This is a genomic window from Saccharopolyspora griseoalba, assembly GCF_042665275.1.
Classification (GTDB): Bacteria; Actinomycetota; Actinomycetes; order Mycobacteriales; family Pseudonocardiaceae; genus Saccharopolyspora; species Saccharopolyspora griseoalba.
This window is the reverse complement of record NZ_JBHTCJ010000001.1, coordinates 510553-566600: the sequence shown is the minus strand read 5'-3', so window position 1 is coordinate 566600 and position 56048 is coordinate 510553. Positions and strand designations below refer to the sequence as shown.

Below are 56048 nucleotides of genomic sequence, written 5' to 3'. Positions count from 1 at the left end.
TCGACGCGGTGCTGCCCACCGGCGCCGAGCTCGTCGAGCTGCCCACCCGGATGCCCGACCTGGGCGACCTGCGCGGCAGGGGGCCCGGCCCCGAGCACATCGAGCGGATGATCGAGTTCTTCGTCTCCGACGTGCGCGAGTGCCTGCCGATCCTGCTCGACCGCTTCGCCGAGAACCCGCCGGACGCGGTGTGCTTCGACGCGATGACCGCGGTCGGCCGGATGTTCGCCGACAAGCTCGGCCTGCCGGCGATCGCGCTGACCCCGAACTTCGCCTCCAACGAGGAGTTCGACCTGCGCCAGGTCCTCGCCGCCGAGCACGCCATGCCCGGCGGGCCCGCCGCCGCGGACCTCGCCGAGATCCAGGAGGCGATGAGCGAGCTCTCCGAGGAGTTCGGGGTGGCGATGCCCCCGGTGTTCGGCGGGACCCCCGCCGAGCTCAACCTGGTGTTCCTGCCCGAGGCGTTCCAGCTGCGGCACGAGACCTTCGACCAGCGGTTCCGCTTCATCGGGCCACAGCTCGGCGACCGGGAGAACGAGACCTACCAACCGGCCGACCCGCGGCGCCCGCTGCTGTTCATCTCCCTGGGCACCGCGTTCAACGAACGCCCCGATTTCTACCGGTCGTGCCTGCGGGCCTTCGGCGGAACCCAGTGGCAGGTCGCCATGTCGGTGGGAACGCGCGTCGACGTCGACGCGCTCGGTGAGATCCCGGAGAACTTCGACGTGCGCCCCTCCTTCCCGCAGCCGGCCGTGCTGCGGCACGCGAGCGCCTTCGTCTCGCACGCCGGCATGAACTCGACGATGGAATCGCTCAACTGCGCGGTCCCGCTGGTCGCCGTTCCGCAGATGCCCGAGCAGTCGGCCAACGCGGCCCGCGTCGAGGAACTCGGGCTGGGCATCGAGCTCGACCCCGAGACCGCGAGCGCGGCCGAACTGCGCGACGCGGTCGACCGGGTCGCCACCGACCAGCGCATGCGCGCCAACCTCGCGCACATGCGCGAGCTCGTCGCCGCCAGCGGCGGCGCCCCGGCAGGTGCCGACGCCTTGGAGAGCCACCTGAGCTGAGGCGGTTCCCGGCCACGGCGCCCTGGAAGCCGTCGCGGAACGCGCCCGCTGCTTCCGGTCGTGTGAGCCCGAGCTCTGCGGGCTCCCACGACGCTCCCCATTCCCGTCGCGCGGAACGCCAGGCCCCTTGTCCCCAGCGCTTCGCCACGTCCCAGCCCACCGAGCCGATCCGGCCTGTTTGGCTGCCCCGAGCCCGACAGGCCGGATCGGCTCGGTGGGCTCTTCGGCTCCGAGGCGGATTCGCCGCGCGTTCGGGAGAGTTTATTTCGCTCCACGCTGAAACCACAGATCCTGATGAACACGCGTCGCGTCGTTCACCCCGGGATGAAGCCCCTGCTGCCCGACCCCGCCCGCGGGAGCATCGGCCGCATGCGAGATTTCCGCTTCTCCTACAACATCCACGGGCTCAGCGACCTCGACTCCTTCGCCGCGACCTGCCGACGGGCCGAAGAACTCGGCTACGACGCCGTCTACGCCGCGGATCACGTCGGAATCCCCTCCCCCTTCCCCATCTTGGTGGCCGCGGCCGCGGCCACCGAACGACTGCGGGTGGGCACGCTGGTGCTCAACGCGCCGTTCTGGAGCCCCGCCCTGCTGGCCCGCGACATCGCCACCACCGACGTGCTCACCGGCGGCCGCCTCGAAATCGGCATCGGCGCCGGGCACATGAAGTGGGAGTTCGAGGAGGCCGGCATCGAGTGGCAGCCGTTCGACGCCCGCGTGCGCCGGATGCGCGAGACCATCGACGAGCTCGGCCGCCTGCCGACGGCTACTCGCAGCAGGCCGAGCTGCGCGAGACCTACGGCGTTCCGGCGCTGCGACCCGTGCAGCGCCACGGGTTCGGTCGAACCGGTCCCCCGCTCATCGTCGGCGGCACCGGCGAGCGCGTGCTGCGGCACGCCGCCGAAACCGCCGACACCATCAACGTCGCCGGCATCAAGCAGGTCGAAGGGCAGCCTCCCGGGACCTTCCAGGTCGCCTCATCGGCCGATGTGGACGAACGCGTTCGCTTCACCCGCGAGTGCGCCGGCGCGCGCGCCGCGGACATCGAGTGGGGCACGCTCCTGCAGCTGGTGATGCCCACCGAGGACCGCCGCGCCGCGGCCGATGACGTGCGCGAGCGGCTGGGCGCCGCTTCGGCCGAGGAGATCCTCGACCTCCCCTCCGTGCTGATCGGCACCCCCGAGGAGATGACCCAGCAGCTGCTGAGCCAGCGCGAGCGCTACGGGTTCACCCACTACGCCGTGCAGGGCTTCTTCCTGGAGGCCTTCGCCCCGGTGATCTCCCTGATCCGCGAGCAGCAGCGGTGATTCCGCTCCGCGCCGCGCCTCCGAGGCGCCGACGAAGATTGATTTCACTCGACACTGACACAATAGAGGCAGTCAACAGAGCGGATCGAAGATCATGATCGGCACTCAGTGCCGCTAGCTCACTCGGACAGCGACCCCAGCGCCGCGCGCAGCTGGTCGAGCACCGCCCCGCTGGGCGCGCTGGTGCGCACCGCGGCCACCACCACCGCGTCGTCGGAGCCGGCCTCCCCCGGGCTCGGCCACTGCCCGGACATCGCGCGCTCGACCTGCGCGATCGCCTCGCGCAGGTCACCGCGCGCGTCGGACGTCCCCCCGCTGCGCAGCCACTGGCGCAGCACGTGGTTGTGCGCGGCCACCACCGCCGCCGCGGCGACCGCGGCGTGCAGCTCCCCGCTGGGCTGATCGGCGAAGCGACGACGCAGGTAGCGCGCGAAGACCCGCTGGTAGCCGTCGATGCTGGCGATCTCCTTGTCCCGCAGGGCGGGCACCTGCCGGGTCAGCTCGAAGCGCTTGAGCGAGACCTCGGGCTCGTCGAGGTACATCTCCAGCACTATCCCGGCGGTCTCGCCCACCGCGCGGAGCGGCGGCGCCGCTGGATCGGCGGCCTCCAGGTGCTCGACGACCTCGGCCAGCCGCTCGTCGTGCCCGGGGAAGACCACGTCCTCCTTGGCCCGGAAGTAGCGGAAGAAGGTGCGCCTGCCCACCCCGGCGGCGTCGGCGATCTGGTCGACGGTGGTCGACTCGAACCCCTGCTCGGCGAACAGGTCCAGCGCGGCCACCGCCAGGGCGCTGCGAACCTTGCGGCGCCCGTGCGGGGTCCGGCCGGCGCGGGGCTTGGGTGCGGCGGCCGCTGCCTCGGACATGCGCGGAATATAGCACCGCAATTGCTGGTGGCACTGAGTGCCGTTACGATGTCGTCAACCGATATCCGCAGCATTCGCGGACGCATGCACGACTCCAGCGCCGAGGACGGCGCGGGACCAAGGAGGCACCCGGTGGACCCGAACTTCGGCACCTACCAGCTCGCCGAGGAGCACGAGGCGCTGCGCGAGGCGGTTCGCGCGCTGTCCGAGAAGGAGATCAAGCCCTACGCCGCCGAGGTGGACGAGCAGGAGCGCTACCCCGCCGAGGCGCTCGAAGCCCTGGTCAAGTCCGGCTTCAACGCCGTGCACGTCCCCGAGCGCTACGACGGCCAGGGCGCGGACTCGGTGGCCACCTGCATCGTCATCGAGGAGGTCGCCCGGGTGTGCGCCTCGTCCTCGCTGATCCCGGCGGTCAACAAGCTCGGCACCATGCCGATCATCCTGTCGGCGTCCGACGAGCTCAAGAAGCAGGTGCTGCCCGCGATCGCCTCCGGCGAGACCACCGCCTCCTACGCGCTCTCGGAGCGCGAGGCCGGTTCGGACGCCGCTGCGATGAAGACCCGCGCGCACCTCGACGGCGACCACTGGGTGCTCAACGGCAGCAAGTGCTGGATCACCAACGGCGGCGTGTCCAAGTGGTACACGGTCATGGCCGTGACCGACCCGGACGAGGGCGCCAACGGCATCAGCGCGTTCGCGGTGCACCACGACGACCCGGGCTTCACCGTCGGGCCGAAGGAGAAGAAGCTCGGCATCAAGGGCTCCCCCACCGTCGAGCTGTACTTCGAGAACGCCACCATCCCGGCCGATCGGATCATCGGCGAGCCGGGCACCGGCTTCAAGACCGCGCTCAAGACGCTCGACCACACGCGCCCGACCATCGGCGCGCAGGCCGTGGGCATCGCGCAGGGCGCGCTGGACGAGGCGATCGCCTACGTCAAGGAGCGCAAGCAGTTCGGCAAGGCCATCGCCGACTTCCAGGGCGTGCAGTTCATGCTCGCCGACATGGCGATGAAGATCGAGGCCGCCCGCAACATGGTCTACCTGTCGGCGGCGCGCGCCGAGCGCGGCGAAGCCGACCTCGGGTTCATCTCCGCCGCGGCCAAGTGCTTCGCCTCCGACGTGGCCATGGAGGTCACCACCGATGCGGTGCAGCTGTTCGGCGGCGCCGGCTACACCCGCGACTTCCCGGTCGAGCGCATGATGCGCGACGCCAAGATCACCCAGATCTACGAGGGCACCAACCAGGTCCAGCGCATGGTCATGGCCCGCAACCTGCTCAAGGGCTGACCCGGGTCAGCCGACGAGGGGCCCGGCGGGCTCACCACCGCCGGGCCCCTCGTCGCGCCGCGGCGAGGGGCCCGAACGGATGGGAGCGGATGCCTGCGCTCGGCAGGGCCCGCACACTGATCCCGTCCGCTGCGTGCGAGCAGAACCGGGAGGCGGTTGTGCAGGTCCTCCGCGATTTCTTCTTGATCATCGGCCGGATCGGGATCGGGGTCATCCTCATCGCGCACGGTTGGCAGAAGCTGGTCACCAACGGCGTGCCCGCGACCGCGCGGGGCTTCCGGGGCATGGGAGTGCCAGCGCCCGAGGTCGCCGCCTGGTACGCCACCGTCGTCGAGCTCGCCGGCGGCGTCCTGCTGATCCTCGGCCTGCTGATGCCGCTGGTGGGCATCGCGGTCGCCGTCGACATGGCGGGCGCGATCGTGTTCGTGCACCTCGAGCACGGGCTGTTCAGCCCGATGGGGTTCGAGCTGCCCCTGGCCATCGGGGTGGCCACCCTGGCGCTGGGCTTCAGCTCCGGACGCGCGGCGGTCGACCACGCCCTGTTCAGCAGGCTCGGGCGCCGCAAGCACGCCGAGACAGAGACGAACGTCTAGCCCCCGCGGACGATCCCGGTCCGCTGCCCGCGTCGAGGCGACGACGCTACGCCGAGCCCCGCGCGCCCGGCTCGGGCTGCTGCTCGCGCACCGCGACGTAGTTGCCGGATTCGGCGTAGAGGCTGGTCAGCAGCCAGGTACCGACGCCGATGTCGTCGCCGATGCCCAGCAGCGGCACCAGGTCCGGGATGAAGTCGATCGGCGAGACCAGGTAGACCAGCGCCGCGGCCCACAGCGCGAGCTGGTAGCGCGGCAGCGCGGGATTCCGACCGCGGGCGGTCGCTCGCAGCATCCCCGGCAGCGCGCGCAACCGGGCGACCGGGGACCGCACCGGCGAAGCCCGGTGCGCGCGCACCGCCGCCAGCAGCGGAATCCGGCGGCGGATCCGGGCCACCAGTCCGGCGACGGCCATGCCGAGCCCGGCGGTGATCATCCCCACCGGCAGCAACCATCCGCCGGCGTCGCCGCCGAACACCACGGCGACGACGATGCCGGCCAGCACCAGCAGTCCACCGAGCACGATCACCGGACGACCCCCTTCGCGGATCCTGCCGATCTAGCCTCCCACGGACCGTCGTCGAGCGGCGAGCTGCGGGGTTTCGTGGCACCTTCGGCAGGAAGCCGAAGATCCGCGAGGGGATGCACGTGGTCGAGCAGGCCGACACCGAGGTTCGACGTCCCTCGCTGGCACGCGCGAGCGCGGCGATGGCCGTGGCCACCGCCACCAGCCGGGTCAGCGGGCTGCTGGCCAAGGTGCTGCTGGTGGCCGTGCTCGGGCTCGGCGTGGTCAACGACTCCTACACCGTGGCCAACACGCTGCCCACGGTCGTCAACGAACTGCTGCTCGGCGGGGTGCTGACCAGCGTGGCGGTCCCCCTGCTGGTCAAGGCCCAGGAGCGCGGCGCGGCCGAGGGCGCGGCCTACGCGCGCTGGATGATCACCATGGGCGGGACGCTGCTGGTGGTGGCCACCGCCATCGCCGTGGCCTGCGCCGGGCTGCTCACGGCGCTCTACCTCGGTCCGGATACCCGCGCCAACGCCGAGCTGACCACGGCGCTGGCCTACCTGCTGCTTCCCGGGATCGTCTGCTACGGCATGTCGGCGCTGCTGCAGGCGATCCTCAACGTGCGCGGGGTGTTCGGCACGCCCGCGTGGGCTCCGGTGTGCAACAACCTCGTCGTGATCGGCACGGTAATGGTCTACGCGCTGGTACCGGGGCGGATCAGCATCGACCCGGTGCGGATGGGCGAGCCGAAGCTGCTGGTGCTCGGCCTGGGCACCCTGCTGGGCATCACCACGCAGATGGTGGTCATGGCGATCTCGCTGCGGCGGACCGGGTTCCGCTACGGCTGGAACTGGGGCTGGGACCGGCGGCTGTCGGAGTTCAGCGGCCTGGCCGGGTGGGTGGTGCTCTACACGCTGGTCAGCCAGCTCGGCATGATCGTGATCATCCGGGTGGCCGGGCAGGGCACGCCCGGCAGCGTCTCGACGTTCAACTACGCCTGGTTGCTCTCCCAGGTCCCCTACGGCGTGCTCGGGGTTTCGCTGCTGACCGCGCTGATGCCGCGGATCAGCCGCTCCGCGGCCAACGGCGAGACCCGGGCCTTCGTCGACGACGTGGCATTGGGAACCCGGATGAGCTCGGTGCTGCTGATGCCGGTCAGCGCGCTGCTGGTGCTCGCCGGCGGCCCGCTCGGAATCGCCTTCTTCTCCCTGGGCGCCAGCGATGTCAGCGCCGCCGACCGGCTCGGCCTGGCGCTGGGGGCGGCCGCGGTCGGCGTGGTCCCCTTCGCGATCACGATGCTGCAGCTGCGCGCGTTCTACGCGATGCACGACGCGCGGACCCCGACCTGGATCAACGTGATCATGGTCGCGGTCCGCAGCGCGCTGTGCTACCTGGTGCTGGCCACGCTGGATCCGCGCGACCTGGTGCTCGGGGTGACCGCGGCGATGTCGGCGAGCTTCGTGGTCGGTGCGGTCGTCGGCCAGATCTGGTTGCGCGTGCGGCTGGGGCCGCTGCGCACCCGGGAGACGCTGGCCGGCGTGGCCCGGGCGGCTCTGGCCAGCGCGATCGCCGCGGCCTGCTCGGTGGCCGTGCTGGTCGGACTCGGCGCGCTCACCGGCCCGCTGGGAACCCAGGCGCAGGCCTGGTTGGCCCTGGTCGTGCACACCGCGGTGGTGCTGGGGGCCAGCTTCGCCGCGCTGGTGCTGCTGCGCGCCCCGGAGATCAGGCCGGTGCTGGACCGCCTCGCCCGCCTGCGCGGCTGAGCGGTCCCGCGGCCGGGTCTACTTCCGGTTGCGCACGTGGACCCGGGTGCGCTCGGTGCGCAGGGCCTTGAGCTCGGGCGGGTCGGGCATCGGCTCCAGGGGCTCGCCGATGGCCCACTCCAGCAGCAGGTCGGCGAGCTTGGGGTTGCGCGCCAGCACGGGCCCGTGCATGTAGGTGCAGACGACGTGGCCGCTGACCGCTCCCTCGGCTTCGTCGTGCCCGTTGCCGATGCCGCGCACGACCCGGCCCAGCGGCTGCGAGCCCGGGCCCACGGTGGTGCGGCCGAGGTGGTTCTCGAAGCCGGTGAGCATCCCGACGCCGCCCATCGTGCACTGGGTGGTGACCTCGCCGATGGCGCGCTCCTGCCCCGGTTCGGTCGCGGCGTCGACCAGGGCCAAGCCCTCGTGGCGCTGCCCGTCGCCGGTGGCGAAGGCCGTGCCCAGCACCTGCAGCCCGCCGCAGATGCCCAGCACCGGCACCCCGCGAGCTGCCGCGCGCACCAGGCCGTTGCCGCGGCGCAGGAAGCGCACCGCGGCCACCTGGGCGATGTCCTCCCCGCCGCCGATGAGGTAGAGGTCGCAGTCCTCGGGCACCGCGCTCTCGGCGGAGAGCACCGTGACGATCTCGGCGTCGATGCCGCGCCAGCGCAGCCGCTGCGCCAGCACCGTCGCGTTGCCCCGGTCCCCGTAGGTGCCCAGCAGGTCGGGCACCACGAGCGCGATCCGCACCGCGGCGCTCATCGCTTGCTCCTGGTCAGCAGGTCCCGGAACGCCGTGTAGTTGGCGATGACGTCGGGCACTCCCCCGTCGGTGCCGCCGAGCGCGACCTCGACCGTGGAGGCCACCGTGGCGTGCACCTGGGCGTAGCGCAGCCGCACCGCCAGGTCCAGGGCGCGATCGCCGGCCACGGCGACCTCCCGCCCGCGCAGGACCTCGAAGTCGATGTCCCACAGCCACGAGACGTCGTAGCCGTCGGCCTCGCGGCTGTTGACCACCAGCACGAGGGGGTCGTCGCTGCTGCGGACCAGGTCGAGCATCTCCAGCCAGCTGGCCGGGTTCTTGGCCAGCAGCAGCCGCACGCTGCGCCCGTTGACCCGCACGGTGTCGTAGCGGCCGGCGGCCGAGTCGACCAGCCGGACCCGGGCCAGCGCCGACGCCTCCTCGCCACCGAGCTCCAGGGCCGCGGCCAGCGCGAAGGTGGCGTTGATCCGGTTGACGTGCCCGGGCAAGGCCAGCGCGAGGTCGTGGTGGGTGCCGTCGGGACCGAGCACGCCGGTCTCGGTCACCGTCCAGGCCGCGGCCGGGCGGGCCAGTCCGCAGCCGCACCGCCAGTCGGTGGTGACGTCGCCGAGGAAGGCCCCGCAGCGCGGGCAGTTGAGGGCGTCGTCCTTCCAGCGCACTCCCCCGGCGATCCAGACCACGCGGGGGTGGCCCTCGGCGGCGTAGACGATGTTGGGGTCGTCGCGGTTGGCGATCACCGGGGTGCTCGGGGCCTGGACGAGCGCGCGCTGCAGGCTGGCGGCCACCGTGCGCACCTCGCCGACCCGGTCGAGCTGGTCGCGGCTGAGGTTGAGCAGCAGGATAGCCGACGGGGTGAAGCGCTCGGTGACCTGGGCCAGGTGCAGCTCGTCGACCTCGAGCGCGGCGTTCGGGGCGTCCATCCGGGTCATCAGGGCGGCCACGTGGCCGTCGAGCATGTTCGCGCCGGTGGCGTTGCTGACCGCGGGCGCCTGGGCCCGCAGGGCCTCGGCGACCATCTGCGTGGTGGTGGTCTTGCCGTTGGTGCCGGTCACCATCACGACACGCCGACCGGTTGCCAACCGCTGCAGCAGGTCGGGCTGTAGCGTGAGGGCCAGCCGCCCGCCGATCATGCCTCCGCTGCCCAGGCCCAGGCGTTGCGAGGTGGCGGCGGCCAGCCGCCCGGCGCGGATGGCCAGGGTCGTGCGCGGGTCCATCCGGCGCGCGTGCCGGGGCTGCTGCGGTGCCGGGACGACCTTCCACCGCTGGCCGGTGCGCGGTTCTGTCCTGGGCTGTGCGGGTGGTGCGCCTCGGGTCTGCCCGGTGTTGCGTGTGGTGTCGGCCATGCGTCCCCTCCCCCTCGGACGGCCGTCGCACGCGGCACGTCCAGTTCGGCTAGGGGCGGCGCGACACCGGCGCGTGGTGGTCGGGGCTCAATCGGCCGCGCCGGCGCTGGCCGCCCGTCGCTTCCTGGCCAGTGTGACCCGGCTGCGGCGAACCAGCGCGACGATCAGTAGCGCCAGACCGGCCAGGACGGCGGCTGGGCCGACCCAGCCGTGCGAGGAGGCCACCTCACCGGCGGCGAGCAGATGCTCGGAGTTCACCTTGTGCTCTCCCTTCCGCAAGCGTGCGCGGACGTCCGGGGCGGGGACCGTGCAGGAGGGGCGTGAGCGCGCTCGGACCCAATGATCCGACGAGATCCGGGCCACATCGGCAGCAACATGCCGAAGAATCCCGCTTCGGGGAGTTATTCACCCGACAAACTGGACGCGGGGAACGCTGCGTGATCATTGCCCGCCGAGGGCGGATTCGTTGATCTCGCGGATTTTCTTGCCTCAGCGCACACTTCGGCATCGGGAGTCAAAAGACAGCCGACACGCTCACCCATTCAGGTTCTTTGTGCCAATACGCTGGGATATCAAGGTTCGTGCGATTACGCTCGGATTTGATCCCGACGATCTCCGTCAAGATCCGAAGGGAGCCATCCGTGATCGAATTCATCTTGCTGCTGCTGGGCGGATTCGTCTTCGCCGGAATCGGCTGGACCGCCTGGGACATCCGCACCGAGCTGCGCCGACAGAAGATCGAGTAGCCGACCCCGGCGCGAACCCGGGTACACAAGGGACCCCGCCGGAGAGAGGCAGGCGGGGTCCCTTGTTTCACCCGTGTCCGACGACCGGGCGGGTCACTTGATGACGAGCTGCTGACCGGGGAAGATCACGTTCGCGTCGTCGATGACGTTGCGGTTCTGCTCGAACACCTGGCGCCAGTCCGCGCCGTGCTGCTGGGCGATCTTGGACAGGGTGTCGCCCGCCTGGACGGTGACGGTGCCCTCGACCTGGACGGCCTTGCGGACCTCCTGCTGCTGGGAGGAGTCGCTGTCCTGCTGGGAGCTGCTGGAGTCGGACTCCTCGCCGGAGGACTCCGAGCTCGACGAGCTGCCCGCCGACACGTCCTGGTGCTCCACGCTGCCGGAGGAGCTCAGACCGGCCTCCTTGGAGCACACCGGCCAGGCACCCGGGCCCTGGGCGTCGAGGACGCGCTCGGCCACGGCGATCTGCTGCTCCTTGCTGGCCTCGGCCGCGTTCGAGGCGTAGGAGGAGCCGCCGTAGGCCTGCCAGGTGGACTGGCTGAACTGCAGACCGCCGTAGTAGCCGTTGCCGGTGTTGATGTGCCAGTCGCCGCCGCTCTCGCACTCCGCGACGGCGTCCCAGGTCGAGGTCGAGGCGGCGTTGGCCGGCAGCGCGAGCGCGAACGGCGCGGCGACCACGGCGCCGGCGACGGCGGCCCGGGTGATGTTGCGGCTGGTGGCGGACTTGCGGTGCTTGCCCATGTGCTTTCGTCTCCAGTCAGGCCTGCGCCGTCGCGGCCGGTGACCGGCGCGGCGCGCCCCTGCCCGTGATCTCGTCGGGGATTCGGGAAAGCCCGCCGGGCAGGGTTCGGCGCTGGCGGACTTCCGCTGTTTCCGTCGGCTCGGGGATGCCGACGGTGGGCACGCTACGTAGCGACAGAGCGTCGTCCAAACCACACGGGAGTGGCAGTCGTCATAGAAACGTAATCAAGATCGCGACGATTTCCGCATCAACGCTGGTCATTTCTTGATCGGAAATCCGGCGTTCGCCCAAAATTCAGTCACCCTCGGTGAGAGCTGGGCCATAAGTCCTACTTCCGAGTGAGCACAGCACGTGCTCGCCCGATTTCGATCAGTCGACTTCGCCACAGATCGACCTTCGCGGGAGAACAGGACTCACCGGTCATTCCGCCGCCGCTGCGGCTCCACGGTATAGCGCGGATCGCGGGCCGTCACCCGTCCCGCCTCGAAGACGCCGTAGCGGGTGGCGACGGCCCCGGCGGTCAAGCACGCCCCCGCCGAGATCCGCGCGAGACGGCCGCGGCCGGCCAGGGCCAGCGCGGCACCCACCCCGGTGGCCACCCGCGCGGCGCGCAGCACCGCTCCCGCGCGCCCGGTGCGGTAGGCCTCGGCTGCCAGTCCCATGCGCCGCTCCATCCGGTTCTCGGCGATCAGCTCCAGCACCGAGCCGGCGACCGCCATCCGGCGCGCCGGCTCCGCTTCGGCGGGCGCGGCCAGCAGTCCGACCGCTCCCGCGCTGGAGACGGCGCTGCCCGCGAAGACGAACGGCAGCTCGCGGTGCCCCTCGTGCCAGCCCGGGACCGCGGTGTCGGAGAGCAGCACCGCGGTGTAGGTGGTCATCGCCGGGGCGAGCAGACCCGCCGCCCCACCGGCGAGACGCCCCGCGCGCGGCAGCGCACCGGTGAGCTCGGCGGCTGCCGCGGCCCCGGTCAGGCCGGAGAACGGCGCGAGGATCCAGGACCCGACGCTCAGCGGCGAGGTCGGCTTGATCACCCGGAGCATGTTGAGGAAGCGCAGCGGCCGGCCCAGGTCGTGCACCAGGAACGCCACGCTGGCCGAGGCCCCGGCCGCGGCGGCCAGCCGCCCGCAGCGGGCCAGCCGGGCCCGCCCGGTGACCTCGGCCAGCAGCGCCATCGTCGAGCAACCGCCGGCCATGCCGCCGAGGTAGAGGTAGGCGGGCACGTCGGGCACCTTCCACACGGGCGGCTTGATCACCGGCTGGCCGTAGTAGCTCATCACCGCCTCCCGACGAACGAGGCCGCGATCAGCGCGGCCGCGGCCCCCGCGGCGGCCGCGGCGTGCTTCCACATCGACGGCAGGTCCCGGGTGGTCACCACCGGGTCCGGCGGCAGGCCGTAGACCTCGGGTTCGTCGAGCAGCAGGAAGAAGGCTCCGTCGCCGCCCACCCCGTCGTCGGGTTCGTGGCCGTAGAGCCGGGCCGAGCTCACACCCTGCTCGTGCAGTTCGTCGACCCGGCGGGCGGCTCGCTCGCGCAGCTCGTCCAGCGGGCCGTACTGGATGGACTCGGTCGGGCAGGCCGTGGCGCAGGCCGGCATCAGCCCGGCGCCGAGCCGGTCCTGGCACAGCGTGCACTTGGCCGCGCCGCCGGTGTCCGGACGGATGTCGATCACGCCGTAGGGGCAGGCCGGGACGCAGTACCCGCACCCGTTGCACACGTCGTCCTGCACCAGCACGGTGCCGTGCTCGGTGCGGATCAGCGCCCCGGTGGGGCACACGTCCAGGCAAGCGGCGTGCGTGCAGTGCTTGCACACGTCCGAGGACATCAACCAGCGCACCTGCTCCTGATCGGGTGCGCCGATCTCGGGCATGCCCAGGTCCGCGGCGGTGCCGCGCTGCTCGACGAAGGCGACGTGCCGCCAGGTGGTGCCGCTGAGGTCGCCGGTGTTGTCGTAGGACATCCCGGTCAGCTCCATGCCGTCCTCGGGCAGCAGGTTCCACTCCTTGCAGGCGACCTCGCAGGCCTTGCAGCCGATGCACACGCTGGTGTCGGTGAAGAACCCGACGCGTTCGGGGTGCTGCCCGTAGCCGGTCTCGCCGGCCGGATCCGGTGCTGCGCTCACGCGCTCACCTCCCTGCTCGTCCCGGGTCGTCGGCGTGCTCGGTGCCGGTGTTCTCGTCGATCCCGGCGCGGTCCCGGTAGCGCGCGACCAGCGCGGACAGCTCCGCCCCGCGCGGCCTGCGCCCCGCGCGGATGTCGCAGGCACCGGCCTTGGTCTCCATGATGTGCGCGTTGGGGTCCAGCGCCACGCCGAGCAGCTCGTTGGCCGGATCGCCGCTGACCAGTCCGCTCGATCCCCAGTGCCACGGGATGCCGATCTGGTGCACGGTGCGTCCGGCCAGCTCCAGCGGCCGGATGCGCTCGGTGACCAGCACCCTCCCCTCGATCGCACCGCGCGCGGTGATCACGGTGGCCCAGCCGGTGTGCTGCAGCCCGCGCTCGGCGGCCAGCTCCGGCGAGACCTCCAGGAACATCTCCGGGGCGAGCTCGCTGAGGTGCCGCAGCCACCGGCTCATGCCCCCGGCCGTGTGGTGCTCGGTCACCCGGAAGGTGGTGAACACGTAGGGGAAGACCGCGCTGCCGCGTTCGGTGCCCGAGGGCTGGTAGCGGTTCTCCGGCCGGGAGCGAACCTGCCGCGCCGGGTTGCGCTGCTGATCCGGGTGCAGGGCGTTGGCCAGCGGGGATTCCTGGGGTTCGTAGTGCGCCGGCATCGGGCCGTCGACCAGCCCGGCCGGGACGTAGAGCCACCCGCGGCCGTCGCTCTGCATGATGAACGGTTCGGCGCCGCCGATGCCCTCGGGTCCGACCGCGTCCGGCGGTGGCACGTAGTCCGGGCGCCGGGTGCGGTCGAAGTCGGGCACGTCGTGCCCGGTCCACTCGCTGCGTCGTTCGTCCCACCAGACGTAGGCCTTGCGCGCGCTCCAGGGCCGCCCATCGGGGTCGGCCGAGGCGCGGTTGTAGAGGATGCGGCGGTTGGCCGGCCAGGCCCAGCCCCACTCCGGGGCGACCCGGGACTGCTGGCCGCCCGGCTTGCGGCGGGCGGACTGGTTGATCCCCTCGGCGTAGACCCCGCAGTAGATCCAGCAGCCGCAGCTGGTGGAGCCGTCCGGGCGCAGCTGCGCGTAGCCCGACAGCGGCGCCCCCTCCGCGTCGAAGCCGTTGATCTCGGCGAGCACGGCCGCCGCGCTGGGCTCCTCGATCTCGCCCTCGGTCGGGTAGTCCCAGGTCAGCTCCAGCAGCGCGCGGTCGCGCGCGGACCCGCCGGTGAGCTTCTCCCGGATGCGGCGCCCCAGGTGGTAGTAGAACCACAGATCGCTGCGCTGGTCGCCGACGGGCTCGACGGCCTTGTGGTGCCACTGCAGCAGCCGCTGCGTGTTGGTGAAGGTGCCCTCCTTCTCGGTGTGCGCGGCGGCGGGCAGGAAGAACACCTCGGTGCCGATGTCGGTCGGGCGCAGCTCGCCGTTGGTGATCTCCGGACCGTCCTTCCAGAAGGTGGCGGTCTCGATCATGTTCAGGTCGCGCACCACCAGCCACTCCAGGTTCGCCAGGCCGAGCCGCTGCTGGCGGGAGTTGGGCGTGCCCACCGCCGGGTTCTCGCCGATGACGAAGTAGCCCTCGCAGCGCCCCTCGATCTGGTCGACCACGGTCTGGAAGGTGTTGTGGTCGCCGTCGAGCCGGGGCAACCGGTCGAAGCAGAAGTCGTCGTCGGCGGTGGCGTGCTCGCCCCACCAGGCCTTGAGCAGGCTGACCAGGTAGGAGCGCATCTCGCCCCAGTAGCCGCTGGCTCGCTCGTCGACCGCCACGAAGGTGTCCAGGTCGAAGTCGGCGTGCGCGTGCGGCATCGGGATGTAGCCGGGCAGCAGGTTGAACAGCGTCGGGATGTCGGTGGATCCCTGGATCCCCGCGTGCCCGCGCAGCGCGAGGATGCCGCCGCCGGGCCGACCGATGTTGCCCAGCAGCAGCTGCAGGATCGACGCGGCGCGGATGTACTGCACGCCGACGGTGTGCTGGGTCCAGCCGACCGAGTAGGCGATCGCCGAGGTGCGCTCCCGACCGGAGTTGGCGATCAGCCGATCGGCCACCCACCGGAAGTCGTCCTCGGAGATGCCGCAGACCTCGGCCACCACGTCCGGGGTGTAGCGGGCGTAGTGCCGCTTGAGCAGCTGGAACACGCAGCGCGGGTGCTGCAGCGTGGGGTCGGTGGCCGCCCGGCCGTGGTACACCGGCCCGCCGCTGCCGCTCTTCTCCGGTCGTCCGGTGTCGCGGTCGCGGCCGTGCGGGGTGCTCGGGCCGTCCTCGGGGCCGTGCCCGCCGACCGGCGGCACCGCTTGGCTGCCGCGGTACTGCCAGGTGGTCGTGTCGTAGGCACCGGCCTCGGGGTCGAACCCGGAGAACACGCCCGCCAGGTCCTCGGTGTCGGCGAAGTCCTCGCCGACGATCATCGCCGCGTTGGTGTAGGCCACCACGTAGTCGTGGAAGTGCGCGTCGTTGCGCAGCACGTGGTTGATCAGCCCGCCGAGGAAGGCGATGTCGCTGCCCGCGCGCAGCGCGACGTGCTTGTCCGCCATGGCCGAGGTCCGGGTGAACCGCGGGTCGACGTGGATGACGGTGGCGCCGCGCCGCTTGGCCTCCACCACCCACTGGAAGCCGACCGGGTGCGCCTCGGCCATGTTCGAGCCCTGGATGAGCACGCAGTCCGATTCGGCGAGGTCCTGCTGGAAGCCGGTGGCGCCGCCGCGCCCGAAGGAGGCGCCCAGACCGGGCACCGTGGAGGAGTGTCAAATGCGGGCCTGGTTCTCCACCTGAATGGCGCCGAGGGCGGTGTAGAGCTTCTTCATGAGGTAGTTCTCCTCGTTGTCGAGGGTCGCTCCTCCGAGGCTCGCGATGCCCATCGTGCGCCGCAGCGGCCTGCCGTCGGCGTCGGCTTCCTGCCAGGTGGATTCGCGGGTGGCCAGCACCCGATCGGCGATCATGTCCAGCGCGGTGTCGAGGTCGAGGTCTTCCCACTCGGTTCCGCGCGGGCGCCGGTAGCGGACCTTCGTCTCCCGCAGCGGCGAGGTGACCAGCTCCCTGCTGGCCGAGCCCTTCGGGCACAATCGCCCGCGGCTGATCGGCGAGTCCGGATCGCCCTCGACCTGGGTGACCGCGCCGTCCTGGACGTAGACGCGCTGCCCGCAGCCGACGGCGCAGTACGGGCACACCGACTGCACGACGTCATCGGCCCGGGTGGTGCGCGCTCGCGCCTCGTCGGTGCGCGCCGACCGGGCGGCGGTACCGAGCCCGAGGCGATCGGGCCCGGTCACCTGCCGCAGGACCGGCCAGTCCAACCAACGCCGCATCGACCCCTCCTCGACCCGCCGAGCTACCCGCCGACTCGATCTGCCAAACCTCCGAGCCGGGGCGCGGGGCGGCTCAGGCGGTCGGGTCGTAGAGGATCTTCTCGTAGCGCTCGGCGCTGTAGTAGTGCTCGAGTTCGGGCATCGGGTCGTCGGGGCGTTCGAGCTGCTTGGCGATCCGGGGGCGGCTGGTGACCGCATCCGGGTCCCAGGTCTCCGGCTTCCAGAGACCGGAGCGCAGGAACGCCTTGGCGCAGTGGTGGAAGACCTGCTCGATCTCCACCAGCAGCACCACCTCCGGGCGGTGGCCGCGCACGACGAGCTGGTCGAAGAACGGGGCGTCGCGCAGCAGGCGGGCGCGTCCGTTGATCCGCAGCGTGTCGGCGCGGCCCGGGATGAAGTAGAGCAAGCCCGCGTGCGGGTTGGTCAGGACGTTGCGGAAGCCGTCGGCGCGGCGGTTCCCCGGGCGCTCCGGCAGGGCGATCGTGCGCTCGTCGAGCACCAGGGTGAAGCTCGCCGGGTCGCCCTTCGGCGAGACGTCGCACCTTCCCTCGGCATCGGAGGTGGCGACCAGGCAGAACGGCGAGGCGGCCAGCCACTGCCGGTCGAGCTCGTGCAGCTCGGTGCGCTCCTTGTCCAGCACCCGCTGCAGCGGTTCGCCGATGACCGCCGAGAGCTCCTCGGGCGTTGCGATCTCGCTGACGTCGCTGAGGTCCATGCCCGCGAAACTACGGCAGGGAGGCCGGGTGCCGAAGCGGTTTTTCACCCGCACCCGCCGCGGCGCCCGGCCTCCCGCAGGCGCGTTCCCGCGGACCACCCCCGCAACCCGCGCGAACTGCACCTCCCCTGATCCCCCGACCGGGGGCTACAGATCGAGCACGAGGGTCCCCTCGGCCCGATCCACGCAGATGGCCACCTCCTCGCCGCCGGCCCGGCCGCGCCGACGCACCTCGCCGTCGAGCAACCGGGCGTGGCAGGTGCCGCAGAAGCCCTGGCGGCAGGAGTAGGCGACCTCGGGCAGCACCTCGGCGATCGCCTGCAGCGCCGTGCGGTCGGCCGGGACCTCGACGGTCCGGCCGCTGCGGGCGAGCTCGACGGTGAACGCGCGCCCGTCGGCGATCGGCGGGGCGCTGAACCGCTCCCAGTGCAGCGCCCGCGCCGGGCTGTCGGGCAGCGCCAGGCGGATGCCGGTGATCACCGGCGTCGGCCCGCAGGCGTAGACCGCTGCTCCGCGGGGCGCCCGGTCGAGAAGCTCGGCGCCCGAGGTCGGGATGCCGAACTCGGTGTCGGGCCTGATCCACACCCGGTCGGGGTCGAGTTCGGACACCTCGTCGACGAAGGGCATCGACGCGCGGTCGCGTCCGGTGTGGACCAGCCGCCAGTCGTCGCCGCGGGCGGCGGCGCTGCGCACCATCGGCAGGATCGGCGTGATGCCGATGCCGCCCGCGACGAACAGCACGCGGCGCTCGCCGGCGTGCGGGAAGGCGTTGCGCGGTCCCTTCGCCGAGATGCGCACCCCGGTGCGCAGCTGGTGCACCTCGGCCGATCCGGCTCCGCCGGGGATCCGGCGCACCGCGATCCGGTAGTGCCCGCGCTCGGCCACCGGCCCGCACAGCGAGTACTGCCGGGTGCGCCCGGAGGGCAGCCGCACGTCGAGGTGCGCACCGGGATGCCAGGCGGGAAGGGCCCGGCCATCGGGGTCTTCGAGGCGCAGCGAGACCACGTCCGCGGCTTCCGGGCGGACCTCGGTGACCACCAGCGGGACGACCCGGTCGACCGGGTGCGGTCGTGCCACGCCCCGGCGGCAGTTGCGGGTCATCCGCTCCATGCCGGCGACCGCTCTGCGCAGCCGCAGCAGGAACGGGTCCGGGCCGGATCCGTCCAACGAGGGCGGGACGTCGCGAATCGCACCGGTCATCGTCGCGCCGCCATCGCCGCCGGGGACTGCGCGAGGTAGGCGACCGCCTGCGCGGTCGAGCCGTGCCGCGAGGGGTGGTAGCCGGGGCGGAGATACCCGGGCATCGCGCCCAGCAGCTGCCACACCGACGGGATCAGGCCGAGCCGCCCGCCCCGCAGCACGTCGCGCCAACGCGGGCGCCTGCGACCGCGCAGCACCGGGTCGCGACGCATCAGGAACTTCACCCCGCGCACCCACAACCTGGCCAGCACGACGGCGGCGATCAGCAGCGCCGTGCAGCGCTGCCAGTACTTGCCGTGCACGTGCTGGTAGAGGTCGAAGGCGACCGCGCGGTGCTCGACCTCCTCGGCGCCGTGCCAGCGCAGCAGGTCGAGCATCGTGGGATCCGCGCCCGCTCGGTCGAGCGCCTCGGCGTCGAGCACCCACTGGCCGAGCACCGCGGTGAAGTGCTCGATGGCGGCGATCAGCGCCAGCCGCTGCACCAGCCAGGCCTCCGCCCGCTCGCCCTGGTAGGGCCGCTCGCCGAGGACGCGGCGGAACATCCAGCGGATCTGCTCGACGTACGGGCCGGTGTCGAGCCCGTGGGCGTCGAAGTGGTCGACCACGCCCTGGTGGGAATCGGCGTGCACGGCCTCCTGGCCGATGAACCCGCGCACGTCCGCGGCCAGCCGCTCGTCGGTGACCAGCGGCAGCGCCTGCTTGAACACCTCGACGAACCAGCGCTCGCCCTCGGGCAGCACCAGGTGCAGGAAGTTGATGAAGTGGGTGGCGAAGGGCTCGCCCGGGATCCAGTGCGCGGGCAGCTGGGACCAGTCGAACTCCACGTCGCGGGCGTGCAGTTCGACGCGGTCGGGCTCAGCCGGGTCGGCGGGGGACATCGTTGGCCTCCTGTCCGGTGTCAGCCGATCTCGTCCTCGACTCGGTCGACGAGTTCCGCGGTGCACCGAGCCACGAGATCGGGGCGGGTGCGGGGCAGCCAGTGCCCACCCGGGATCCGCCGGATGCGCAGGTCGCTGACCCATCGGTCGATGCCGGTCTGCATCGGTGGCGACACGAACGGGTCGCCGGTGGGCGCGAGCACCTGCACCGGGACCTCGGTGCTGCGGTGGCCGGGGCGGGCCAGCGCGCCGGCGTTGGCGCGGTAGAGCTCCAGCCCGTTGATCCCGTCGGCGGTCGACGGCCGGGTGCCCCGACCCGCGGCGTTGCGGTCGAGTCGTTCGGCCAGGGCCAGCACCCGGTGCATGAACCCGGTGCGCCAGGCGAGCTCGGGCAGCTTCGGCAGCCGGAAGAAGCCGATGTAGGCCGAGCACACCAGCTGCTTGGCCAGCAGCGCGAGCTCCTTCGGCCCGCCGCGGAGGCTCTGCCGGACCCAGTGCCCGACGTGGTCCAGGCAGGGGCCCGAGATCGAGGTGAACGAGGCGAACCGGTGCCGGTGCTGGGGCTCGGTGACGGCGTGCCAGGTCTGCACCGACCCCCAGTCGTGGGCCAGCAGGTGAACCGGTGCCTGCGGGCTCACCGCGTCGGCCACCCGGAGCAGGTCGTCGGCCAGCAGGTCCACCCGGTAGCCCTCGGTGCTCGCCGGTGCGCCGGAGGCCCCGGCGCCGCGCACGTCGTAGGTGACCACGCGGTAGTGGTCGGCGAGGGCGTCGGCGACGGCGTCCCAGACCGCGTGGTCGTCCGGGTAGCCGTGCAGGGCCAGCACGGTCGGCGCGTCCCGCCGGCCGCGCTCCTGCACGGCCAGTTCGAGCCCGTCGACGGTGCCGAGCTTCCTGCCGGTGATCGCGTGCCGCGATGTGCCAGCCATGCACCGGAGCTTAACTCATGATGTCAACGAGCATTGTCACGTTTGGGCTGAGATGATGCTCGGAGGCGTGATCTTCCCGCCGAGCGGGTGATTGCCGAGCTTCCTATAGTGCGGGCATGCGGGATCCGCGCCGCGACGTTCCGGGAACCGACCGGGTGCTGGCCGACCCGGCGGTCGCCTCCGAGATCGACCGACTGGGCCACCGGCTGGTCAAGCGGACCGCGCAGCAGGTCCAGCAGCGAGCCCGCCGCGGCGAGCTCGACCCGGAGCAGGTGGTCGCCGAAACGCTGGCCGCGCTGCCGGATTCGGCCTCCAGCGTGCGGCCGGTGCTCAACGCGACCGGCGTGCTGCTGCACACCAACCTCGGCCGCGCCGCGCTCTCCGACGCCGCGCGCGAGGCGCTGCTGCGCGCGGCCGGCACCACCGACGTCGAGCTCGACCTGCACACCGGCCGGCGCGGGCCGCGCGGTGCTGCCGCGCTCGCGGCGCTGCGCGAGGCGGTTCCGGCCGCCGAGGCCGCGCACGTGGTCAACAACGGCGCGGCCGCCCTGGCGCTGGCGGCGACCGCGCTCGGCGCGGGCCGGGAGATCGTGCTCTCGCGCGGCGAGCTGGTCGAGATCGGCGACGGGTTCCGCATCCCGGAGCTGCTGACCTCCACCGGTGCCCAGCTGCGCGAGGTCGGGACGACCAACCGGGTGCGCCTGGGCGACTACCGCGAAGCGCTGGGCGCCGAGACCGGTTTCGTGCTCAAGGTGCACCCGTCGAACTTCGTGATCAGCGGGTTCACCGCTTCGGTCCCGGTGGCCGGGTTGCGCGAGCTGGACGCCCGGCTGGTGGTCGACATCGGCTCCGGACTGCTGCGCCCGGACCCGGCGCTGCCCGACGAGCCCGACGCGAGCACCGCGCTCGCCGACGGCGCCGACCTGGTGATCGCCAGCGGCGACAAGCTGCTCGGCGGTCCGCAGTGCGGCCTGCTGCTGGGCCGGGCCGAGCTCGTGGAGCGGCTGCGCAGGCATCCGCTCGCGCGGGCGATGCGGGTGGACAAGCTCACCCTCGCGGCGTTGGAGGCCACCGTGCGCGGCCCGCAGCCGCCGATCAGCCGCGCGCTGCGAGCCGATCCGGCGGTGCTGCTGCGCCGCGCCCGCGCGCTCGCCGACCAGCTCGCCGCCGCCGGTGTTCCCGCCGAGGCGGTGGAGTCCGAGGCCGCGGCCGGAGGCGGCGGTGCGCCCGGCGTGGCGCTGCCGAGCGCGGCGGTGGCGCTGCCGGAGCGGTTCGCCAAGCCGCTTCGGCTGGGAGACCCCGCGGTGCTGGCCAGGGTCGAGCGGGACAGCTGCCTGCTGGACCTCGCCGCGCTCCCCGAGGAGGCCGACGAGGAGCTGCGCCGCGCCGTGCTGGCCGTCGGGTGAGGTGCCGGATGCACGTGGTGGCCACCGCCGGGCACGTCGACCACGGCAAGTCGACGCTGGTGCGCGCGCTGACCGGGATGGAGCCCGATCGCTGGGACGAGGAGCGCCGGCGTGGCCTGACCATCGACCTCGGCTTCGCCTGGACCCGGTTGCCCGACGGCTGCTCGGTGGCCTTCGTGGACGTGCCGGGGCACGAGCGGTTCGTGCCGAACATGCTCGCCGGAGTCGGGCCGGTTCCGGCCGCGCTGCTCGTCGTGGCCGCCGACGAGGGATGGATGCCGCAGTCCGGCGAGCACCTCGACGCGCTGCGCGCGCTGGACGTGCGGCACGGGCTGCTGGTGGTCACCCGCAGCGACCTGGCCGATCCCGCGCCCGCGCTGCGCCGGAGCCGCGAGCGCCTGGAGGCCACCCCGCTGGCCGGGATCCCCGAGGTGGTGGTCAGCGGCCGCACCGGCGACGGGCTGGACGAGCTGCGCTCGGCGCTGGACGCGATGCTGCACGAGCTGCCCACCCCCGACGCGGGCGCGGACGTGCGGTTGTGGGTGGATCGGTCGTTCACCGTGCGCGGCGCGGGCACCGTGGTGACCGGCACGCTGCAGGCCGGCACCCTGCGCACCGGCGACCGGCTGCGGTTGCACCCGGCCGATCTCGACGTGCCGGTGCGCGCGCTGCGCACCCTCGGCGACGAGGTCGCCGAGGTGACCGCGCCCGCGCGGGTGGCGGTGAACCTGCGCGGCACCGCCCTCGACCTGGTGCGCCGCGGTGACGCGCTGCTCGCGCCCGGCAGGTGGCTCACGACCGAGGTGCTCGACGCCCGCGTGCACCCGACGGGCGCGCACGAGGTGGCCGAGCTGCCCCGCGAGCTCGTGCTGCACGTCGGAGCGGCGGCGGTGACCGCGCGCGTGCGCCCGCTCGGCCAGGACACCGCGCGGTTGACGCTGCGGCGACCGCTGCCGCTGCGCATCGGCGACCGCGCGCTGCTGCGGGAACCGGGCGCGCACCGGGTGTCCGGCGGCGTGGTCGTGCTCGACGTCCGACCACCGCCGCTGCGGCGGCGCGGGGCGGCGAAGGCGCGCGCCGCGGAGCTCGCCGAGCTCGACGGCGGCGCCGACGGGGCCGCGGAGCTGCGGCGGCGCGGCCTGGTCCGGGCCGACGAGCTGTCGGCCATGGGCGCCGCTCCCCCGGGCCCGGGTCCGTGGTTGATCTCCGACGAGCGACGCGCCGAGCTCGCCCGGCACCTCGGCGAACTGCTCGACGAGCACCGCGCGAAGCACCCGCTGGCCGACGGCGTGCCGGTGGAGGCCGCCCGGCGCGCCCTGGGACTGCCGGATGCCGCGCTGCTCCCCCGGATCGCCGAGGACATCGGCGCGAGCTGCGATCGCGGACGGCTCCACCGCGGCGGCTCCGCGCTTCCGCCGCAGGTGGCCCGGGCGGTGGAGGAACTGCGCGGCAGGTTGCGCGAACACCCGTTCCAGGCGCCCACGGCCGAGGAGCTCGCAGCGCTGGGCATCGGCGAGCGCGAACTGGCCGCCGCCGAGCGCACCGGCGAGCTGCTGCGGCTGGCGCCCGGCCTCGTCCTGCTCCCCGACGCCGAGCAGGTCGCGCTGGCCCGGCTGGCCCGACTGCCCGAGCCGTTCACGCTCAGCCAGGCCAAGCGCGCGCTGGACACCTCGCGACGGGTCGCGGTGCCGCTGATGGAACTGCTCGCCAGCCGCGGCCGCACCCGCCTGCTGCCGGACGGGACCCACCGGCTCCTCGACCGCGGCGGGGGTTGAGACCTGCGATCTTGCGCCGGTCCACGCATGGTTGAGGACGAGGCGCCGGAGTTTGGAGGCAGCCATGCCGCGCAAGATCTGGTCCGGTTCGATCAACTTCGGCTTGGTGACGATCCCGGTCGGGCTCTACGCCGCGACCGAGGACCACACCATCCAGTTCCACCAGTACGAGCGCGGGACCACCGACCGCATTCGCTACAAGCGCGTCAACGAGCGCACCGGCGAGGAGGTGGGCCAGGGCGACATCGTCAAGGGCCGCGAAGCCGGCGACGGGGTCATCACCGTCGAGCAGGGCGAGCTCGACGAGATCGCACCGGGGCGCTCCCGCACCATCGACATCTCCACCTTCGTCGACCTCGGCGAGATCGATCCGGTGCACTTCCAGCGGACCTACTGGCTGGCACCCACCTCCGGCGAGCACTACCGCCCCTACAACCTGCTGCGCCGGGCGATGCAGGAGACCGGCCAGGCGGGCATCGCGACGTTCGTGCTGCGCGGCAAGCAGTACCTCACCGCCGTGCGCGCCGACGAGCAGGCCCTGGCGCTGAACACGCTGTACTTCGCCGACGAGATCCGCGATCCCGGCGAACTGCTCGACGCCCCGTCCGATCAGGCCTCGCCCACGGACAAGGAGATCCAGATGGCGACCACGATCATCGAGTCGATGAGCGGCGAGTGGGAGCCGGAGGCCTACGAGGACACCTACACCGCACGGGTGGAGGAGCTGCTGGCCGAGAAGGCGCGCGGTGGCGAGGTCGCCGCCGCTTCGGCACCGCCGCAGCCCACCAACGTCACCGACCTCACCGAAGCGCTGCGCCGCAGCGTCGACGAGGCGCGCAAGGGCCGCCAGCCGCGCGCGGCCGAGGACCTCTCCGCGCTGTCCAAGGCCGAGCTCGACGACCGCGCCAAGCAGCTGGGCATCAAGGGCCGCTCGAAGATGAAGCGCGCCGAGCTGGAGGAGGCCATCGCCAGCACCCCGGCGAAGGCCTCCTGACCGCCGGCCCTACGAGTCGTAGTCCACGGTCACCTCAGGCGTGGTGGGCAGGGATTGGCAGGTCAGGCGGTAACCTTCGGCCACCTCGGAGTCCTCCAGGGCGAAGTTGCGGCGCATGCGCACCTCGCCTGTGGTGATCTTCGCGCGGCAGGTGCCGCAGACCCCGCCCTTGCAGGCGAAGGGCAGGTCCGGCCGGACCTGCTGCGCGGCGTCGAGGACCGGAACGTCCTGCGGCAGCGCCATCGTGGTGGCCCGGCCGTCGAGCACGACGGTGACCTGGCTGGTCGGGCCGTCGGCCGGCGTCTCCTCGTGCCGCACCGGCTCGGGCGGCACGTCGTCGACGTAGAACAGCTCGCGGTGCACCCGCTCGGCCGGGACCCCGGCCTCGCGCAGCACCTCGGTCGCGTCGGTGACCATCCCGAACGGACCGCACAGCCACCACTGATCCACTTCCTCGGCGGCGACCACGTCGCACAGCAGCGCGCGCAGCTTGTCCGCGTCCAGGCGGCCGGTGAACAGCTCGGCCTCGCGGGGTTCGCGGGAGAGCAGGTGCACCAGCTCCAGCCGGGCCGGGTAGCGGTCCTTGAGCTCGGCGAGCTCGTCGGCGAACATCACCGTGTCGCTGCGCCGGTTGCCGTAGATCAGGGTGACCGTGGCACCGGTCTCGGCCAGCACCGAGGCCGCGATGGAAAGCACCGGCGTGATGCCCGATCCCGCCGCGAGCAGCACGTGGCGCTCGGTGCGGTCCAGCTCGGGGGTGAAGGCGCCGGTGGGCGGGGCGACCTCGATCCGGTCGCCGGGTCGGACCTCGCGGGTGAGCCAGCCGGAGAACAACCCGCCGGGCACCTCGCGCACGCCGATGCGCGGAGCCGCGCCGCGCGGCGCGCAGATCGAGTAGTTGCGGCGCTCCTCGCGTCCGTCGACCTGGCGGCGCAGCGTGAGGGTCTGCCCGGGGCGGAAGTCGAACTCCTCCGCCAGCTCTTCGGGAACGGCGAACTCGACGACCGCGGCGTCGGCGCACAGCCGCTCCACCCGGCTGACCCGCAGCGGGTGGAAGCCGGTGCGCCGGCGAACGGGGGTCTCGGCGGGTGCGCCCACGTCAGATCTCCTTGATGTGCTCGAAGGGTTCCCGGCAGGAGCGGCAGCGGCGCAGCGCCTTGCAGGCGGTGGCGCCGAACCGGGAGACCTCCTCGGTCTCCGGCGAGCCGCAGCGCGGGCAGTCCACCCGCGTCGGCGGCGCCTGCAGGGTCAGCGGTACCGGGCCCGGTGCGCGCTGCGGTGCCGAACCCGGTGGTGCGATGCCGTACTCGGCGAGCTTGCGACGGCCCTCGGCGGTGATCCAGTCGGTGCTCCACGGCGGATCCAGCACCGTGCGCACCTCGACGTCGGCGAATCCGGCCGCGCGCAGCCGGTTCTCGACGTCGGCGCGCATCTCGCGCAGCGCCGGGCAGCCCGAGTAGGTCGGGGTGATCGACACGATCACGGTCTCGCCGGAGAGCTCGACCTCGCGCAGCACGCCGAGGTCGGCCAGCGTGAGCACGGGCAGTTCCGGGTCGGTGACGTGCTCGGCGACCTCGCGCGCACGAGCCAGGCCGGGTCCGGTGGTGGTCACCACGTCGCCTCCGGGTGCGCGCGGGCCAGGCTCTGCATCTCGGCCAGCAGGTAGCCGAGGTGTTCGGTGTGCACGCCGTCGCGACCGCCGCGGCCGCCGACGCGAGCGCGCGGGGACGCCTGCGGCACCGCGAGCGCGGCCGCCGCGCACACCTGCGCGATCACCTCGTCGAACTCCTCGCGCAGCTCGGCGGCCGGGACCGCGGTGCCGGGCAGCGCGCGCTCGACGGCGTGGGTGTCGAACAGCTCGCCCACCAGCGGCCAGACCTCGTCGAGCCCGTGCTGGGCGCGCTCGTGGGAGAGCTCGGTGCCGTCGCCGAGGCGCACCAGCCACTGCGCGGCGTAGTCGCGGTGGTAGGTGACCTCGTTGACGCCCTTGGCGGCGATGGCGGCCAGCACCGGGTCGCGCGATTCGGCGAGGCGGCGCAGCAGCGCGAGCCGCCAGGCGCTGAACACCAGCAGCCGGGCGATGGTCTGCCCGAAGTGCCCGGTGGGCAGCTCGACCAACCGGACGTTGCGGAACTCCCGCTCGTCGCGGAAGCAGGCCAGCTGATCCTCGTCGCGCCCGGTGGCGTCGACCTGCCCTGCTCGGCTGAGCAGCAGCCGCGCCTGCCCGAGCAGGTCCAGCGCGATGTTGGCCAGGGCGAGCTCGTCCTCGAGCTCGGGCGCGCGGGTGACCAGCTCGGTCAGCCGCTGCGCCGCGATCAGCGCGTCGTCGCCGAGCATCAGGCAGTAGGCGCCCAGCGCCGCGCCGTCGACGCCCTCGGGGAGGCTGGTGTCCACACCGGACAGCGGGTCGTCGAACCCGGTGCCGAAGGCCCAGCGCGACTCGCCGTCGTCAGCGGCCGCCAGGGCCTGGTAGGCGTTGTCGAAGGACATCTGGAGACCTCACATGTGCGGGACGTCTTCGGGGATCTGGTAGAAGGTCGGGTGCCGGTAGACCTTGTCCCCGCTGGGGGTGAAGAACGGGTCCTTCTCGTCGGGGCTGGAGGCGGTGATCGCCTCGGCGCGCACCACCCAGATGCTCACGCCCTCGTTGCGCCGGGTGTAGAGGTTGCGGGCGTTGTGCAGCGCCATCTCCTCGTCGGCGGCGTGCAGCGAGCCCACGTGCACGTGGTTGAGCCCGCGCTTGCCGCGCACGAACACCTCGAACAGCGGCCAGGACGCGCGCGGCGCGCCGGATTCCTGCGCGGTCATGCTCCGACCTCCTCTCGTGCGGCCTGCTTGGCGGCGTGCGCGGCGGCCGCCTCGCGCACCCAGGCGCCGTCCTCGTGCGCTTCGCGGCGGCGCGCGATGCGCTGCTCGTTGCACGGCCCGTCGCCGGAGATCACCCGCTTGAGCTCGGACCAGTCCGGTTCGCCGAAGTCGTAGTGCCCGCGCTCGTCGTTCCACCGCAGGTCCGGGTCGGGCAGGGTGACGCCGAGCGCTTCGGCCTGCGGGATGGTCATGTCCACGAACTTCTGCCGCAGCTCGTCGTTGGTGTGCCGCTTGATGCGCCAGGCCATCGACTGCTGGGTGTTGGGCGAATCCCCGTCGGGCGGGCCGAACATCATCAGCGAGGGCCACCACCACCGATCGGTGGCGTCCTGCACCATCTCCCGCTGCTCGGGCGTGCCGCGCATCATCGTCATCAGCAGCTCGTAGCCCTGCCGCTGGTGGAAGGACTCCTCCTTGCAGATGCGCACCATCGCCCGCGCGTACGGACCGTAGGAGCTGCGGCACAGCGGCACCTGGTTGCAGATCGCCGCGCCGTCGACCAGCCAACCGATCACGCCGATGTCGGCGAAGTTCAGCGTCGGGTAGTTGAAGATCGACGAGTACTTCTGCCGCTGGTCGATGAGCTTGTCGGTCAGCTCCGACCGGTCCACGCCCAGGGTCTCGGCAGCCGAGTACAGGTAGAGCCCGTGGCCGGCCTCGTCCTGCACCTTGGCCAGCAGGATCGCCTTGCGCCGCAGGCTCGGCGCCCGGGTGATCCAGTTGCCCTCCGGTTGCATGCCGATGATCTCGGAGTGCGCGTGCTGCGCGATCTGGCGCACCAGCGTCTTGCGGTAGCCCTCGGGCACCCAGTCGCGCGGCTCGATGCGCTCCTCGCCGGCGACGCGGCGCTCGAAGTGCTCCTGCAGGGCGGTCTCGTCGAGGGTGCCGGTCATGCTGCCTCCCCGCTGCGCTTGGCGACCAGCGTGAGCACGTCGTACTTGGCCACCGAGTCGCCGTCGCCGTTGGTGACGTCGACGTCCCAGCGCACCTCGCCGTGCTCGGCGTTGATCCGCGGGGTGATCTGCTTGGCGGTCATGGTCACGGTGATCGCGTCCCCCGGGTAGGTGGGCGTGAGGAACCGCAGGTTCTCCAGCCCGTAGTTGGCCAGCACCGGACCCGGGTCGGGGTCGACGAACAGTCCCGCGGCGAAGGAGACGACCAGGTAGCCGTGCGCGACGCGACCGTCGAAGAACGGGTTGGCCGCCGCGGCCCGGTCGTCGGTGTGGGCGTAGAAGGTGTCGCCGGTGAACTCGGCGAAGTGCGCCACGTCGGCGTCGGTGATGGTGCGCGGACCGGCGACCACGGTGTCGCCGACGCGCAGGTCCTCGAGGTGCTTGCGGAACGGGTGCTGCTCGGTCTCGCTGCGCGGCGCGCCCGGGACCCACTGCCCGGTGATCGCGGTGAGCGTGGCGGGGTCGGCCTGCACGGCGGTGCGCTGCATGTGGTGTAGGACCCCGCGGACCCCGCCCATCTCCTCGCCGCCGCCGGCGCGCCCCGGCCCGCCGTGCACCAGCGCGGGCAGCGGGGAACCGTGCCCGGTGCTCTCCCCCGCGTCGTCGCGGTTCAGCACCAGCATCCGGCCGTGCCGGGAGGCCGCTCCGAGCACGACCTCGCGGTTGAAGGCCGGGTCGGCGCTGACCACCGAGCCGACGAGGCTGCCCTTGCCGCGCCGGGCGAGCTCGACGGCGTGGGCGGTGTCGTCGTAGGGCAGCAGGGTGCTGACCGGCCCGAAGGCCTCGACCTCGTGCGGTTGCGGCAGGTCCGGGTCGTCGCAGCGCAGCAGCAGCGGCGGCAGGAACGCGCCGCGTTCGGCGTCGGCGTCGACGACCTCGAAGTCCTCCGGGTCGCCGTGCACCAGGGTGCCCGCTTCCAGCAGGGCCTTCAGCGAGCGGCGCACCTCCTCGCGCTGCTCGGTGCTCGCCAGCGCTCCCATCCGCACCTGCTCGCTGGTGGGGTTGCCGACCGCGATGCCGGAGAGCTTCTCGCGAGCGGCCTCGACGACCTCGTCCACCCGCGCCGCGGGCACGAGGGCGCGGCGGATCGCGGTGCACTTCTGGCCGGCCTTGACCGTCATCTCGGTGACCAGCTGGTCGACGAACAGGTCGAACTCGGGCGTGCCCGCGGTGGCGTCCGGGCCCAGCACCGAGCAGTTGAGCGAGTCGGCCTCGGCGTTGAACCGCACCGAGTTGGCCGCCACCGCCTGGTGGGTGCGCAGGCGCTGCGCGGTGGTCGCCGAGCCGGTGAAGGCCACCTGGTCCTGGTCGGTGAGGTGGTCGAGCAGATCGCCCGCGCTGCCGCAGACCAGCTGCACCGAGCCCTCGGGCAGCAGTCCGGAGTCGACCATCAGCTCGACCAGGCGGTGGGTGAGGTAGGCCGTCGGCGTGGCCGGCTTGATCAGGCTGGGCACCCCGGCCAGGAACGCGGGGGCGAACTTCTCCAGCGGCCCCCACACGGGGAAGTTGAACGCGTTGATCTGCACCGCCACGCCGCGCAGCGGGGTCAGCACGTGCTGGGCGGCGAAGGTGCCGCCCTTGCCCAGCGGTTCGACCGGGCCGTCGAGGTAGACCGAGCCCGCGGGAAGCTCGCGGCGCCCCTTGCTGGAGTAGGCGAACAGCGCGCCGATGCCGCCGTCGACGTCGAACTTCGAATCGCCCCGCGTGGCGCCGGTGCGCGCCGAGAGCGCGTAGAGCTCCTCGCGGTGCTCGCGCAGGTGCGAGGCGAGGCTCTTGAGCAGGGCCGCGCGCTGGTGGAAGGTCAGCTCGCCCAGCGCCGGGCCGCCGCGGGAGCGCCCGTGCTCCAGGGCCGCGCCCATGTCGACTCCCGCCGAGGACACCCTGGCTACCTCGGCCCCGGTGACCGCGTCGTGCACCGGCGTTCCGTCCTGCGCTGGTCGCTGCCACTTGCCGCCCACGTAGCTGGGTAGAGCAGACATCCGCCGCCGACCTCCTCGTCTTTACCGACCGTTCATTCAGAAATTAGCACCGTCGACCCGCCGGGAACAGCGCCTGCGCGGCCCCGCCCCGCTCTTGACCGAGCCAGAGATCCATCGCGAGCGCCCGCTCTTGACACCGGCGAGACGAGCGGGATTAATTACCGACTATTCGTTCGGTAATGAGGCGGTGGGCCAATGCAGGATCCCGGCAATCCGGACCCGGCTCGGGTGATGTTCGACGCCGACGACGCCTCGCGGGCGCTGGGCATCGAGCTCACCGACACCGGCCCGGGCTACGCGCGCACGCGGATGCGGATCACCGAGTCGATGGTCAACGGGCACGACATCGCCCACGGCGGCTACCTGTTCCTGCTCGCCGACACCGCGTTCGCCTGCGCCTGCAACAGCCACGGCCCCACCACCGTGGCCGCGCGGGCCGACATCACCTTCGTGCGCCCGGTCGCGCTCGGCGAGGAGCTGGTGGCCACCGCGCGCGAGCGCACCCGCTTCGGGCGCAGCGGGATCTACGACGTCACCGTGGCCCGCGACGGGCAGACCGTCGCGGAGTTCCGCGGCCACAGCAGATCGCTCAACGACGAGCGGACCTGAGAGGACACGCGATGACCGCACCGGACCCGACGCTGCTGTCCGAGGCCGAGCGCGCCACCCCCGACGAGCTCGCCGACCTGCAACTGCGCCGGCTGCAGTGGACGCTGCGGCACGCCTACGACAACGTCGAGATGTACCGGCGGAAGTTCGACGCCGCCGGGGTGCGCCCGGAGGACTGCCGCTGCCTGGCGGATCTGGCGAAGTTCCCGCACACCACCAAGAACGACCTGCGCGAGCACTACCCGTTCGGCAGCTTCGCGGTGCCGATGGAGCAGGTGCGCAGGCTGCACGCCTCCTCGGGCACCACCGGGCTGCCCACCGTGGTCGGTTACACCCAGCACGACCTGGACACCTGGGCGGAGCTGATGGCCCGCTCGATCCGCGCCGCGGGCGGGCGCCCCGGGCACAAGGTGCACGTCTCCTACGGCTACGGGCTGTTCACCGGCGGGCTCGGCGCGCACTACGGCGCCGAGCGGCTGGGCTGCACGGTCATCCCCGCCTCCGGCGGCATGACCACCCGGCAGGTGCAGCTCATCCGGGACTTCCGGCCGGAGATCATCATGATCACGCCGACCTACATGCTGACCCTGCTCGACGAGTTCGAGCGCCAGGGCATCGATCCGCGCGAGACCTCGCTGCAGGTGGGCATCTTCGGCGCGGAGCCGTGGACCGACGGCATGCGCGCCGAGATCGAGCAGCGGATGGGCATCCACGCCGTGGACATCTACGGGCTTTCCGAGGTGATGGGCCCCGGGGTGGCGCAGGAGTGCGTGGAGACCAAGGACGGGCTGCACGTCTGGGAGGATCACTGCTACCCGGAGGTGATCGACCCGATCACCGAGGAGGCGCTGCCCGACGGCAGCGAGGGCGAGCTCGTGTTCACCTCGCTGACCAAGGAGGCGCTGCCGATCATCCGCTACCGCACCCGCGACCTGACCCGGCTGCTCCCCGGCACGGCGCGGCCGATGCGCCGGATGGCCAAGGTGACCGGCCGAAGCGACGACATGATCATCCTGCGCGGCGTCAACGTCTACCCCACCCAGATCGAGGAGGTCGTGCTGCGCACCGACGGGCTCTCGCCGCACTTCCAGCTGGTGCTCGACCGGGAGGGCCGGATGGACCGGATGACCGTGCGGGTCGAGGCCAGGGACGACTGCCCGGCGGCGCGGCGCGAGTCAGCGGCACACGAGCTGATGCGGGCGGTCAAGGACGGCGTCGGGGTCAGCACCGCGGTCGACGTGGTGGATCCGGACACGTTGGAGCGATCGGTGGGCAAGCTGCGACGTATCGTCGATCGGCGGGAGTCGTGAGCGGGGAGTCCGAGAACCGATGGCAGAGCGCACCAACCGCAGGGGCCGTCCCGGCTACGACCTGGACGGCCTGCTCGACGTGGCCGTGCAGGTGTTCAACGAGCGCGGCTACGACGGCACCAGCATGGAGGTCCTCGCAGGCCGGCTGGGGATCACCAAGTCGGCGATCTACTACCACGTCTCGGGCAAGGACGAGCTGCTGCGCCTGGGCGTGAACCGCGCGCTGGACGCCCTGTTCGCGGTGGTCGACGAGCCCGCTGCCACCACCGGCCCGGCCATCGACCGGCTCGAGCACGTGGTGCGCCGCAGCGTGCAGGTGCTCGTCGACGAGCTGCCGTTCGTGACGCTGCTGCTGCGGGTGCGCGGCAACACCCGCGTCGAGCGCCAGGCGCTGAGCAGGCGCCGCGAGTTCGACCAGGTCGTCAGCGACCTGGTCAAGGAGGCCGAGCGCGAGGGCAGCATCCGCCCGGACGTGGATCCGGCGCTGACCAGCAGGCTGCTGTTCGGCATGGTCAACTCGATCATCGAGTGGTACCGGCCGGCCCGCGGGCTGCGGGCCGAGCACGTCGCCGAGGCGGTCACCAAGATCGCCTTCGACGGACTGCGCTCCGGTCCGGCCTGAGCGCCCCGCCGCGCACCACACCCGTGGTGACGGCGCAACTCCGCGCTGGTCGGGCGACGCTGCGAAAATTTTGCCGAAAGCGCGTCATAGCTGCCGAGCCGGGCGGTCCCGATCACGTGGGCAGCGCCCACGCGCGTGCGGAACGCAGAGGGGATTCCGCCACGCGAGGCCGTCGGTCGCGATCGGGAGTGGACGTGGGTCGCGACCGGCGGCCGACCGCACCGCCCCGCGTGATGGGGTTCACCGCGGGCGGGTTCCGACGCCGCCGAGCTCCCCGCGATGTGCTGAGATTCGGACCATGAGCGCGGGTCCCTGGGAGGTGGTGGCGGCGCGCCGCGAGCTCGACGCGGCCGGCGTCCCGATCGCTCTGCGCGAGGCCTACCTGCGGTCCCGGCGGCTCAACGCCGAGCACGGCCGCACCTACTTCCTGGCCACCCGGTTGCTGCCCGCGGCCACCCGCCCCGCGGTGCACGCGCTGTACGGCTTCGCCCGCCAGGTCGACGACATCGTCGACGACACCGGCGCGCGCTCGCCCGCCGACCGCGCGCTGGAGCTCGATCACCTGGACAAGCGGCTGACCGAGGCGCTGGACACCGGATCGAGCCCCGAACCGGTGCTGGCGGCCCTGGCCGACACCGCGGCGCGCTACCGCATCGACCGAGCGCTGTTCGAGGACTTCCTGGCCTCGATGCGGATGGACCTCACGGTCAGCGACTACCCCACGCGCGCCGCGCTCGAGGACTACGTGCACGGCTCGGCGGCGGTCATCGGCCTGCAACTGCTGCCCGTGCTGGGCACGATCTGCCCGATCGAGCAGGCCCGCCCGCACGCGGCGGAGCTGGGCGTTGCCTTCCAGCTGACCAACTTCCTGCGCGACGTCGCCGAGGACCTCGACCGCGGCCGGGTCTACCTGCCGCTCGACGAGCTGGCCGCGTTCGGCGTGGACCGCGACCGGCTCGCCCGGTGCCGCGAGACCGGCCGCCCCGACAAGCGCGTCCGGCGAGCGCTGGCCGACCAGGTGGCCCGCACCCGCGCCCGGTACCGCTCGGCGGTCGGGGGAATCGAACTGCTGTCCCCGCAGGCGCGACCGTGCGTGCGAACCGCCTTCACGCTCTACGGCGAAATCCTCGACCGCATCGTCGAATCCGACTACGAGGTGTTCCGGAACCGCGCCGCGGTGCCCACCTCCCGCCGGATCGCCGTGGCCGCGAGCGCGGCCGCATCCGCGCTGGCAGTGCGAGCGAGCTCACGCTTGGCACCGCGCGCTCGCGGGTAGTCGGCGGGTGAGCCCTCCGGCGCACGGGCACCGGGTTCTGCGGGCGGCACCGGAAGTCGAGGCGATCCGATGATGAGCAAGCCGACCTGGCAAGACCTCTCGCGCACCACCGAGATGGTCTCCGACATCGGCACGCGGTTGCGCGCGGGCGCGCACGGCCTGGCCGGATCGCGGGCCGACGCGCTGCGGGCCCGGGAGGCGTTACTGGACCTCAGCGCCGCCAGCGCTCGGCTGGCCCGCGAGCTCGACCAGCTCGCCGCCGACACCGCCCGCGGCGGGATCGAGCCCGCCGACAGCCACGTGGCGCTCGACCAGGCCGCGGCCGCCGCCGAAGACATGGGCAACTGCACCCGCGCGGCCGCCCGCGCGATCGAGGACGAGTTCACCTGACCGAGGCCCCGCGCCCGCGTCGGATTGCACGAGATCAGCGGCAGGTACTTCCATGGAGCCCGGCGACGTCGGACACTCGGAGTGATCCGGCGGGACCTCGTGGCATCGGGAGGGCGTGATGGCCGAGCAGCGAATCATCGTCGGGGTGGACGGCTCGGAGTCGTCGAAGTGCGCGCTGCGCTGGGCCCAGAAGCAGGCCAAGCTCTCCGGGGCCGTCGTGCGCGCCATCGGCGCCTGGGAGTTCCCCGCGTTCTACTCCTGGGAGGGCGGCCCGATGCCGCCCGACGACTTCGAGGACTCCGCCCGCAAGTGCCTCGACGACACCGTCGAGGAGATGCAGCAGCAGGACCCCGACGTCCAGATCGAGCGCGAGCTGGTGCACGGCCACGCCGCCCAGGTCCTGGTCGACGCCTCGGACGAAGCCGAGCTGCTGGTCGTCGGCAGCCGCGGCCACGGCAGCTTCTACAAGGCCCTGCTGGGGTCGGTGAGCCAGCGCGCGGCCGTGCACGCCAAGTGTCCCGTGGTGATCGTGCGCCACTGACGGCGCCGCGCCGCCGCTCGGCGGCGCGAGCGGCCCGATGCGTCGGGCCCGGCGGACGCGCCGCCGCGATCACCTCATCCGCTGTGGCCCAGCCGCTCGGACAGGGCGGTCGCCCCCTCCCGGACCAGCTCGCGCAGCGCGGTCTCGGTCTCGTCGTTCCAGCGCAGGATCGGCACCGAGATGCTCATCGCGGCGACCACCCGGCCGTTCTGGTCGCGCACCGGCGCCGACACGCAGGCCACGGACTCGTTGGACTCCCGGTACTCCCGGGCCACGCCGTCGGCGGCGACCTCGTCGAGCTCCTCGCGCAGCGCCTTCCCGCTGGTGATGCTCTGGTCGGTCATCGCCTGCAGCTCGCGCTCGGCGTAGAGGTCGTCGAGCTCGGTGCGGGGCAGCTCGGCGAGCAGCACCTTGCCCAGCGCTGTGCAGTGCGCGGGCAGCCTGCGGCCCACCGCCGAGACCATGCGCACCGGGTGGCTGCTGTCGACCTTGGCTACGTAGAGCACGTCGGTGCCCTCCCGGACGCCCACGTGCACCGTCTCCTGGCAGCGCTCGGCGATCTCCTCGGCGACCGCGTGCCCCTCCCTGGCCAGGTCCAGCCGCTCGGCGTAGGCGGCCCCCAGCTGGAAGCTGCGCACGCCGAGCCGGTACTTGTTGCTGCCGCGCCCCGTGGGCATCAGGTAGCCGCGCTCGTTGAGCGTGCCGACGAGCTCGTGCACGGTGGTGCGCGGCAGGCCGAGCTGCGCGGTGATCTCCGGCGCGCTCAGCTCCTGCGCCTCCAGGAACAGCTCCAGGACGTCGAAGGCCCGTTCCACGGCCGGTACAGCTCGTGCCACCGCGCACTCCTTCCCTCGTTCCGACCGGTCGGTTGACCGATATTTCGAACATCGTATCCGATGCCGGCTCGCGTCAAGAGGTTTCTTGACCTTCGGTCTCCGACCACCATACGATTTTGCGAACGTTGTTCGAAGTATCGGACGGAGTTGCCGGTGGACCAGACACGCGAATTCCTGCGCTCGCAAGGCTTGCCGGGCGAGGACGCCCCGCTTCCCAGCGCCGAGCGGTTCCCCGATGGCGCCCAGTACCGGGTGGAGATCCCCAGCACCGAAGGCCCCGAGGTCCTGGAGGCCGTGCTGGCCGAGGCCGATGCGCGCGGCGTGCGGGTGCACCGCATCTCTCAGGGCAGCGGCGGGATGCTGCTGACCGACGAGGAGCTGGCCGCCATGTCGGGCACCGCGGCCCAGCGCTCGGTGGAGCTGAGCCTGTTCGCGCGTCCGCTGGCCGGCTGGGACACCAGCCCGATGGCCACCTCCTCCGGCGGCGCCCCGGTCGCGGCGCAGGCGCGCGGCACCGAGCAGCTGGTGCACGTGCTCGAGGACATCCGGCGCACCGCCGAGGCCGGCATCCGCAGCGTGCTGATCACCGACCTCGGCGTGCTGCAGATGGCCGCTCGGATGCGCGAGGCCGGGGACCTGCCCGGCGACCTGCAGTTCAAGATCAGCGTGCAGATGGGCCTGGCCAACCCGGCGTCGGTGCGCATCGCCGAGGACCTCGGCGCCGACACCTACAACGTGCCCACCGACCTCAGCCTCGCGCAGCTGGCGGCCATCCGGGCGGCCACCGACCTCCCGCTGGACGTCTACGTGGAGGCCCCGGACGACATGGGCGGGTTCGTGCGGCACTTCGAGATCGCCGAGATCGTGCGCGTGGCCGCGCCGGTGTACGTGAAGTTCGGCCTGCGCAACGCGCCGAACATCTACCCGAGCGGCACCCACCTCACGCCCACCGCCGTGGCGCTGGGCAAGGAGCGGGTGCGTCGGGCCCAGCTCGGCCTGGGCCTGCTGCGCCGCTACTCCCCCGAGGCCGTGACCTCCGAGCTCGGCGCCGAGGGGCTCGCCCTGCCGAGGACCTGACCGCCGTTCGATCGCTGCGCCGGGCGGGCCGCGGCCCGTCCGGCGCTCGGGCGAGCACGCGAGCCGCGTCCGGCGACAGTATGGTCGCGCGGTGGACGGCGTGGCTCTCGGATCGCGATCCGGGCGTTGGATCCTGGTGGCCACCATCCTCGGTTCGGGGGTGGCCTTCCTGGACGGCTCGGTGGTCAACGTGGCGCTGCCCGCCATCGGCCGGGACGTCGAGGGCGGGCTGCGGGTGCAGCAGTGGGTGCTGGACGCCTACCTGCTCACCCTCAGCTCGCTGCTGCTGCTCGGCGGGGCGCTCGGCGACCGCTACGGGCGCCGCCGGGTGTTCGCCATCGGCATGGTGGTGTTCACCGCGGCCTCCCTGGCCTGCGGCCTCGCGCCGACCGGCCCGGTGCTGATCCTCGCCCGGCTGGCGCAGGGCGTGGGCGGAGCGCTGCTGGTCCCGGGCAGCTTGGCGCTGATCAACGCGACGATCCGGGAGCAGGACCGCGGCGTGGCCGTGGGCCGGTGGGCCGGGTTGACCGGCGTGTCCTCGGCCATCGGCCCGTTCGTCGGCGGCTGGCTGGTCGATGCCGCGTCCTGGCGCTGGGTCTTCCTGATCAACCTGCCGATCGCGGCCGCCGCGATGCTCGCGCTGCGACGGGTCCCGGAATCGCGCAGCACCGAGGTGGCCGGTCCTCCCGACGTGGGAGGCGCGATCGCGGTGACCACCGGCCTGGCCGGAGCGGTGTTCGCCCTCATCGAGATCCCCGGAGTCGGCTGGACGCCGCTGACCGGCACGGCCGCGGCGCTCGGCCTGACCGCGCTGGTGGCCTTCGCGGTGATCGAAGCGCGGCACCCGGCGCCGCTGATGCCGCCGGCCCTGCTGCGCTCGCGGCAGTTCACCGGGGCGAACTTGACCACGCTGACCGTCTACGCCGCGCTGAGCGGGGCGCTGTTCCTGCTGTCGCTGCAGCTGCAGCAGTCGATGGGCTACACCGCGCTGCAGGCCGGGGTGGCCACGCTGCCGATCACCGTCGTCATGCTCGTGCTCTCCGGCCGGGTCGGCGGCCTGGCCCAGCGCACCGGGCCGCGCCTGCCGATGATCATCGGCCCGCTCGGCTGCGCGCTGGGGCTGGTGCTGCTGACCAGAGCGGTGCCCGGCGCGAGCTACCTCACCGGCGTGCTGCCGGGCGTCCTCGTGTTCGGGCTCGGCCTGTCGATCACCGTGGCGCCGCTGACCTCGGCGGTGCTGGCCTCGGTGTCAGCCGAGCGCGGCGGCGTGGCGTCCGGGGTGAACAACGCGGTCTCCCGGCTGGCCGGTTTGCTGGCCGTGGCCGTGCTGCCGGTGGTCGCGGGGCTGTCGGGCACCGCCGCGGGCGCTCCCCTGGGCCCCGGTTTCGGCACCGCGATGCTCGTCTCCGCGGGGTTGTGCGCGGCGGGCGGGGTGCTGGCCGGCCTGACCATCGACCGCGCCCGCCACGTCACCGCTACGCCGCTGCCCGGGCTCGACCACGCCTGCCAGGACCCCAGCTGCTGCCCGCAAGACTGATCCGCACTCCTGACGCCATGCAGCCCCCTCTCGCCGAGAGGCCGACGATACGGAAGAACCGGACAGAAGCGATAGGTCGAAGGTCCCGGTCACTCGATCGTCGAGGTCGATCGCACCGCCGGCTTGTGGTGTGATCAAGGCATGCGACGAGGACGACGGGGGCACCCCTGCGCTGTCGAGGCGCGGCAGATCGGGCTGTGGAAGTGCCCCGAGTGCGGGCAGCAGTGGGAGATCCACGGCGTGGAGAGCGCTCCCAAGATCCGCAAGGTCAGCCGGGTGGGCTGGTTCATCGCCAAGCTGCTCGGCTGAGCGCAGTCCGGGAACGCTTCGCCCGGCGGGCCTTCCGGTCGCCGCGCGCGAGCCCTCGGTGCGCGCCGCCGAGCCGCTCGCGGCGCGGCTATCCTGGTGCGGTCATGCGCCGCAAGCTCCGCTCCCCGCTGCCGCAGCGGCACGGGCTCGACCCGGTCCGGCTGCGGCTGCCCGCCGACGGCCGGTGGGCGACCGTGCGGGACTTCCTGGTCGACCGGATCCCCAAGCTCGCTCCCGACCGCATCGAGGCGATGCTGCGCGAGGGCCGTTTCGTCTCGCTGGACGGGCCGGTCGCGCCGGACGCCGCCTTCCGGCCGGGCACCTTCGTGTGGTTCCACCGCGACCTTCCCGAGGAGACACCGGTCCCCTTCGAGCTCGACGTGCTGCACCGCGACGACCGCGTGCTGGTCGTCGACAAGCCGCACTTCCTGGCCACCACCCCGCGGGGCGGGCACGTGGCCGAGACGGCGCTGGTCCGGCTGCGCAGGCAGCTCGCCCTGCCCGAGCTGACCCCCGCGCACCGCCTGGACCGGGCCACCGCGGGCGTGGTGCTGTTCGTGATCGCCCCGGAGCACCGCGGGGCCTACCAGACCCTCTTCCACGACCGGCTGGTCGACAAGGAGTACGAGGCCATCGCGCCGCACCGCCCGGATCTGCGCCTGCCGCGCACCGTGCGCAGCAGGATCGTCAAGCACCGCGGCGTGCTCGCGGCGCGCGAGGAGCCCGGCGAGCCCAACGCCGAGACCCGGGTGGAGCTGCTGGAGCACCGCGCCGGTCTGGCCCGCTACCGGCTGCTGCCGCGCACCGGACGCACCCACCAGCTGCGGGTGCACCTCAACTCGCTGGAGGTCCCGATCCTCGGCGACGACCTCTACCCCCGGGTGCGCGAGCGCGCGGCCGACGACTTCTCGGAGCCGCTGCAGCTGCTGGCCAGGTCGCTGGAGTTCACCGATCCGATCAGCGGCCGGCGGCGCCGGTTCGAGTCCCGCAGGGCGCTGGGCGCCTGGGGGTGAGCTCTCGCGCGGGGCCCGGTCCGCGCGTGCGACCCCGGCCCCGCGCACCGACCGGCCAGGTGGCCGATCGTCACACGTAGCTCTGGCCGTCGAGGAAGGCCTTGCGCCACGCCGAGATCCTGATCTCGGCGAACAGCCCCTCCTGGGTGAACGGGTCCTTGGCGATGAAGGTCTCCGCCTCGGCGCGCGTCTCCACGTCGAGCAGGTAGACCCCGCCGGTGGCGGCGCCCGAGTCGTCATCGATCTTGGCCCCGCAGGCCAGCAGGAGCTGCTTGTTCTCCTCGAGGTAGTCGAGGTGCTCCCGCCGGTGCGCCTGCCGCAGCTCCTGCGAATCCTGCTTGTCGAAGGTCTCGATGAAGTAGGCCATGCACGTTCCCCATCCGGTGTCCAATGCGGACTCCTGCAACGTCGGCCAAGACCGTACTGCGCCGCGCGGCCCGACCACCACCCGGCCGCGCGCGGCGCGCTCAGGCGGGGCTGCCCGCTCGCGCGCGCTGCACCGGAGCCCGGGACTCGTGGTTCGGGCGGCGCAGGATCAGCAGCATGCAACCGAGGCTCAGCAGCACCTGGAACAGCGCGTACGCGATCACGACGTTGATCGACCCGGTGCTGTTGAGCAGGAACTGCCCCACCACGGGCGTGGTACCGCCGAGCAGGGTGCCGCAGAGCTGGTAGCACAGCGACAGGCCGGTGTAGCGCACCTCCGCCGGGAAGCGCCCGGCCAGGATCCCGGCCAGCGCCGAGTAGTACAGGCAGTGCGGAACGGTCGCCGCCGCCACGCCGATCATCGCCAGCGCGTAGTCCTCGGTGCCGATGAGCACGAACATCAGCGGCAGCAGGACGATCTCGGGCAGCAGCATCAGCGTCACCGCGCGCGAGAGGCTGCGCATCCAGGTGGCCAGCACCGCGCCGAAGGGCTGCACGACGATCTGGGTCAACGTGGCCACCAGCACGATCGTCAGGAAGTCCGACCGCGCGTAGCCGAGGTCGCTGGTCGCCCAGGACAGCGCGAACGTGGTCTTGAAGTAGGTCGCCGACAACCCGATGGTGCAGGCGCCGATGCCCAGCGCCAGCAGCCCCGGGTGCTCCCGGACCACCTGCCAGACCGGCAGCTTCGCGGTGCGCTGCTGGGCGAGCACGCGCTCCATCGCGGGCGATTCGGCCACGCGCAGCCGGATGAGCAGCCCCACGACCACCAGCGCGGCCGAGGCCAGGAACGGGATCCGCCAGCCCCAGCTGAGCATCGCGGGCTCGGGCAACCCGCTGACCAGCAGGAAGCTCAGGGTGCTCAGCGCGTTCCCGACCGGGGAGCCTTGCTGGGCGAACGCGCCGTAGAGGATGGAGCGTCCCTTCGGGGCGTGCTCGGAGGCGATGAGCACCGAGCCGCCCCACTCACCGCCGAGCCCGATGCCCTGCACCATCCGGATGGTCACCAGCAGCACCGGCGCCCACGCGCCGATCTGGGCGTAGCCGGGCAGCAGACCGATCAGCGTGGTCGCGATGCCCATCATCAGCAGCGTGATGACCAGGGTCTTCTTGCGGCCCAACCGGTCTCCGACGTGCCCGAAGATCACCCCGCCGAGCGGGCGCGCCAGGAAGCCGACCCAGAACGTCGCGAAGGCCACCAGGGTGCCCAGCGCGCCGGAGAGCTCCGGGAAGAAGACCTGGTCGAACACCAGCGCCGAAGCCGTTCCGTAGATGTAGAAGTCGAACCACTCGATCGTCGATCCGATGAACGCCCCGATGCCCGCCCGCCGGGCCGTTCGGCTCTGCGCGCGCGCTTCCGCCGCACCCATGAGTTTCTCCCTCGAACCTCGGTGCCATCGGTGCGGTGGACCGGCACCGTCCGATGTGAACGGCGGAACAGTGCCACCCCGGGCATGTAGCCGTCCAATACAGAATCCGTGCCGCAGCGAGACGCAGCGCTGATCAATGCGCGGCGATCAACCCGGGGTGGGCAGCGCGGTCTCGGCGATGTCGAGCACGGTGCGCAGCGCGGCGTTGGTGTTGTCGGCGCGCCAGGCCAGTGCCGCGCGCAACCGGATCGGCTCCCCGGCCAGCGGGCGGTAGACCAGACCGGTCTGCTGGATGTGCTGGCAGGAGCTCAGCGTCAGGGTCACCCCCACGCCGGCGGCCACCAGCGCCAGGATCGTGTACGAGTCCGGCGCCTCCTGCACCACGCGCGGGTTGAACCCGCCCGCCACGCAGGCCTTGACCATCGCATCGCGCAGCGTGGAGCCGGCGTTGGCCGGGAAGCTGACGAAGGGCTCCTCGGCCAGCCGCTCGATCGGGATGCGCTCGAGATCGGCCAGCGGGTGGTCGGTGGGCAGCGCGCAGACCAGCTCCTCCACCTCGATCACCCGGGTGGCCACCCCGGGCTGGTTCACCGGCAGCCGCACGAACCCGAGGTCGAGCGAACCGTCGGCCACCCCGGCCAGCGCGACGTTGGCGTAGGTCTGCCCGCGCATCACCAGCTCCAGCCCGGGATGGGCCGCGCGCACCGCGCGGGTCAACCGCGGGAGCGCCTCGTGCGCGGACGCGCCGGCGAACCCGACGCTGACCCGGCCGTGCTCGCCGCGCCCCGCGGCCTTGGCCGCGCGCACCGCGTCGTCCAGCCCGTCGAGCACCGCGCGGGCGGGCTCGCGGAAGGACTCCCCCGCGTTGGTCAGGCGCACCGAGCGGGTGTTGCGCTCGAAGAGCTGCACGCCGAGCTCCTTCTCGAGCTGCCGGATCTGCTGGCTCAGCGGCGGCTGCGCCATCCGCAGCCGCTTGGCCGCGCGCCCGAAGTGCAGCTCCTCGGCCACGGCGAGGAAGGAGGCCAGGTGGCGCAGCTCCACGACGTCCTCCGCTGATTCGTCCTCGATCTTGATCCGACATTAATCGGGTATTGGCGCCTGATCAATCCGGAGTGGCAGTGTGATGCTGGATCCGAACCGAAAACCGCCAGGAGACGCGATGAACGAACCCGTCGCCGAGGCGAGGCCGAGCAGAGCGGACAAGACGACCTCGATGCGGGAGGCGATCGCCGCCCACGTCGCCGACGGGGACACCGTCTGCCTGGAGGGCTTCACCCACCTCATCCCGACCGCCGCGGGTCACGAGATCATCCGGCAGGGCTTCCGCGACCTCACCATCGCCCGGATGACCGCCGACGTCGTCACCGACCAGCTCATCGCCGGGGACTGCGTGAGCCGGTTGATCTCCTCGTTCGTCGGCAACTCCACCGCCGGGTCGCTGGGCGAGCTGCGCCGCCGGGTCGAGGCGGGCGCGCTGCGGTTCGACGAGTACAGCCACCACGGCATGATCTGCCGCTACCTGGCCGGGGCGCAGCGGCTCCCGTTCCACCCGCTGCGCTCCTACGCGGGCAGCGACGTGCCCTCGGTCAACCCGGAGATCCAGCAGGTCACCTCGCCCTACCCGGGGCCGGGCGGTGAGCCGGAGCGGATCTACGTGGTGCCGCCGCTGAACCCGGACGTGACGATCATCCACGCGCAGCGCGCCGACCGCGCGGGCAACACCCAGATCTGGGGGCTGACCGGCATCCAGGCCGAGGCCGTCTACGCCGCGCGCCGGGCGATCGTGGTCGTCGAGGAGGTCGTGCCCGACGAGGTGATCCGCTCGGACCCGAACCGCACCGTCGTCCCGGCCCACGCGGTCGACGCGGTGGTGGTCTGCCCGGGCGGTGCTCACCCGGCCTTCGCGCAGGGCTACTACGACCGCGACGGCGAGTTCTACCGGGAGTGGTCGCGGATCAGCGCCGACCCGCGACGGCTTCGCGACTGGCTCGACGAGTGGGTGCGCGGCACCGCCGATCACGGCGACTACCTGGCCAGGCTCGGCGAGGAGCGCTGGGCGGGGCTGTCGGTCGGCGAGGCCTGGAGCGAGCCGGTCAACTACGGGCGCAGGCTCTGACGGAGGAGGAATCGTGTCCGCTGCCCCATCCCGGGAATTCACGCCCTCCGAGCTGCTGGCCGTCGTGGCCTCGCGCGAACTCGCGGGCTCCAGCACGGTGTTCGCCGGCATCGGGCTGCCCACGCTGGCGGTCTCGCTGGCCCAGCGCACCGTCGCGCCGGACGTGGAGATCGTCTACGAGTCCGGGGTGTGCGGGGCGCATCCCGCGCAGCTGCCGGAGACCATCGCCGACTCGGTGCTGATCACCGATTCCGAGGCGGTGCTGCCGATGACCGCGCTGTTCGGCTACGTGCTGCAGGGCGGTCGCATCGACGTCGGGTTCCTCGGCGCCGCGCAGATCGACCGCTTCGGCAACCTGAACTCCTCGGTGATCGGCGACTGGCGCGCCCCCGACGTCCGGCTGCCCGGCTCGGGCGGGGCCATGGAGGTCATGGCCAACTCCCGCGAGGTGTTCGTGGTGATGCGCCGCCACGATCCGCGCTCGTTCGTCGCCGAGCTGGACTTCTGCACCTCGCCCGGCCCGGACCGCGCGCTGGCCGACGGCATCCGCCCGCGCGGCGCGGGCGTGACCAGGGTGATCACCGAGCTCGGCGTCCTCGCCCGCGACGGCGTCGGCGAGGAGCTGCGCCTGGTCGCCGTCCACCCGGGAATCACCGCCCAGCAGGTCCGCGAGGCCACCGGCTGGCCGCTGCGAGTGGCCGACGAGCTGCCCACCATCGCCCCGCCCGGGGCCGAGGAGCTGCGCCTGCTGCGCGAGGACGTCGATCCGCAGCGCGTCTACCTGCGCTAGCGCTCGCGCCGGAGGCCGCGTGCCCGCGCGGTCTCCGGCGCGGGGCACCGCTTCAGTCCACGCCGCCGCGCCGGACGAGCTGGCCGGCGATGACGTTGCGCTGGATCTCGTTGGTCCCCTCGCCGACGATCATCAGCGGGGCGTCCCGGAAGTACCGCTCGACGTCGAACTCGGTCGAGTAGCCGTACCCGCCGTGGACGCGCACCGCGTCCAGCGCGATCTCCATGGCCGCCTCCGAGGCGAACAGCTTGGCCATGCCGGCTTCCATGTCCACCCGGCGGCCGGCGTCGAGCTCGCGGGCGGCGTGCAAGGTCAGCTGGCGGGCGGCGGTGAGCTTGGTGGCCATGTCGGCGAGGTGGTTGCCCACCGACTGGTGCTTCCAGATGGGCTTGCCGAAGCTCTCGCGCTGCTGGGCGTAGCGCAACGCGTCGTCGAGGGCGGCCTTGCCGACGCCCAGCGCTCGCGCCGCCACCTGGATGCGGCCGGTCTCCAAGCCCTTCATCATCTGCGCGAAACCGCATCCCTCCTGGCCTCCCAGCAGGGCGCTCACCGGTGCGCGGTGGTCGTCGAAGGACAGCTCGCAGCTCTCCACGCCCTTGTAGCCGAGCTTGGGCAGATCGCGGGAGACGGTCAGCCCCGGACCGTGCTCGACCAGCAGGACCGAGATCCCCGCGTGCGCCGGATCGGCGCGCGGATCGGTCTTGCACAGCAGCGCGATGAGCTGGGAGCGCCGGGAGTTGGTGATCCAGGTCTTGGCGCCGTTGACCACGTACTCGCCGCCCTCGCGGCGCGCGGTGGTGGAGATGGCCTGCAAGTCCGAACCGCCGCCGGGTTCGGTCAGCGCCATCGTCGCGCGGATCTCCCCGGTGGCCATCTTCGGCAGGTAGTGCCGCTGCTGCTCCTCGGTTCCGAAGTGCCGCAGCAGCTTGGCCACCACGGTGTGCCCGCCCATCGCCCCGGCCAGGCTCATCCAGCCGCGCGCGAGCTCCTCGGTGATCAAGACGTAGCAGGCGGTGGAGACCTCGTTGCCGCCGAGCTCGTCGGGGACGGCCAACCCGTAGATCCCCAGCCGCTTCATCTGCTCGACGAGCTCGTGCGGGTAGGCGTCGGCGTGCTCGAGCTCGCTGGCGACGGGTCTGACCTCGCGGTCGACGAACTCGCGCACCGTGTCCAGCACCAGCCGCTCGGCCTCGTCGAGGATGTCCGCTGCGCTCACCGGGATGCTCCTTCGCGCTCGGGTGGGAAGGTCCGCGACAGCAGCTCGCGCACCCGCGCCCAGTCGGGGTCCGCGAGCAGCCCGGGCACGTCCTCGCCGCAGGCGGCGAGCTTGTCGGCGAGTTCGGGTCCGGTGGGCGGGCGCGCGGGGGCGCCCGGGGGATGCGCGAGGTCGACCCGCAGCGTCGCGCCGTCGTGCTCGACCTCGACGACGACCTCGCCCGCCAGCAGGCCGTCGGCCGCGGTGTCCGGGTAGTCGGCCGCCACGCCGCGCATCAGGCGCCGCGCAGCGGGTCGGTTGACCGCCTCGTCGGTGAAGGCCGCGAAGTCCGGGTAGTCGTCCAACAGCGCGGTGGCCACCGCGTAGGGCATGGAGAACTTCGCCTGCAGGCCGGTTACCGGTCGGTCGTGGATCAGCGGGGTGACGGTGGACTTCGGGGTGCGCACCCGCACGGCGAGCACGTCCCCGCGCACCTGCTCGCGGATCTCGCGCAGCGCGGCGATCGGGCGCTGCATCGCGTAGCAGCAGGGGAAGACCTTGATCGCCAGCCCGCCCGGCACGGCCGGTCCGGCGAGCTCGGGTTCGCCGCGCCCGCCGACGAGCTCGAACCAGGCGTCCACCGCCCTCGGGTCGGCGGTGGCGCCGGCCGCGGCCAGCCGCGCGGCGCGCACGCCCGCGTCGGCGGCGAAGCCGACCTGCAGCGACTTGCCGTGCGTGCCGAAGGCCTCCCGCACCCCGCCCGCGGCGGGAACGGCCAGCGCCATCGCGATCGCCAACCGCTCGGCGGGCAGGCCCATCGCGGCGCTGGCCGCGACCGCCGCGGCGGGTGCTCCGGCGGTGCAGGTCGCGTGCCACCCGGCGGTGTAGTGCGACCAGCCCAGCGCGTTCCCGAGCCGCGCCATCACCCCGGCCCCGGCCAGGTAGGCGCGTGCTTCGCCGCCGCTGGCCAGCACCGCGGGCACGATCACCGCGCTGACGTGCGCGGTCGAGCCGACGTGCAGGTCGTCGAAGTCCAGGACGTGCGCGGCGACCGCCCAGCGCGCCGCCTCCGGCAGTCCGGCGGCCACCCCGGTCGCGGGGTGCTCGCGCGCGGCGAGCGCGACGGCGGTCGTGTCCAGCAGCGAGCGGCGGGCCAGGGCCAGGTCTTCCTCGGTCGGTTCGAACCCGGTCGCCCACTGCGCGAGCGAACTTGCGATGGACGCCATCCGGCCCCTTCCTCCGCCGATGGGGCATATTTGTACGACCGCGCACACCGTTGGTCAAACCTCGTCCGTTGACGCGACGCGTGCGGCGGTATGGCCTGTGACGGGTCGACCCGCCTGCCGAGCAAAGGAGCTCCCGTGCCCTCGCTGACCGGCCACCTCCAGCACTGGCAACCGGAACCGCTGGTCGAGCACGACCCGATGCCGCCGGATCGGGCGAGAGCGCTCGCCGCGGTGCTGGGCACCCCCGAGCCCGACCTCACCCGCCTACCACCGCTGTGGCACTGGGTGTACTTCCTGCACTGGCCCGAGCACGGCGAGCTCGGCGACGACGGGCACCCGAGCCGCGGGCACTTCCTGCCACCGCTGCCCGACCGGCGGCGCATGTTCGCCGGCGGTCGCCTGCACGTGACCGCTCCGCTGCGGCTCGGCACGCCCGCCGAGCGGCGCTCCGAGCTGCGCGACGTGGTGGTCAAGCAGGGCCGCTCCGGCGAGATGGTGTTCGTGACCGTGCGCAGCGAGTACCACCAGGACGGGCGATCGCGGTTCGTCGAGGAGCAGGACTACGTGTACCGCAGCGGCGAGAGCGCCGCGAAGAACCCGCACGCGGCGCGCCCCACCGAGCTCCCGGTCTCCGACGAGCCCTGGCAGGAGGCGTTCACCGGGGATCCCGTGCGGTTGTTCCGGTTCAGCGCGCTGACCGCCAACTCGCACCGCATCCACTACGACGAGCCCTACTGCCGGGAGGTGGAGCGCTACCCGGGCCTGGTGGTGCACGGGCCGCTGCTGGTGCTCGGGCTCGCCGAGCTCGTCCGGCGCAACGGTCACCGCCTCAGCGAGCTGTCGTACCGGCTCAACCGGCCGGTGTTCGCCGGGGATCCGGTCCTGCTGTGCGGTGATCCCGCGGGGCGGCTGTCGGTGCGCACCGCTCCCGACGAGGTGATGGTCGGGGCCTCGTTCTCCTGACGTCCGCAACCTCGGGCGACGAGCCTCACCCGGGGTTGGTTTGACCACCCCGCACCCCGGTGATGTACTCGAAACCGCTGGTCGGCGCGGGTTCGGCCAGCGAGGAGGAACGCATGACCGACCGCTGGGTCCCCACGACCTCGCACTGGGGCGCCTACCAGGCCGCCGCCGACTCCGACGGCGGCGTGCGGGTGGCGCCGCACCCCGACGACCCGGTTCCCTCGCCGCTGCTGGGCAACGTCGCCGGCAGCGCCCGGCACGCCACCCGCGTGGCCCGGCCCGCGATCCGCCGCGGCTGGCTGGAGAGCGGACCCGGCCCCAGCGCCGGGCGCGGAGCCGAGGAATTCGTCGAGGTCGATTGGGACACGGCGCTGGACCTGGTGGCCGCGCAGCTCGACCGGGTGCGCAACGAGTCCGGCAACGAGTCGATCTTCGGCGGCTCCTACGGCTGGAGCAGCGCCGGGCGGTTCCACCACGCGCAGAGCCAGCTGCACCGGTTCCTCAACACCATCGGCGGCTACACCGCCTCCAAGCACAACTACAGCTTCGGCACCTCGCAGGTCCTGCTGCCGCACGTCGTCGGCAGCATCTCGTCGGTCCTGGGCTACGCCGACAGCTGGGAGACCATCCGCGAGAACACCGATCTGATCGTGGCCTTCGGCGGGCTGTCCACCAAGAACCTCTCGGTCACACCCGGTGGCGTCACCCTGCACACCGGTGCCGCCTCGGCCGCCGACCCGGGCGTGCAGGTCGCCGCGGTAAGCCCGTTGGGCGCCGACGTGCCCGCCCGCGGGCGCTGGTACTCCATCGCGCCCGGCACCGACGTGGCCGTGCAGCTCGCGCTCGCCCACACCCTGCTCGCCGAGGACCTGCACGACACCGCGTTCCTGGAGCGCTACTGCACCGGGTTCGACGTGGTGGCCGCCTACCTGCGGGGCGAGTCCGACGGGGTGGCCAAGACGCCGGAGTGGGCGGCCGAGATCTGCGAGATCCCCGCCGACGACATCCGCGAGCTGGCCCGCGAGATGGCCGCCGGTCGCACGCTGGTCAACGTCACCTGGTCGCTGCAGCGCACCGAGCACGGCGAGCAGCCGGTCTGGGCGGGCATCCTGCTGGCGGCGATGCTCGGCCAGATCGGGCTCCCCGGAGGCGGTTTCGGCCACGGCTACGGCTCGATGGCCGAGATGGGCGACTCCGGACCGCTGCTCAAGCTGCCCACCCTCTCGCAGGGTGCCAACCCGGTGCGGGAGTTCATCCCGGTCGCGCGCATCGCCGACCTGCTGCTCTCGCCCGGGCAGACCTACCGCTACAACGGCCAGACCCGCACCTACCCGGACATCCGGTTCGTCTACTGGGCGGGCGGCAACCCGTTCCACCACCACCAGGACCTCACCCGGTTGCGCCGCGCCTTCGCCCGGCCGGAGACCGTCGTGGTGCACGAGACGCACTGGACCGCCACCGCCCGGCACGCCGACGTGGTGCTGCCCGCCACCACCACGCTGGAACGCGAGGACCTCGGCGCAGGTCGCCGCGACACCCACCTCACCGCGATGCACCGGGTGCTCGATCCGCACGCCGAAGCCCGCGACGACTACCTCATCTTCGCCGCGCTGGCTGATCGCCTCGGTGCGCGGCAGGCGTTCACCGAGGGCCGCAGCCCGCGCGGCTGGCTGGAGCACCTCTACGAGACCTGGCGCGAGTCGCTGCGCGAGCGGGGCCACCAGGTGCCCGATTTCGACCGCTTCTGGGAGCTCGGCAGGCTGGAGCTGCCCGCGGTCGACGAGCAGCCGCCGCTGCGGCGCTTCCGGCAGGACCCGGAGGCCAACCCGCTGCACACCCCCAGCGGCCGGATCGAGCTGTTCTCGGCCACCGTCGACGGTTTCGGGCACCCGGACTGCCCCGGCCACCCGGTCTGGCTGCGACCGCGACGCACCACCGGCGGGCCGCTGCACCTGATCGCCAACCAGCCGCCCACCCGGCTGCACAGCCAGGGCGATGTGGGCGCGACCAGCCTGGAGTCCAAGGTGGACGGGCGCGAGCCGATCACCCTGCACCCGGCCGACGCCGCCGCGCGCGGCATCGCCGAGGGCACCGTGGTCCGGATCTTCAACGACCGCGGCGCCTGCCTGGCGGGTGCGCGCCTGAGCGAACGGGTCCGGCCGGGCGTGGTCGTGCTGCCCACCGGTGCGTGGTTCGACCCGCAGCCCGATCCGAAGCGCGACGGGGCGACCATGTGCGCGCACGGCAACCCGAACGCGCTCACCGACGACCTGCCCTCCTCCGAGCTGTCGCAGGGATGCGCGGGTCAGCACGCCCGCGTGGACGTCGAGCGCTACGACGGGCCGCTGCCCCCGGTCACGACCCGCACTCCCCCACCGCTGAGGCCCGCTTAGGCGTGCGGCGGGTGCGGGCGCTCGGCGTTCGCACCAGCGGCGGTTCCCGCGCGAGCAGGGCGCTCGTCGGGCGCGCTTCCGACGGCTCCTAGCCCAGCAGCGCGGTGACGGTGAACAGCACCGGCACCGACAGGACGGTGGACAGCAGGATCGACTCGCGGGCCAGCCGAACGCCGACGTTGTAGCGCGAGGCGTAGACGAACAGGTTCTGCGCGGCGGGCAGCGCGGAGATGACCACGGCGGCGAACAGCGGAGCACCGGTCATGCCGAACAGGCCCGCGCCGATCGCGTAGGCGATCACCGGGTGCGCGAAGGACTTCACCCCGACCGAGACCAGCACCGGCCAGCGCTCGGCCCCGCCCGCCGGCAGCGTCGAGCCGCACAACGAGATGCCGAACGCCAGCAGCACCGTGGGCACCGACAGGTGGCCGAGCAGGGTCAGCGGCTCGGCAACCGGACCGGGGATGCGAGTTCCGGTCAACGAGAGCCCGACGCCCAGCAGCGAGCAGATCACGATGGGGTTGCGGAAGGGCGCGAGCACCCGGCCCAGCACCGAATCGCTGCCGCCCTCCCGCGCGGTGTCGATGACGGTCAGCCCGATCGGGGTCATCACCAGCAGCTGGAAGAGCATCACCGGGGCGACCAGGCTGGCGTCGCGGAGCACGTAGACCGCGATCGGGATGCCCAGGTTGCCGGCGTTGACGTAGCTGGAGCACAGCGCCCCGATCGTGGTGCGCCGGATGTTCCACCTGCGCCACAGTCCCACCAGCACGAACAGGCCCGCCGCGGCGAACGTGCTCAGCGCGGTGACCAGCAGCGGCGTCGAGAACAGCACGGTCACGTCGGATTCGGAGAGCATCTGCAGCAGCAGCGCCGGCGTGCCGACGTAGAAGGAGATCCTGGTCAGCACCTCGCGGGCGTTGTCGCCGAGCGCACCGGTCCGCCCCAGCAGGTAGCCGACGAGCACGATGGCGCCGATGACGCCGAAGCCCTGGATCACACCGGACACGGCGCCTCGCTCCCGAAGGCGGTGCCGAGCACCGGATCGGAGGCCGGACCTGGACGCGCGCGACTCATCTGCTCTTTCCTCGTCGAGGGCTCGGCGTGTCGCGGGAGCGCGCGGCGGCCGCGCCTCAGCCGGATCGACGCGGCGCCGCAACGGCACCGTCCCGCGGGCGGCCGTGCCCGCGAGCGCCCCACTCGGTTAGCGAGCCTAAGCGATCAGGCGGTTCCCCGAGATCCGGAAATGGCCACTCTCACACGAGCGGGTCGATCAGGTGTCCGCCCCGGGATCGGCCGGGACCACCGGTTCCAGATCGGACCTGCCGCGCGAGCTCAGCGGCGGGCCGGGCAGCGGATCGGCGTCGTAGAGCGGGCCCGTCTCCCAGGCTCCCCAGCGGGTTTCCGAGCGCACGTGCATCGCGGCCCGCGCCGGGAGCGCCCCGGCGTTGTAGGGGTCGACGACGTAGAGCGCGCCCCAGTCGCGGTGCGGCTCGCCCTCGAGGTAGGTCGGCAGCTCGCGGTAGCTGGCGGCCACGCTGAGCCAGCCGAACGGCCCACCACCGGAGGGATCCGACCAGCTCTGCCCCATGTCCCGCATGATCCCGCCGCCGGCGACGCGGAACTTCGGGAGATCGGCGATGCCGTTGTGCAACCGCATCGGCGGCAGGCACGGGTGCACCAGCGCCGCCGGCCACTCCACGAACGCGCGGTTGTGCCCGACCACCTGGGTCATGCTGTCGACGACCGGGATCCGGGGCGCGCTGAAGGCCAGCCAGCCGTCCTCGTCGGTGCGGTGGTCGGCGGCCACCACGCGCAGCCGGTTGGCCTCGCCGACCGGGATCCGCACGTCCTGCCAGCCGCCGTTGAGCACCAGGTCGCGCCGCTCGGTGATGCGGAAACCGGCCGCGTCCTGCACGCCCAGCTCCACGCTCAGCGAGTTCTGCCCGGAGGAGGATCCGGCGAACTGCAGCACCGCCGGCTGGTCCTCGGGCTGGGGCACCTCGTACCACTGCGAGCGCACCTCGCCGGTGCTCGAGGGGCCCTGGTCGTAGCTGCCCCAGATCGGGGCCCCCGGCTGCCCGTAGCCGTAGCGCGGCGCGAAGTTCTCGTCCTGCGGAACGCCGAGCGGGCGGAACCCGTGCGAGCGCGAGCGCAGGTAGTCGTGCGGAACCGAAGCGTCGGTGCTGACCTGCGGTTGCTGCCCGGCCGGGGCGAGGATGCCGCGTCGCGGATCGGCCTCGACCCGCACGTAGTCGCTGAGCCCGCAGCTGCGCCCGCGCAGCTGCTCGACGTTGTCGGCCCCGAGCCGATAGCTGCCGCGCTCGTTCTCGATGCCCTTGGCGAACAGCCCGACCTCGCCGATCACGCACAGCGCGCAGGTCAGCGTCAGCGGAGCGGCCCCGAGGCGGAGCACCTTGCGCCGGGCCTCCGAGGTCAGCACCGGCGGTTCGTCGCGCCGCACGTGCTCGACCGCGGCGACCACCACGGCCGCGAACGCGATCAGCAGGAAGGCGGTGCTGGCCTGGCGCCCGTCGATGCTGGGCGCCCTGTCGAACCAGGGAACGCCCCACTCGGAGACGTACCACCACGAGTTCGTCCCGGTCACCGAGAAGGCGCAGACCACCATCAGTCCTGCGAAGAACGCGGCCCGGTTGCGCCGCGAGCGCAGCACGGCCGCGCTGGTGGCCACCGCGGTCAGCGCGGCGAGCACCGCGCCGATCCCGGCCAGCACGCCGAAGTGGTGGGTGTGCTTGGTCGGGGTGGCCGCGAGCGCCACGAAGCACAGCACCGCGATCATCAGCATCCGGCGGCTCGGACCGTGCGCGGCCCCGCGGATGCGGTGCCGCCGCACCAGCACCACGCCGCTGCCCAGGATGCACAGCATCAGCAGCAGCACCGGGAAGCGCCGGGTCAGCGAGCCGTCCGGGTACTTGTCGAACAGCTTCTCGTAGCGGGTGAGCTCCTCGTACCAGGCGCTGTCCGGACCGAACTGGGTCTTGAGCGCCACCGCGTCCTGCACGGTGCTCAAGGTCTGGTCGAAGAACACCGCGACCAGGATCAGCACCCCGGAGGCCAAGGCGGGCGCCAGCACCGGCAGCGCGCCGCTCTCGCGGACGCGCTCGCGCACCAGCCGCACCAGCGGCTTGATGGCCACCAGGAAGGGCAGCACCGCGATCATGCCGTGCGGGTTCGCCCCCAGGCCCAGCGTGGCCACGACCAGGCCCCACGCCGCCGGGGTGAGCCGCTGCGTGGCCACCGCGCGCTCCACCAGGCACACCGCGAGCAGGAACAGCGCCACCACGACCGGTTCGGGCCGCAGACCGTTGTTGTAGGGCAGCCAGAACGCCAGGAACGCCGCAGCCGCCGCCCAGCCCGCCGAGCGGCTGTGCTTGACCTGGTGCCCCAGCCGCGGCAGCAAACCTCGGCTGATCAGCATCCAGCTGAGCACGCCGAGGAACAGCGCGGGCAAGCGCACCCACGGGGTGGCGGTGGAGACCTGCACCCACAACGCGTAGAGCTCGTAGAACCAGCCGAACGGCGACTCGGGGTTGCCGAACCAGCGGAAGTAGTTGGTGACGAATCCGGCGTCGTCCGCGGCGCGCAGCATGGTCAGGATGTAGCCGTCGTCGGCGGTCATCGCGCCGATCAGCCACCACACGCCCAGGCCGCCGAGCACCGCGACGTCCCGGCCGTCCAGGCGCCACCAGCGCCGCGGCGCGGCGCGCACCGGCCTGCGGCCCTCGACCGCGCGCAGCGCGAACACCGCGCCGAGGAAGCACAGCACCGACAGCACCATCGCCGCCACCTTCAGGGCGCTGGCGGTGCTGTCGAAGCGGTTGTCCGGCCGGACCTGCACGTCCAGGCCGCGCACGTCGTCGGTGCGCGCGTCCAGCTGGGAGTAGATGCCGGTCACCTGCGGCCGCTGGTCACCTCCGACCGCGGCCAACCGCGCTCCCCCGAGCTCGGCGCGCGTGCCGCCGGGATCGGCGCGCAGGTCGACCGAGCAGGAACCCGGCGGGATCGGGCCGCCGCCGATCTGCTGACCGCGCGACCAGACCTGCAGCAGGCCGTCGTCGACGCGCAGGCTCAGCCCGGTGGCCTTGCCGTAGTCCGCGTCCGGCGCGTTGGTGGCCAGCACCACCCCGGGGCGCTCGGTGCGGGCGTCGAGCTCGCGCGCCGTCTCGCAGGGCACGTGCGCCGTCAACCACATCGGCACCTGGGTGACCAGCGGCGCCGAGACCGAGCGGGTCCCCTCTGCGGTGGGCCAGCGCAAGGTGGTGACGTCGTAGTTCACCGGGAGGAACGGCACGGCCACGGCCAGAACGGCCGAAACCAGGCCCAGCACCGCGGCGACCGCGCGCGCGGCCCATCGCGACCGATCACCACGCGCCCACCACATCGAAGGCCGACCCACGCGCTCGCCCACCTCAACCTCGTCGGACAGTCCCCGCAGAGCCTAAAGACCGCGGGTCGGCGATTGGTAACCGGCGGGTCGATCGCGCTCCGGAGCGGGGCGTCCTCACCTGGCGGCAGCAGGAGCGACGTCGGTCACGGGGCGCGGGCGTCGGCGAGTCGGCCACGGGTCAGGCCGCCATCGCGGACTCGCCTTCGAACAGCTCGGCGGGATTGCGTCGCGCGTCGAGGATGTACCCGACCCAGAAGCCGATCACACCGGCACCGACGACGGCCAACGTTCCGACAGCTCGCACCATTGGAGGTTCCCTCATTCCTGAAAAGCGCCCGACCGAGTGGTCCCGACAGAACTTGAGTCCGCAACCATGCTGAACCCGCCGGGTACCAGCGCTATTGCTCGAACGATAACGGGCCGTGAATTGGCCAACCACGCCACCCCCTGCCAACGGGCAGTGACGAAGAGTCACCATCGGATCCGCTAACGGCGGAGCGCTCGACCGCACGAGGAGGGCAGCCGCACCGCAGTCACGCACGCAGCGATCACCTTCATCGTCCGGGCGATGCGACACCTCACCCGACCGGTCGCGATCTCGCATCGTGACAGTCCGAATCCGCCGGGGAAATCACCCGCTCGGGCGGCTGCTCGTCCGCCGACCCCGCGGAAATCCACTGTGGAATTGCGCGGTCCGGCGGCCGACGCCGCATAAGCTGCCGGGGATGACCGCTTCCGAGGACTTCGCCGAACCGCCGATCCCCGCCGACACCACCGATCCGACCGCACCACCGCTGCACGAGGCCTGCGCACCGCTGCGCGAGCTGCTCGGCGTGTGGCGCGGCCGCGGACGGGTCGACTACCCCACGATCTCCGGGCCCTACCGGTTCGGCCAGCAGGTGCGCATCACCCACGACGGCCGGCCGTTCCTGCGGCACCAGGCCAAGGCCTGGCTGCTCGACGCCGAGGACCGCGTCCTGCGTCCGGCGGCGTGGGAGACCGGCTGGTGGCGACCGGGGGCCGACGGCCGCCTCGAACTGCTGCTCGCCCACTCCACGGGCATCGTCGAGGTCTTCTACGGCCGCGCCGAGGGGTCTCGATGGGAGCTGACCACCGACGCCGTCCTGCCGACCGCGACCGCCAAGCAGGTCGAGGCCGCGCACCGCAGCTACGCGCTGCGCGGCGACGGCGTCCTCGAGTGCGCCGAGAGCCGCGCCATGGTCGGCGAGCCGATGACCCCGCACGTGGCCGTCGAGCTGCACCGCACCACGGCCTGACCTCTCCCCGGCCCGCGGCGGCCGGGGCACCGTCCCAGTTCTTTAGGCAGCTATGCTTAACACGTGGTCGACAGCGAGGAGCGTTCGAGCGAGGCCGCCGAAGTGCGGATGGGGGTCATGCGCCTGGCGCGGCGGCTGCGCGCCGAGCGCGAGCCCGGCGAGCTGACCCTCGGCAGGTCGTCCGCCCTGGGCAGGTTGGAGCGGGACGGCCCGACCACCGCCAGCGCGCTGGCCGCCGCCGAGCGCGTCACCCCGCAGACCATGGCGCGCATCGTGCAGCACCTGCTGGACGCGGGATTGGCCGAGCGCAC

53 protein-coding genes (2 of these 53 only partly in view) are annotated in these 56048 nt (G+C 72.7%); 25 read left to right on the top strand and 28 right to left on the bottom strand.

The window, feature by feature from the left end:
- The 3 genes from ACFQRI_RS02585 to ACFQRI_RS02575 all read left to right on the top strand — a co-directional run.
- Positions 1-1067: the 3' portion of a macrolide family glycosyltransferase gene (locus ACFQRI_RS02585; RefSeq protein ID WP_380663931.1), read on the top strand. It extends 124 nt beyond the left edge of the window; the window shows 1067 of its 1191 coding nt (coding positions 125-1191); the start codon falls outside the window, past its left edge; the stop codon is at positions 1065-1067.
- Between the two features lie 294 nt (positions 1068-1361).
- Positions 1362-2144, top strand: a complete 783-nt coding sequence (locus ACFQRI_RS02580) for an LLM class flavin-dependent oxidoreductase (RefSeq protein ID WP_380663928.1) — start codon at positions 1362-1364, stop codon at positions 2142-2144.
- Entirely contained in the window at positions 2144-2377 is a 234-nt protein-coding gene (locus ACFQRI_RS02575) for an LLM class oxidoreductase (protein WP_380663924.1), read from the top strand. Before ACFQRI_RS02580 ends, ACFQRI_RS02575 begins: the two co-directional genes overlap by 1 nt.
- 119 nt (positions 2378-2496) lie before the next feature.
- Here the strand turns inward: ACFQRI_RS02575 and ACFQRI_RS02570 are convergent, their stop codons facing one another.
- Entirely contained in the window at positions 2497-3240 is a 744-nt protein-coding gene (locus ACFQRI_RS02570; protein ID WP_380663921.1) for a TetR family transcriptional regulator, read from the bottom strand.
- 132 nt (positions 3241-3372) lie between these two features.
- On the opposite strand from ACFQRI_RS02570, the gene ACFQRI_RS02565 reads away from it, so the two are divergent.
- Positions 3373-4530, top strand: coding sequence for an acyl-CoA dehydrogenase (locus tag ACFQRI_RS02565; RefSeq protein ID WP_380664569.1), 1158 nt, complete (start codon positions 3373-3375; stop codon positions 4528-4530).
- A 158-nt stretch (positions 4531-4688) separates the two neighbouring features.
- Complete coding sequence (locus ACFQRI_RS02560) at positions 4689-5123, top strand: DoxX family protein (protein WP_380663918.1); 435 nt, start codon at positions 4689-4691, stop codon at positions 5121-5123.
- A 46-nt stretch (positions 5124-5169) separates the two neighbouring features.
- Here ACFQRI_RS02560 and ACFQRI_RS02555 read toward each other — a convergent pair whose 3' ends face one another.
- The gene (locus ACFQRI_RS02555) at positions 5170-5649 is read right to left on the bottom strand and encodes a YkvA family protein (RefSeq protein ID WP_380663916.1); all 480 of its coding nucleotides are present in this window, start codon (positions 5647-5649) and stop codon (positions 5170-5172) included.
- Positions 5650-5762: 113 nt separating this feature from the next.
- Here ACFQRI_RS02555 and murJ point away from each other — a divergent pair, with 113 nt between their 5' ends.
- The gene (murJ, locus tag ACFQRI_RS02550) at positions 5763-7391 is read left to right on the top strand and encodes a murein biosynthesis integral membrane protein MurJ (protein ID WP_380663912.1); all 1629 of its coding nucleotides are present in this window, start codon (positions 5763-5765) and stop codon (positions 7389-7391) included.
- Positions 7392-7409: 18 nt separating this feature from the next.
- On the opposite strand, the gene ACFQRI_RS02545 is transcribed toward murJ, so the two are convergent.
- The 11 genes from ACFQRI_RS02545 to ACFQRI_RS02495 all read right to left on the bottom strand — a co-directional run bounded on the left by ACFQRI_RS02545 (position 7410) and on the right by ACFQRI_RS02495 (position 20078).
- Positions 7410-8132 (bottom strand): type 1 glutamine amidotransferase, encoded by a 723-nt coding sequence (locus ACFQRI_RS02545; RefSeq protein WP_380663909.1) that lies wholly within the window; start codon positions 8130-8132, stop codon positions 7410-7412.
- Positions 8129-9475, bottom strand: a complete 1347-nt coding sequence (locus ACFQRI_RS02540; RefSeq protein ID WP_380663905.1) for a MurT ligase domain-containing protein — start codon at positions 9473-9475, stop codon at positions 8129-8131. The genes ACFQRI_RS02545 and ACFQRI_RS02540 overlap by 4 nt, the downstream gene beginning before the upstream one ends.
- Positions 9476-9562: 87 nt before the next feature.
- Complete coding sequence (locus tag ACFQRI_RS02535) at positions 9563-9733, bottom strand: hypothetical protein (RefSeq protein WP_380663902.1); 171 nt, start codon at positions 9731-9733, stop codon at positions 9563-9565.
- 581 nt (positions 9734-10314) lie between these two features.
- Positions 10315-10962 (bottom strand): transglycosylase family protein, encoded by a 648-nt coding sequence (locus ACFQRI_RS02530; RefSeq protein WP_380663899.1) that lies wholly within the window; start codon positions 10960-10962, stop codon positions 10315-10317.
- Positions 10963-11376: 414 nt separating this feature from the next.
- Entirely contained in the window at positions 11377-12237 is an 861-nt protein-coding gene (gene nrfD / locus ACFQRI_RS02525) for an NrfD/PsrC family molybdoenzyme membrane anchor subunit (RefSeq protein WP_380663896.1), read from the bottom strand.
- Positions 12237-13082 carry a 4Fe-4S dicluster domain-containing protein gene (locus ACFQRI_RS02520; RefSeq protein ID WP_380663893.1) on the bottom strand — a complete coding sequence of 282 codons (846 nt, stop codon included), beginning with the start codon at positions 13080-13082 and terminating at the stop codon, positions 12237-12239. The genes nrfD and ACFQRI_RS02520 overlap by 1 nt, the downstream gene beginning before the upstream one ends.
- A gap of 4 nt (positions 13083-13086) precedes the next feature.
- Positions 13087-16359 carry a formate dehydrogenase gene (gene fdh, locus ACFQRI_RS02515; protein ID WP_380663890.1) on the bottom strand — a complete coding sequence of 1091 codons (3273 nt, stop codon included), beginning with the start codon at positions 16357-16359 and terminating at the stop codon, positions 13087-13089.
- Between the two features lie 73 nt (positions 16360-16432).
- Positions 16433-17074, bottom strand: a complete 642-nt coding sequence (locus tag ACFQRI_RS02510; RefSeq protein WP_380663887.1) for a pyridoxamine 5'-phosphate oxidase family protein — start codon at positions 17072-17074, stop codon at positions 16433-16435.
- A gap of 147 nt (positions 17075-17221) precedes the next feature.
- The gene (locus tag ACFQRI_RS02505; RefSeq protein ID WP_380663884.1) at positions 17222-18274 is read right to left on the bottom strand and encodes a PDR/VanB family oxidoreductase; all 1053 of its coding nucleotides are present in this window, start codon (positions 18272-18274) and stop codon (positions 17222-17224) included.
- Positions 18271-19152, bottom strand: coding sequence for a metal-dependent hydrolase (locus ACFQRI_RS02500; protein WP_380663881.1), 882 nt, complete (start codon positions 19150-19152; stop codon positions 18271-18273). Before ACFQRI_RS02500 ends, ACFQRI_RS02505 begins: the two co-directional genes overlap by 4 nt.
- Before the next feature lie 20 nt (positions 19153-19172).
- The gene (locus ACFQRI_RS02495; protein WP_380663877.1) at positions 19173-20078 is read right to left on the bottom strand and encodes an alpha/beta fold hydrolase; all 906 of its coding nucleotides are present in this window, start codon (positions 20076-20078) and stop codon (positions 19173-19175) included.
- 116 nt (positions 20079-20194) lie between these two features.
- Between ACFQRI_RS02495 and selA the strand changes: the two genes are divergently transcribed.
- The 3 genes from selA to ku all read left to right on the top strand — a co-directional run bounded on the left by selA (position 20195) and on the right by ku (position 24253).
- Positions 20195-21484 carry an L-seryl-tRNA(Sec) selenium transferase gene (gene selA / locus ACFQRI_RS02490; protein ID WP_380663874.1) on the top strand — a complete coding sequence of 430 codons (1290 nt, stop codon included), beginning with the start codon at positions 20195-20197 and terminating at the stop codon, positions 21482-21484.
- Positions 21485-21492: 8 nt separating this feature from the next.
- Complete coding sequence (gene selB, locus ACFQRI_RS02485; RefSeq protein WP_380663870.1) at positions 21493-23259, top strand: selenocysteine-specific translation elongation factor; 1767 nt, start codon at positions 21493-21495, stop codon at positions 23257-23259.
- A 64-nt stretch (positions 23260-23323) separates the two neighbouring features.
- Entirely contained in the window at positions 23324-24253 is a 930-nt protein-coding gene (ku, locus tag ACFQRI_RS02480) for a non-homologous end joining protein Ku (protein WP_380663867.1), read from the top strand.
- 9 nt (positions 24254-24262) lie between these two features.
- Here the strand turns inward: ku and paaE are convergent, their stop codons facing one another.
- The 6 genes from paaE to paaZ are packed head-to-tail and all read right to left on the bottom strand — an operon-like array spanning position 24263 to position 30053.
- Positions 24263-25351, bottom strand: coding sequence for a 1,2-phenylacetyl-CoA epoxidase subunit PaaE (gene paaE, locus ACFQRI_RS02475; protein WP_380663864.1), 1089 nt, complete (start codon positions 25349-25351; stop codon positions 24263-24265).
- A 1-nt stretch (position 25352) separates the two neighbouring features.
- On the bottom strand, positions 25353-25868 hold the full coding sequence (gene paaD, locus ACFQRI_RS02470; RefSeq protein ID WP_380663861.1) for a 1,2-phenylacetyl-CoA epoxidase subunit PaaD: 516 nt from the start codon (positions 25866-25868) through the stop codon (positions 25353-25355).
- A complete protein-coding gene (gene paaC, locus ACFQRI_RS02465; protein ID WP_380663857.1) occupies positions 25862-26743 on the bottom strand; it encodes a 1,2-phenylacetyl-CoA epoxidase subunit PaaC in 882 nt (293 codons plus the stop codon). The genes paaD and paaC overlap by 7 nt, the downstream gene beginning before the upstream one ends.
- Before the next feature lie 9 nt (positions 26744-26752).
- Positions 26753-27061: a 1,2-phenylacetyl-CoA epoxidase subunit PaaB gene (gene paaB / locus ACFQRI_RS02460; protein ID WP_380663854.1), complete on the bottom strand. Its 309-nt coding sequence runs from the start codon at positions 27059-27061 to the stop codon at positions 26753-26755.
- The gene (gene paaA / locus ACFQRI_RS02455) at positions 27058-28014 is read right to left on the bottom strand and encodes a 1,2-phenylacetyl-CoA epoxidase subunit PaaA (protein ID WP_380663850.1); all 957 of its coding nucleotides are present in this window, start codon (positions 28012-28014) and stop codon (positions 27058-27060) included. The genes paaB and paaA overlap by 4 nt, the downstream gene beginning before the upstream one ends.
- The gene (gene paaZ, locus ACFQRI_RS02450; RefSeq protein WP_380663848.1) at positions 28011-30053 is read right to left on the bottom strand and encodes a phenylacetic acid degradation bifunctional protein PaaZ; all 2043 of its coding nucleotides are present in this window, start codon (positions 30051-30053) and stop codon (positions 28011-28013) included. The genes paaA and paaZ overlap by 4 nt, the downstream gene beginning before the upstream one ends.
- 195 nt (positions 30054-30248) lie before the next feature.
- Here paaZ and paaI point away from each other — a divergent pair, with 195 nt between their 5' ends.
- The 6 genes from paaI (at position 30249) to ACFQRI_RS02420 (ending at position 34801) form a co-directional block, all read left to right on the top strand.
- Entirely contained in the window at positions 30249-30662 is a 414-nt protein-coding gene (gene paaI, locus ACFQRI_RS02445) for a hydroxyphenylacetyl-CoA thioesterase PaaI (protein ID WP_380663846.1), read from the top strand.
- 11 nt (positions 30663-30673) lie between these two features.
- Positions 30674-31972 carry a phenylacetate--CoA ligase PaaK gene (gene paaK, locus ACFQRI_RS02440; RefSeq protein ID WP_380663844.1) on the top strand — a complete coding sequence of 433 codons (1299 nt, stop codon included), beginning with the start codon at positions 30674-30676 and terminating at the stop codon, positions 31970-31972.
- 19 nt (positions 31973-31991) lie between these two features.
- On the top strand, positions 31992-32594 hold the full coding sequence (locus tag ACFQRI_RS02435) for a TetR/AcrR family transcriptional regulator (protein WP_380663842.1): 603 nt from the start codon (positions 31992-31994) through the stop codon (positions 32592-32594).
- Between the two features lie 298 nt (positions 32595-32892).
- The gene (locus ACFQRI_RS02430) at positions 32893-33870 is read left to right on the top strand and encodes a phytoene/squalene synthase family protein (protein WP_380663840.1); all 978 of its coding nucleotides are present in this window, start codon (positions 32893-32895) and stop codon (positions 33868-33870) included.
- A 69-nt stretch (positions 33871-33939) separates the two neighbouring features.
- Positions 33940-34260 carry a hypothetical protein gene (locus ACFQRI_RS02425; protein WP_380663838.1) on the top strand — a complete coding sequence of 107 codons (321 nt, stop codon included), beginning with the start codon at positions 33940-33942 and terminating at the stop codon, positions 34258-34260.
- 118 nt (positions 34261-34378) lie between these two features.
- Entirely contained in the window at positions 34379-34801 is a 423-nt protein-coding gene (locus ACFQRI_RS02420; RefSeq protein ID WP_380663836.1) for a universal stress protein, read from the top strand.
- A gap of 74 nt (positions 34802-34875) precedes the next feature.
- Here ACFQRI_RS02420 and ACFQRI_RS02415 read toward each other — a convergent pair whose 3' ends face one another.
- Positions 34876-35637: an IclR family transcriptional regulator gene (locus ACFQRI_RS02415; protein WP_380663832.1), complete on the bottom strand. Its 762-nt coding sequence runs from the start codon at positions 35635-35637 to the stop codon at positions 34876-34878.
- A 153-nt stretch (positions 35638-35790) separates the two neighbouring features.
- On the opposite strand from ACFQRI_RS02415, the gene ACFQRI_RS02410 reads away from it, so the two are divergent.
- From ACFQRI_RS02410 to ACFQRI_RS02395, 4 genes are all read left to right on the top strand, one after another.
- Entirely contained in the window at positions 35791-36714 is a 924-nt protein-coding gene (locus tag ACFQRI_RS02410) for a U32 family peptidase (RefSeq protein ID WP_380663829.1), read from the top strand.
- 91 nt (positions 36715-36805) lie between these two features.
- Positions 36806-38251 (top strand): MFS transporter, encoded by a 1446-nt coding sequence (locus tag ACFQRI_RS02405; protein ID WP_380663826.1) that lies wholly within the window; start codon positions 36806-36808, stop codon positions 38249-38251.
- 141 nt (positions 38252-38392) lie between these two features.
- Entirely contained in the window at positions 38393-38560 is a 168-nt protein-coding gene (locus ACFQRI_RS02400) for a hypothetical protein (RefSeq protein ID WP_380663824.1), read from the top strand.
- Between the two features lie 104 nt (positions 38561-38664).
- A complete protein-coding gene (locus ACFQRI_RS02395; protein WP_380663820.1) occupies positions 38665-39573 on the top strand; it encodes a pseudouridine synthase in 909 nt (302 codons plus the stop codon).
- Positions 39574-39643: 70 nt separating this feature from the next.
- Here ACFQRI_RS02395 and ACFQRI_RS02390 read toward each other — a convergent pair whose 3' ends face one another.
- The 3 genes from ACFQRI_RS02390 to ACFQRI_RS02380 form a co-directional block, all read right to left on the bottom strand.
- Complete coding sequence (locus ACFQRI_RS02390) at positions 39644-39940, bottom strand: YciI family protein (RefSeq protein ID WP_380663818.1); 297 nt, start codon at positions 39938-39940, stop codon at positions 39644-39646.
- Positions 39941-40040: 100 nt separating this feature from the next.
- Positions 40041-41369: an MFS transporter gene (locus ACFQRI_RS02385; RefSeq protein WP_380663815.1), complete on the bottom strand. Its 1329-nt coding sequence runs from the start codon at positions 41367-41369 to the stop codon at positions 40041-40043.
- 147 nt (positions 41370-41516) lie between these two features.
- Positions 41517-42410, bottom strand: a complete 894-nt coding sequence (locus tag ACFQRI_RS02380; protein ID WP_380663812.1) for a LysR family transcriptional regulator — start codon at positions 42408-42410, stop codon at positions 41517-41519.
- A 118-nt stretch (positions 42411-42528) separates the two neighbouring features.
- Here ACFQRI_RS02380 and ACFQRI_RS02375 point away from each other — a divergent pair, with 118 nt between their 5' ends.
- Together ACFQRI_RS02375 and ACFQRI_RS02370 are read left to right on the top strand one after the other, a co-directional pair.
- Positions 42529-43485: a CoA transferase subunit A gene (locus ACFQRI_RS02375; protein WP_380663809.1), complete on the top strand. Its 957-nt coding sequence runs from the start codon at positions 42529-42531 to the stop codon at positions 43483-43485.
- 13 nt (positions 43486-43498) lie between these two features.
- Positions 43499-44275, top strand: a complete 777-nt coding sequence (locus ACFQRI_RS02370; protein ID WP_380663806.1) for a CoA-transferase subunit beta — start codon at positions 43499-43501, stop codon at positions 44273-44275.
- A 52-nt stretch (positions 44276-44327) separates the two neighbouring features.
- On the opposite strand, the gene ACFQRI_RS02365 is transcribed toward ACFQRI_RS02370, so the two are convergent.
- On the bottom strand, positions 44328-45491 hold the full coding sequence (locus ACFQRI_RS02365) for an acyl-CoA dehydrogenase family protein (protein ID WP_380663803.1): 1164 nt from the start codon (positions 45489-45491) through the stop codon (positions 44328-44330).
- Complete coding sequence (locus ACFQRI_RS02360; protein ID WP_380663800.1) at positions 45488-46696, bottom strand: MmgE/PrpD family protein; 1209 nt, start codon at positions 46694-46696, stop codon at positions 45488-45490. Before ACFQRI_RS02360 ends, ACFQRI_RS02365 begins: the two co-directional genes overlap by 4 nt.
- Positions 46697-46831: 135 nt before the next feature.
- Between ACFQRI_RS02360 and ACFQRI_RS02355 the strand changes: the two genes are divergently transcribed.
- Both ACFQRI_RS02355 and ACFQRI_RS02350 read left to right on the top strand, forming a co-directional pair.
- Positions 46832-47659 (top strand): HTD2 family dehydratase, encoded by an 828-nt coding sequence (locus ACFQRI_RS02355; protein WP_380663797.1) that lies wholly within the window; start codon positions 46832-46834, stop codon positions 47657-47659.
- A 113-nt stretch (positions 47660-47772) separates the two neighbouring features.
- Complete coding sequence (locus tag ACFQRI_RS02350) at positions 47773-50052, top strand: molybdopterin-dependent oxidoreductase (protein ID WP_380663794.1); 2280 nt, start codon at positions 47773-47775, stop codon at positions 50050-50052.
- Between the two features lie 88 nt (positions 50053-50140).
- Here ACFQRI_RS02350 and ACFQRI_RS02345 read toward each other — a convergent pair whose 3' ends face one another.
- From ACFQRI_RS02345 to ACFQRI_RS02335, 3 genes are all read right to left on the bottom strand, one after another.
- Positions 50141-51061, bottom strand: coding sequence for an AEC family transporter (locus ACFQRI_RS02345; protein ID WP_380663791.1), 921 nt, complete (start codon positions 51059-51061; stop codon positions 50141-50143).
- Positions 51062-51325: 264 nt separating this feature from the next.
- The gene (locus ACFQRI_RS02340; protein WP_380663789.1) at positions 51326-54481 is read right to left on the bottom strand and encodes an arabinosyltransferase domain-containing protein; all 3156 of its coding nucleotides are present in this window, start codon (positions 54479-54481) and stop codon (positions 51326-51328) included.
- Between the two features lie 157 nt (positions 54482-54638).
- The gene (locus ACFQRI_RS02335; RefSeq protein ID WP_380663786.1) at positions 54639-54767 is read right to left on the bottom strand and encodes a hypothetical protein; all 129 of its coding nucleotides are present in this window, start codon (positions 54765-54767) and stop codon (positions 54639-54641) included.
- Between the two features lie 418 nt (positions 54768-55185).
- Between ACFQRI_RS02335 and ACFQRI_RS02330 the strand changes: the two genes are divergently transcribed.
- Together ACFQRI_RS02330 and ACFQRI_RS02325 are read left to right on the top strand one after the other, a co-directional pair.
- Positions 55186-55737, top strand: coding sequence for a heme-binding beta-barrel domain-containing protein (locus ACFQRI_RS02330; protein ID WP_380663783.1), 552 nt, complete (start codon positions 55186-55188; stop codon positions 55735-55737).
- Positions 55738-55800: 63 nt separating this feature from the next.
- Positions 55801-56048 carry the 5' portion of a MarR family winged helix-turn-helix transcriptional regulator gene (locus tag ACFQRI_RS02325; protein ID WP_380663780.1) on the top strand. 190 nt of this gene lie beyond the right edge of the window, so the window shows 248 of its 438 coding nt (coding positions 1-248); the start codon lies at positions 55801-55803; its stop codon lies off the right edge, out of view.

Coding starts and splice junctions, on each gene's coding strand:
- ACFQRI_RS02580 (WP_380663928.1), top strand. CDS start 1,362: ATGAACACGCGTCGCGTCGTTCACCCCGGGATGAAGCCCCTGCTGCCC.
- ACFQRI_RS02575 (WP_380663924.1), top strand. CDS start 2,144: ATGCCCACCGAGGACCGCCGCGCCGCGGCCGATGACGTGCGCGAGCGG.
- ACFQRI_RS02570 (WP_380663921.1), bottom strand. CDS start 3,240: ATGTCCGAGGCAGCGGCCGCCGCACCCAAGCCCCGCGCCGGCCGGACC.
- murJ (WP_380663912.1), top strand. CDS start 5,763: ATGCACGTGGTCGAGCAGGCCGACACCGAGGTTCGACGTCCCTCGCTG.
- ACFQRI_RS02545 (WP_380663909.1), bottom strand. CDS start 8,132: ATGAGCGCCGCGGTGCGGATCGCGCTCGTGGTGCCCGACCTGCTGGGC.
- ACFQRI_RS02540 (WP_380663905.1), bottom strand. CDS start 9,475: ATGGCCGACACCACACGCAACACCGGGCAGACCCGAGGCGCACCACCC.
- ACFQRI_RS02530 (WP_380663899.1), bottom strand. CDS start 10,962: ATGGGCAAGCACCGCAAGTCCGCCACCAGCCGCAACATCACCCGGGCC.
- nrfD (WP_380663896.1), bottom strand. CDS start 12,237: ATGAGCTACTACGGCCAGCCGGTGATCAAGCCGCCCGTGTGGAAGGTG.
- ACFQRI_RS02510 (WP_380663887.1), bottom strand. CDS start 17,074: ATGGACCTCAGCGACGTCAGCGAGATCGCAACGCCCGAGGAGCTCTCG.
- ACFQRI_RS02505 (WP_380663884.1), bottom strand. CDS start 18,274: ATGACCGGTGCGATTCGCGACGTCCCGCCCTCGTTGGACGGATCCGGC.
- ACFQRI_RS02500 (WP_380663881.1), bottom strand. CDS start 19,152: ATGTCCCCCGCCGACCCGGCTGAGCCCGACCGCGTCGAACTGCACGCC.
- ACFQRI_RS02495 (WP_380663877.1), bottom strand. CDS start 20,078: ATGGCTGGCACATCGCGGCACGCGATCACCGGCAGGAAGCTCGGCACC.
- selA (WP_380663874.1), top strand. CDS start 20,195: ATGCGGGATCCGCGCCGCGACGTTCCGGGAACCGACCGGGTGCTGGCC.
- selB (WP_380663870.1), top strand. CDS start 21,493: ATGCACGTGGTGGCCACCGCCGGGCACGTCGACCACGGCAAGTCGACG.
- ku (WP_380663867.1), top strand. CDS start 23,324: ATGCCGCGCAAGATCTGGTCCGGTTCGATCAACTTCGGCTTGGTGACG.
- paaC (WP_380663857.1), bottom strand. CDS start 26,743: ATGTCCTTCGACAACGCCTACCAGGCCCTGGCGGCCGCTGACGACGGC.
- paaB (WP_380663854.1), bottom strand. CDS start 27,061: ATGACCGCGCAGGAATCCGGCGCGCCGCGCGCGTCCTGGCCGCTGTTC.
- paaA (WP_380663850.1), bottom strand. CDS start 28,014: ATGACCGGCACCCTCGACGAGACCGCCCTGCAGGAGCACTTCGAGCGC.
- paaZ (WP_380663848.1), bottom strand. CDS start 30,053: ATGTCTGCTCTACCCAGCTACGTGGGCGGCAAGTGGCAGCGACCAGCG.
- paaI (WP_380663846.1), top strand. CDS start 30,249: ATGCAGGATCCCGGCAATCCGGACCCGGCTCGGGTGATGTTCGACGCC.
- paaK (WP_380663844.1), top strand. CDS start 30,674: ATGACCGCACCGGACCCGACGCTGCTGTCCGAGGCCGAGCGCGCCACC.
- ACFQRI_RS02435 (WP_380663842.1), top strand. CDS start 31,992: ATGGCAGAGCGCACCAACCGCAGGGGCCGTCCCGGCTACGACCTGGAC.
- ACFQRI_RS02430 (WP_380663840.1), top strand. CDS start 32,893: ATGAGCGCGGGTCCCTGGGAGGTGGTGGCGGCGCGCCGCGAGCTCGAC.
- ACFQRI_RS02425 (WP_380663838.1), top strand. CDS start 33,940: ATGATGAGCAAGCCGACCTGGCAAGACCTCTCGCGCACCACCGAGATG.
- ACFQRI_RS02420 (WP_380663836.1), top strand. CDS start 34,379: ATGGCCGAGCAGCGAATCATCGTCGGGGTGGACGGCTCGGAGTCGTCG.
- ACFQRI_RS02400 (WP_380663824.1), top strand. CDS start 38,393: ATGCGACGAGGACGACGGGGGCACCCCTGCGCTGTCGAGGCGCGGCAG.
- ACFQRI_RS02395 (WP_380663820.1), top strand. CDS start 38,665: ATGCGCCGCAAGCTCCGCTCCCCGCTGCCGCAGCGGCACGGGCTCGAC.
- ACFQRI_RS02390 (WP_380663818.1), bottom strand. CDS start 39,940: ATGGCCTACTTCATCGAGACCTTCGACAAGCAGGATTCGCAGGAGCTG.
- ACFQRI_RS02385 (WP_380663815.1), bottom strand. CDS start 41,369: ATGGGTGCGGCGGAAGCGCGCGCGCAGAGCCGAACGGCCCGGCGGGCG.
- ACFQRI_RS02375 (WP_380663809.1), top strand. CDS start 42,529: ATGAACGAACCCGTCGCCGAGGCGAGGCCGAGCAGAGCGGACAAGACG.
- ACFQRI_RS02360 (WP_380663800.1), bottom strand. CDS start 46,696: ATGGCGTCCATCGCAAGTTCGCTCGCGCAGTGGGCGACCGGGTTCGAA.
- ACFQRI_RS02350 (WP_380663794.1), top strand. CDS start 47,773: ATGACCGACCGCTGGGTCCCCACGACCTCGCACTGGGGCGCCTACCAG.
- ACFQRI_RS02335 (WP_380663786.1), bottom strand. CDS start 54,767: ATGGTGCGAGCTGTCGGAACGTTGGCCGTCGTCGGTGCCGGTGTGATC.
- ACFQRI_RS02330 (WP_380663783.1), top strand. CDS start 55,186: ATGACCGCTTCCGAGGACTTCGCCGAACCGCCGATCCCCGCCGACACC.